The sequence below is a fragment of the Pantoea sp. AS-PWVM4 genome (genome assembly GCF_000468095.1).
Classification (GTDB): Bacteria; Pseudomonadota; Gammaproteobacteria; order Enterobacterales; family Enterobacteriaceae; genus Pantoea; species Pantoea phytobeneficialis.
Window position 1 is genome coordinate 57672 of sequence record NZ_ASZC01000011.1, and the last position, 57671, is coordinate 115342.

General features: G+C 55.6%; 52 protein-coding genes (1 of these 52 only partly in view). 20 read left to right on the forward strand and 32 right to left on the reverse strand.

Going from position 1 to position 57671, the window contains the following annotated elements; genetic code table 11:
* The 6 genes from ppk1 to L579_RS11080 all read left to right on the forward strand — a co-directional run.
* On the forward strand, positions 1–235 hold the 3' end of the coding sequence (gene ppk1, locus L579_RS11055; RefSeq protein WP_021184329.1) for a polyphosphate kinase 1. It extends 1826 nt beyond the left edge of the window; the window shows 235 of its 2061 coding nt (coding positions 1827–2061); its start codon lies beyond the left edge, outside the window; it ends in the stop codon at positions 233–235.
* Between the two features lie 5 nt (positions 236–240).
* Positions 241–1764: an exopolyphosphatase gene (ppx, locus tag L579_RS11060; protein WP_021184330.1), complete on the forward strand. Its 1524-nt coding sequence runs from the start codon at positions 241–243 to the stop codon at positions 1762–1764.
* Positions 1765–1776: 12 nt separating this feature from the next.
* Positions 1777–2376: a tellurite resistance methyltransferase TehB gene (gene tehB / locus L579_RS11065; RefSeq protein WP_021184331.1), complete on the forward strand. Its 600-nt coding sequence runs from the start codon at positions 1777–1779 to the stop codon at positions 2374–2376.
* 193 nt (positions 2377–2569) lie between these two features.
* A complete protein-coding gene (locus tag L579_RS11070; RefSeq protein WP_036626450.1) occupies positions 2570–2755 on the forward strand; it encodes a YfgG family protein in 186 nt (61 codons plus the stop codon).
* A gap of 119 nt (positions 2756–2874) precedes the next feature.
* Positions 2875–4308, forward strand: a complete 1434-nt coding sequence (mgtE, locus tag L579_RS11075; protein ID WP_021184334.1) for a magnesium transporter — start codon at positions 2875–2877, stop codon at positions 4306–4308.
* Positions 4309–4384: 76 nt separating this feature from the next.
* A complete protein-coding gene (locus tag L579_RS11080; RefSeq protein WP_021184335.1) occupies positions 4385–4564 on the forward strand; it encodes a hypothetical protein in 180 nt (59 codons plus the stop codon).
* Between the two features lie 16 nt (positions 4565–4580).
* On the opposite strand, the gene L579_RS11085 is transcribed toward L579_RS11080, so the two are convergent.
* On the reverse strand, positions 4581–5363 hold the full coding sequence (locus tag L579_RS11085) for a DUF3750 domain-containing protein (RefSeq protein WP_021184336.1): 783 nt from the start codon (positions 5361–5363) through the stop codon (positions 4581–4583).
* Positions 5364–5591: 228 nt separating this feature from the next.
* Here L579_RS11085 and L579_RS11090 point away from each other — a divergent pair, with 228 nt between their 5' ends.
* Positions 5592–6485 carry an oxidoreductase gene (locus L579_RS11090; RefSeq protein ID WP_021184337.1) on the forward strand — a complete coding sequence of 298 codons (894 nt, stop codon included), beginning with the start codon at positions 5592–5594 and terminating at the stop codon, positions 6483–6485.
* A 59-nt stretch (positions 6486–6544) separates the two neighbouring features.
* On the opposite strand, the gene guaA is transcribed toward L579_RS11090, so the two are convergent.
* Both guaA and guaB read right to left on the reverse strand, forming a co-directional pair.
* On the reverse strand, positions 6545–8125 hold the full coding sequence (gene guaA / locus L579_RS11095) for a glutamine-hydrolyzing GMP synthase (protein WP_021184338.1): 1581 nt from the start codon (positions 8123–8125) through the stop codon (positions 6545–6547).
* A gap of 72 nt (positions 8126–8197) precedes the next feature.
* A complete protein-coding gene (gene guaB / locus L579_RS11100) occupies positions 8198–9664 on the reverse strand; it encodes an IMP dehydrogenase (protein WP_013510071.1) in 1467 nt (488 codons plus the stop codon).
* A 170-nt stretch (positions 9665–9834) separates the two neighbouring features.
* On the opposite strand from guaB, the gene xseA reads away from it, so the two are divergent.
* From xseA to L579_RS11115, 3 genes are all read left to right on the forward strand, one after another.
* Positions 9835–11193 carry an exodeoxyribonuclease VII large subunit gene (gene xseA, locus L579_RS11105; protein ID WP_021184339.1) on the forward strand — a complete coding sequence of 453 codons (1359 nt, stop codon included), beginning with the start codon at positions 9835–9837 and terminating at the stop codon, positions 11191–11193.
* Positions 11194–11275: 82 nt separating this feature from the next.
* On the forward strand, positions 11276–12289 hold the full coding sequence (locus L579_RS11110) for a M4 family metallopeptidase (RefSeq protein ID WP_021184340.1): 1014 nt from the start codon (positions 11276–11278) through the stop codon (positions 12287–12289).
* Entirely contained in the window at positions 12265–12621 is a 357-nt protein-coding gene (locus L579_RS11115; RefSeq protein WP_051337970.1) for a protealysin inhibitor emfourin, read from the forward strand. The genes L579_RS11110 and L579_RS11115 overlap by 25 nt, the downstream gene beginning before the upstream one ends.
* A gap of 70 nt (positions 12622–12691) precedes the next feature.
* On the opposite strand, the gene L579_RS11120 is transcribed toward L579_RS11115, so the two are convergent.
* From L579_RS11120 to ndk, 11 genes are all read right to left on the reverse strand, one after another.
* A complete protein-coding gene (locus tag L579_RS11120) occupies positions 12692–15121 on the reverse strand; it encodes a glucose/quinate/shikimate family membrane-bound PQQ-dependent dehydrogenase (protein ID WP_021184342.1) in 2430 nt (809 codons plus the stop codon).
* Between the two features lie 395 nt (positions 15122–15516).
* The gene (locus L579_RS11125; RefSeq protein ID WP_021184343.1) at positions 15517–15744 is read right to left on the reverse strand and encodes a zinc ribbon domain-containing protein; all 228 of its coding nucleotides are present in this window, start codon (positions 15742–15744) and stop codon (positions 15517–15519) included.
* A 51-nt stretch (positions 15745–15795) separates the two neighbouring features.
* Positions 15796–17286 carry a ribosome biogenesis GTPase Der gene (gene der, locus L579_RS11130; RefSeq protein ID WP_021184344.1) on the reverse strand — a complete coding sequence of 497 codons (1491 nt, stop codon included), beginning with the start codon at positions 17284–17286 and terminating at the stop codon, positions 15796–15798.
* 156 nt (positions 17287–17442) lie between these two features.
* The gene (bamB, locus tag L579_RS11135) at positions 17443–18624 is read right to left on the reverse strand and encodes an outer membrane protein assembly factor BamB (RefSeq protein WP_021184345.1); all 1182 of its coding nucleotides are present in this window, start codon (positions 18622–18624) and stop codon (positions 17443–17445) included.
* Positions 18625–18643: 19 nt separating this feature from the next.
* Entirely contained in the window at positions 18644–19261 is a 618-nt protein-coding gene (locus tag L579_RS11140) for a YfgM family protein (protein WP_021184346.1), read from the reverse strand.
* A gap of 38 nt (positions 19262–19299) precedes the next feature.
* Complete coding sequence (gene hisS / locus L579_RS11145) at positions 19300–20574, reverse strand: histidine--tRNA ligase (protein ID WP_021184347.1); 1275 nt, start codon at positions 20572–20574, stop codon at positions 19300–19302.
* Between the two features lie 103 nt (positions 20575–20677).
* The gene (gene ispG, locus L579_RS11150) at positions 20678–21799 is read right to left on the reverse strand and encodes a flavodoxin-dependent (E)-4-hydroxy-3-methylbut-2-enyl-diphosphate synthase (RefSeq protein ID WP_013510081.1); all 1122 of its coding nucleotides are present in this window, start codon (positions 21797–21799) and stop codon (positions 20678–20680) included.
* A gap of 38 nt (positions 21800–21837) precedes the next feature.
* The gene (gene rodZ / locus L579_RS11155) at positions 21838–22863 is read right to left on the reverse strand and encodes a cytoskeleton protein RodZ (RefSeq protein ID WP_036626454.1); all 1026 of its coding nucleotides are present in this window, start codon (positions 22861–22863) and stop codon (positions 21838–21840) included.
* Positions 22853–23587 carry a type IV pilus biogenesis/stability protein PilW gene (gene pilW, locus L579_RS11160; RefSeq protein ID WP_021184349.1) on the reverse strand — a complete coding sequence of 245 codons (735 nt, stop codon included), beginning with the start codon at positions 23585–23587 and terminating at the stop codon, positions 22853–22855. The genes rodZ and pilW overlap by 11 nt, the downstream gene beginning before the upstream one ends.
* A gap of 78 nt (positions 23588–23665) precedes the next feature.
* Positions 23666–24835 carry a bifunctional tRNA (adenosine(37)-C2)-methyltransferase TrmG/ribosomal RNA large subunit methyltransferase RlmN gene (locus tag L579_RS11165; RefSeq protein ID WP_013510084.1) on the reverse strand — a complete coding sequence of 390 codons (1170 nt, stop codon included), beginning with the start codon at positions 24833–24835 and terminating at the stop codon, positions 23666–23668.
* Between the two features lie 169 nt (positions 24836–25004).
* The gene (gene ndk, locus L579_RS11170) at positions 25005–25436 is read right to left on the reverse strand and encodes a nucleoside-diphosphate kinase (RefSeq protein WP_007884899.1); all 432 of its coding nucleotides are present in this window, start codon (positions 25434–25436) and stop codon (positions 25005–25007) included.
* Positions 25437–25694: 258 nt separating this feature from the next.
* On the opposite strand from ndk, the gene sseA reads away from it, so the two are divergent.
* The gene (gene sseA, locus L579_RS11175; protein WP_021184350.1) at positions 25695–26537 is read left to right on the forward strand and encodes a 3-mercaptopyruvate sulfurtransferase; all 843 of its coding nucleotides are present in this window, start codon (positions 25695–25697) and stop codon (positions 26535–26537) included.
* A 90-nt stretch (positions 26538–26627) separates the two neighbouring features.
* Here the strand turns inward: sseA and sseB are convergent, their stop codons facing one another.
* The 5 genes from sseB to trmJ all read right to left on the reverse strand — a co-directional run bounded on the left by sseB (position 26628) and on the right by trmJ (position 31493).
* Positions 26628–27395, reverse strand: a complete 768-nt coding sequence (sseB, locus tag L579_RS11180) for an enhanced serine sensitivity protein SseB (RefSeq protein WP_021184351.1) — start codon at positions 27393–27395, stop codon at positions 26628–26630.
* A 106-nt stretch (positions 27396–27501) separates the two neighbouring features.
* The gene (pepB, locus tag L579_RS11185; protein WP_021184352.1) at positions 27502–28788 is read right to left on the reverse strand and encodes an aminopeptidase PepB; all 1287 of its coding nucleotides are present in this window, start codon (positions 28786–28788) and stop codon (positions 27502–27504) included.
* Between the two features lie 68 nt (positions 28789–28856).
* The gene (locus L579_RS11190; protein ID WP_021184353.1) at positions 28857–30029 is read right to left on the reverse strand and encodes an IscS subfamily cysteine desulfurase; all 1173 of its coding nucleotides are present in this window, start codon (positions 30027–30029) and stop codon (positions 28857–28859) included.
* 89 nt (positions 30030–30118) lie between these two features.
* Entirely contained in the window at positions 30119–30616 is a 498-nt protein-coding gene (iscR, locus tag L579_RS11195; RefSeq protein WP_021184354.1) for a Fe-S cluster assembly transcriptional regulator IscR, read from the reverse strand.
* Between the two features lie 133 nt (positions 30617–30749).
* Entirely contained in the window at positions 30750–31493 is a 744-nt protein-coding gene (gene trmJ, locus L579_RS11200; RefSeq protein WP_013510091.1) for a tRNA (cytosine(32)/uridine(32)-2'-O)-methyltransferase TrmJ, read from the reverse strand.
* Between the two features lie 118 nt (positions 31494–31611).
* On the opposite strand from trmJ, the gene suhB reads away from it, so the two are divergent.
* Positions 31612–32415 (forward strand): inositol-1-monophosphatase, encoded by an 804-nt coding sequence (suhB, locus tag L579_RS11205; RefSeq protein WP_021184355.1) that lies wholly within the window; start codon positions 31612–31614, stop codon positions 32413–32415.
* Positions 32416–32468: 53 nt separating this feature from the next.
* On the opposite strand, the gene L579_RS11210 is transcribed toward suhB, so the two are convergent.
* Together L579_RS11210 and L579_RS11215 are read right to left on the reverse strand one after the other, a co-directional pair.
* Complete coding sequence (locus tag L579_RS11210) at positions 32469–33449, reverse strand: nickel/cobalt transporter (protein WP_021184356.1); 981 nt, start codon at positions 33447–33449, stop codon at positions 32469–32471.
* Positions 33440–34066, reverse strand: a complete 627-nt coding sequence (locus L579_RS11215) for a DUF1007 family protein (protein ID WP_021184357.1) — start codon at positions 34064–34066, stop codon at positions 33440–33442. The genes L579_RS11210 and L579_RS11215 overlap by 10 nt, the downstream gene beginning before the upstream one ends.
* A 157-nt stretch (positions 34067–34223) precedes the next feature.
* Here L579_RS11215 and csiE point away from each other — a divergent pair, with 157 nt between their 5' ends.
* Positions 34224–35492: a stationary phase inducible protein CsiE gene (csiE, locus tag L579_RS11220; RefSeq protein WP_021184358.1), complete on the forward strand. Its 1269-nt coding sequence runs from the start codon at positions 34224–34226 to the stop codon at positions 35490–35492.
* Here csiE and L579_RS11225 read toward each other — a convergent pair.
* The 5 genes from L579_RS11225 to L579_RS11245 form a co-directional block, all read right to left on the reverse strand.
* A complete protein-coding gene (locus tag L579_RS11225) occupies positions 35489–36625 on the reverse strand; it encodes a 3-phenylpropionate MFS transporter (protein WP_021184359.1) in 1137 nt (378 codons plus the stop codon). The two genes, csiE and L579_RS11225, sit on opposite strands and share 4 nt — an antisense overlap.
* A 101-nt stretch (positions 36626–36726) precedes the next feature.
* On the reverse strand, positions 36727–37491 hold the full coding sequence (locus tag L579_RS11230; RefSeq protein WP_021184360.1) for an SDR family NAD(P)-dependent oxidoreductase: 765 nt from the start codon (positions 37489–37491) through the stop codon (positions 36727–36729).
* Positions 37491–38570 (reverse strand): ketopantoate reductase family protein, encoded by a 1080-nt coding sequence (locus tag L579_RS11235; RefSeq protein WP_021184361.1) that lies wholly within the window; start codon positions 38568–38570, stop codon positions 37491–37493. The genes L579_RS11230 and L579_RS11235 overlap by 1 nt, the downstream gene beginning before the upstream one ends.
* A 31-nt stretch (positions 38571–38601) precedes the next feature.
* On the reverse strand, positions 38602–39297 hold the full coding sequence (locus L579_RS11240; protein ID WP_021184362.1) for a creatininase family protein: 696 nt from the start codon (positions 39295–39297) through the stop codon (positions 38602–38604).
* Positions 39284–40279, reverse strand: a complete 996-nt coding sequence (locus tag L579_RS11245; protein ID WP_021184363.1) for a GntR family transcriptional regulator — start codon at positions 40277–40279, stop codon at positions 39284–39286. Before L579_RS11245 ends, L579_RS11240 begins: the two co-directional genes overlap by 14 nt.
* A gap of 298 nt (positions 40280–40577) precedes the next feature.
* Here L579_RS11245 and L579_RS11250 point away from each other — a divergent pair, with 298 nt between their 5' ends.
* The 5 genes from L579_RS11250 to L579_RS11270 all read left to right on the forward strand — a co-directional run bounded on the left by L579_RS11250 (position 40578) and on the right by L579_RS11270 (position 46077).
* Positions 40578–42170, forward strand: a complete 1593-nt coding sequence (locus L579_RS11250; protein ID WP_036626457.1) for an ABC transporter substrate-binding protein — start codon at positions 40578–40580, stop codon at positions 42168–42170.
* A 90-nt stretch (positions 42171–42260) separates the two neighbouring features.
* The gene (locus tag L579_RS11255) at positions 42261–43199 is read left to right on the forward strand and encodes an ABC transporter permease (protein WP_021184365.1); all 939 of its coding nucleotides are present in this window, start codon (positions 42261–42263) and stop codon (positions 43197–43199) included.
* Positions 43196–44047, forward strand: coding sequence for an ABC transporter permease (locus tag L579_RS11260; protein ID WP_021184366.1), 852 nt, complete (start codon positions 43196–43198; stop codon positions 44045–44047). The genes L579_RS11255 and L579_RS11260 overlap by 4 nt, the downstream gene beginning before the upstream one ends.
* A 16-nt stretch (positions 44048–44063) precedes the next feature.
* Positions 44064–45068 carry an ABC transporter ATP-binding protein gene (locus L579_RS11265; protein WP_021184367.1) on the forward strand — a complete coding sequence of 335 codons (1005 nt, stop codon included), beginning with the start codon at positions 44064–44066 and terminating at the stop codon, positions 45066–45068.
* A complete protein-coding gene (locus L579_RS11270; protein ID WP_036626459.1) occupies positions 45061–46077 on the forward strand; it encodes an ABC transporter ATP-binding protein in 1017 nt (338 codons plus the stop codon). The genes L579_RS11265 and L579_RS11270 overlap by 8 nt, the downstream gene beginning before the upstream one ends.
* Positions 46078–46261: 184 nt before the next feature.
* Here the strand turns inward: L579_RS11270 and glyA are convergent, their stop codons facing one another.
* Positions 46262–47515 carry a serine hydroxymethyltransferase gene (gene glyA / locus L579_RS11275; protein WP_013510106.1) on the reverse strand — a complete coding sequence of 418 codons (1254 nt, stop codon included), beginning with the start codon at positions 47513–47515 and terminating at the stop codon, positions 46262–46264.
* Positions 47516–47853: 338 nt separating this feature from the next.
* Between glyA and hmpA the strand changes: the two genes are divergently transcribed.
* Positions 47854–49038 (forward strand): NO-inducible flavohemoprotein, encoded by a 1185-nt coding sequence (hmpA, locus tag L579_RS11280; RefSeq protein ID WP_021184369.1) that lies wholly within the window; start codon positions 47854–47856, stop codon positions 49036–49038.
* A 61-nt stretch (positions 49039–49099) separates the two neighbouring features.
* Here hmpA and glnB read toward each other — a convergent pair whose 3' ends face one another.
* The 4 genes from glnB to L579_RS11300 form a co-directional block, all read right to left on the reverse strand.
* The gene (gene glnB / locus L579_RS11285; protein WP_007886217.1) at positions 49100–49438 is read right to left on the reverse strand and encodes a nitrogen regulatory protein P-II; all 339 of its coding nucleotides are present in this window, start codon (positions 49436–49438) and stop codon (positions 49100–49102) included.
* 78 nt (positions 49439–49516) lie between these two features.
* Positions 49517–50848 carry a two-component system response regulator GlrR gene (glrR, locus tag L579_RS11290; protein WP_021184370.1) on the reverse strand — a complete coding sequence of 444 codons (1332 nt, stop codon included), beginning with the start codon at positions 50846–50848 and terminating at the stop codon, positions 49517–49519.
* Entirely contained in the window at positions 50848–51516 is a 669-nt protein-coding gene (qseG, locus tag L579_RS11295; RefSeq protein ID WP_021184371.1) for a two-component system QseEF-associated lipoprotein QseG, read from the reverse strand. The genes glrR and qseG overlap by 1 nt, the downstream gene beginning before the upstream one ends.
* A 3-nt stretch (positions 51517–51519) precedes the next feature.
* Entirely contained in the window at positions 51520–52947 is a 1428-nt protein-coding gene (locus L579_RS11300) for a sensor histidine kinase (protein WP_021184372.1), read from the reverse strand.
* Positions 52948–53080: 133 nt separating this feature from the next.
* On the opposite strand from L579_RS11300, the gene L579_RS11305 reads away from it, so the two are divergent.
* A complete protein-coding gene (locus tag L579_RS11305; RefSeq protein ID WP_152521885.1) occupies positions 53081–53299 on the forward strand; it encodes a hypothetical protein in 219 nt (72 codons plus the stop codon).
* 226 nt (positions 53300–53525) lie between these two features.
* Here the strand turns inward: L579_RS11305 and purL are convergent, their stop codons facing one another.
* Positions 53526–57416, reverse strand: coding sequence for a phosphoribosylformylglycinamidine synthase (gene purL, locus L579_RS11310; protein WP_021184373.1), 3891 nt, complete (start codon positions 57414–57416; stop codon positions 53526–53528).
* Positions 57417–57671: the final 255 nt, after the last annotated feature.

A 57671-nucleotide genomic window follows, 5' to 3' on the forward strand; every position in this document is an offset into this window, starting at 1 on the left:
GGATTGGATGACACGTAACATCGATTACCGTATTGAAGTGGCCGTGTCGATCCTCGACCCGCGTCTGAAACAGCGCGTGCTGGATATCATCGCCATCCTGTTTAGCGATACAGTTAAAGCCCGTATCGTGGACAAAGAACTGAGTAACCGTTATGTGCCGCGCGGCAACCGCAGAAAAGTGCGCTCGCAACTGGCGATTTACGATTACATCAAGCAACTGGAACAACCTGAATAATTCCTATGCCAATATCCCATAAGAGTACGCCAAAGCCTCAGGAGTTTGCGGCCATCGACCTTGGCTCCAACAGTTTCCATATGGTGATTGCCCGTGTGGTGGATGGCGCCATGCAGGTGTTGGGACGCCTCAAGCAACGCGTGCATCTGGCCGATGGGCTGGATGCACAAAATCGGCTGAGCGAAGAAGCCATTCAACGCGGGCTGAATTGCCTGGCGTTATTTGCCGAGCGTTTACAGGGATTCAGTCCAGCCAACGTAACCATCGTCGGGACGCATACGCTGCGTCAGGCCATCAATGCGGAAGAGTTTTTGCAACGCGCGGCCGACGTCATTCCATACCCGATTGAGGTGATCTCCGGGAATGAGGAAGCACGTCTGATCTTTATGGGTGTGGAGCACACCCAGCCGGAGAAAGGCCGCAAGCTGGTCATTGATATCGGCGGTGGTTCGACTGAGCTGGTGATTGGCGAAGATTTTGAGCCACAACTGGTGGAAAGCCGCCGAATGGGTTGCGTCAGCTTTGCCCAGCTCTACTTCCCGAAAGGGGAAATCTCGCCGGAAAACTTTCGTCGCGCCCGTCTGGCAGCAGCACAGAAGCTGGAAACCCTGTCGTGGCAATATCGCCTGCATGGCTGGCAGTATGCGCTGGGCGCATCAGGAACCATCAAAGCGGCCTGCGAAGTGCTGCTGGCGATGGGCGAGAAAGAGAAACTGATTACCCCGGAACGACTGGACCAGTTGTACAGCGAGGTGATCAAGCACAAATCCTTTGCTGCACTCAGCCTGCCGGGTTTGTCCGAGGAGCGTAAAGTGGTGTTTGTTCCGGGCCTGGCGATCTTGTGTGGCGTGTTTGATGCGCTGGCCATCCGCGAGCTGCGTCTGTCGGATGGTGCGCTGCGCGAAGGCGTGCTGTATGAAATGGAAGGTCGCTTCCGTCATCAGGACATTCGTAGCCGCACCGCCCAGAGTCTGGCAAACCACTACGCTATCGACAGCGATCAGGCTCGCCGCGTGTTGGAAACCACCGAACAACTTTATCTGCAATGGCTCGATCAGAATCCCAAACTGGCTAACCCGCAGCTTTCTGCCCTGCTGAAATGGGCGGCGCTGCTGCATGAAGTCGGGCTGACCATTAACCATAGCGGTATGCAGCGCCATTCGGCCTATATCCTGCAAAACACCAACATGCCGGGCTTTAACCAGGATCAACAGATGCTGCTGGCGATGCTGGTACGCTTCCATCGTAAAGCGGTGAAGATGGATGAGATGCCGCGCTTCACCCTGTTTAAAAAGAAGCAATTCTTACCGTTGGTTTTCCTGCTGCGTCTCGGCACCCTGCTGAACAATCAGCGCCAGGCGACCACGCGTCCGGATTCGCTGAAATTGTCCACCGATGACGGCCACTGGACGCTCACCTTCCCGTCTGGCTACTTTAGCCAGAATACATTGGTGCAGTTGGATCTGGAGCGCGAGCAAAGCTACTGGAATGAAGTGACCGGCTGGAACCTGATTCTGCAAGAGGAGTAAACGCGGGTTACTATGAGCATTCGTCCTGACAACTATTTCGCGGAAAAATATGGCCTGACGCCACCGCATTCGGAAGTGCTGGAAGCGCTGCCCAAATTAACTCCGGGTAAAGCGCTGGATTTGGGGTGCGGCCAGGGCCGCAACAGCTTGTTTCTCAACCAGCAGGGCTTTGATGTGACAGGCTGGGACAGCAATCCGCAGAGTCTGGCGCGGTTGCAGCAGATTATCCATGAGGAGCAGCTGCAAAATATCCGTGCTGAATCCTGTGACCTGAATCAGGTGCGCTTCAACGGCGAGTATCAGCTGGTGCTGTCCACCGTAGTGATGATGTTCCTGCAACCGCAGAGCATCCCGCAGTTGATTGCTGATATGCAGGCCAGCACGGTGAAATATGGCTATAACCTGATCGTCGCGGCGATGAGTACCGATGACTATCCCAACCCGCTGGATTTCCCGTTCACCTTTAAATCCGGCGAACTGAGCCACTACTATCGCAACTGGCATATCGTGAAATACAACGAACATGTGGGTGAGTTGCATCGCCGTGATGAAAACGGCCAGCGCATCCGCTGTCGTTTCGCCACGTTGCTGGCTCAAAAGGCAAGTTACTGACCGTAGCGGCGCGATTTATCGCGCGGGTTTTTCCTGCAACGCGCACGAAATTGCGCGATAAATTGCGCCGCTACGTGTTTGGTGGGTATTTTTAACCTTTTCTGCTCATTTTTCACCCAGCGATTGATTTAGCGATCTAAGTATGACTAAATGTTGCAATCGCCCAGAAGGGTATCTACAGGAAACACCCCGCGTGAATAACGCTTTCCCCGCACGAAGACGTCCCAAAACCGGTTCGATGACACGTATTGTTTTGCTGATCAGTTTTTTTATTTTGGTTGGCCGTCTGATTTTTACCATCCCTGGTGCCATTGAGCATCATCAGCAAAAGAAAGCCACATCTGATCCGGTGACACAAAGCAGTAACGACACGCGTTAAGGAATTTGCGAGTCACTGCGCCGCCACATTGTCCATTGCGACGATGATGTTTGTTACGTCCTGTTTACCCGTAACGCACTACACTTCGAACTGACATTTACAGACACAAAGGACGCGTTATGTCTGCCACGCCCGCGCAACAACTGACTGAAACCCGCCATCGCATTCTTAACCTGCTGCTCACGCAACACGACCTGGTTGATGTCCTGCTGGATAAGTCGGTTGACCTGCCTGCCAGCAAACTGAAAGAAGTCAGCGAGTGGCGTCATCAGTTGGAAGGCGATTTGCAGATGCTGCACGCCGCGGATTTGGCCGATATTCTTGAGGCGCTGCCGCAGGAGGAACGCCAGGCGTTGTGGCGCTTAGTACCCTGTGAACAGCGTGGTCGGGTATTGGTGGAAGCGTCCGAAACCGTCTGGGCCAGTCTGACGGAAAGTATGACCGATCGCGAAATTCTGCGCGCGATCCAGCCGCTGGATATTGACGATCAGGCTTATCTGGCACGCTATCTGCCGCGTGATCTTACCGGCCGTCTGTTGACTACCCTCGATCCCAGCCAACGCGCCCATGTTCTCAGCGTGGTGGAGTTCGATCGCGATCGGGTTGGTCGTATTATGGATTTCAACATTCTGACGGTGCGCGCCGATGTCACCCTCGGCACCGTACAACGCTTTCTGCGCCGACGTCAGACCATGCCGGATGGCACCGATAAGCTGTTTATCACGGATAAAACCAATCAACTGCTGGGTGAACTGCCACTCACCACCATCCTGCTCAATCCGCCAGAAACGCGGGTGGACGCGGTGATGAATGCCACGCCGACCACCTTCCAGCTCAACGATAAAGCCGAAGATGCCGCAGGCGCATTTGAGCGTTATAACCTGATTTCTGCCGCCGTTACCGACGCCAAAGGCAAGCTGATCGGCCGCGTTATCGTCGAAGACGTGATTGACCTCGTCAATGAAGAGAATGAGAGCAATATCCGTAAAATGGGCGGTATCAGTCAGGAGGAGGATGTCTTCGCGCCGGTACGCAAAGCAGTGAGCAAGCGTTGGGCATGGCTGGCGATTAACCTCTGCACCGCTTTCGTTGCATCCCGCGTTATCGGTCTGTTTGAAGAAACCATTTCACAACTGGTGGCACTGGCTACCCTGATGCCGATTGTCGCCGGCATTGGCGGCAACACCGGCAATCAGACCATCACCATGATTGTGCGCGCCCTGGCGCTGCATCAGGTGGAGCCGGGCAACTTTTCGTTTCTGATTATACGTGAGCTGGGTGTTGCGCTGCTTAACGGCGTGTTCTGGGGCGGCATCATGGGGGCCGTCACCTGGATGATGTACGATAATCTGGCGTTGGGTGGCGTTATGATGCTGGCGATGGTGCTGAACCTGCTGCTGGCCGCGCTGATGGGGGTGCTGATCCCGCTCATTATGACCAAGCTGAAACGTGATCCGGCGGTCGGCTCCAGCGTGCTGATTACCGCCATCACCGATACCGGCGGGTTCTTTATTTTCCTCGGCCTCGCCACCCTGTTTTTGTTGCACGCGTAATTTCGCACAACCTAATGCGCAGGAGCGCTATCTGCCAGCTAGAATCAGCCATACCTTAACCTCGCAGGAGAATACGATGTTTAACGTGGATGATTTTGTGCAGTCGAAAACCGGTGGTCCAAAAATGTTGGTGCTACGCGTTGACGGCGATACCCTGTGGTGCGCCCGGATTGATGATGCCACCAAAAAGGAAATTGCGATCAAAGCCGATACCGTCAATCTCTATCACGAAGACGGTGACTTCGGCGTGTGTTGATGGGCTTCGCCGGGGATTAGCCCGGCGGATTATCCTGCTGCACGTTGTCGCTGCCAATGCCGCCAATAAAAGGCAGTCGCAGACGCAATGGGGTAAAATCCAGCCCCATATTCAACCCCAGAATATTGAGTTCAAACCCTTCTTCCGCGCCGAGAGTCACCCCCGCCACCCCCAGCACTGATACCTGAATCCCACGCCCCGATGGCGGCAACCCGATTGGCCGCCATAAAGGGCGATAATCTTTGCCGACCGCGTTGGCAGGCAAATCCAGCGCCAGTGCCGGTACTTCACGACCAATATGAGCAAGGAAGGTGTTGCTGTTCGGGCCTGGCCAGGCATGGTAGGTCTGCGGCCAGGGATAGGATTTGATCGCGGCTTCAATCTGCGGAATCATCGCCTGCGCTGCCGCCCCGCGATGATCGACCAGCAATCTTGGCCGCGCGCCATACCAGTAGCCATCGGGGAGATTGGCGTTGTGACGCACTTTGTCATCGCTCCCCCAACTGATCACTTCATAGCGGTTGTACTGCGTTTCTCCGGCGCGTTTAAAAATAATCCACGGATGGACCGCCACCGCCCCTTTCCAGCCATAGGTGGGGGCGGCATAGACCTGAACAATGGCTTGAGAAGCATAGATGCGTGGATCGGGGGCGATGCCAGCAGAATCTCGCCGTGCCGACCACCAGCCCCCGCGTTCGCTGGAGAGCTCACCGCTGCGGTTAGCCTGCGCCAGACTGGCTCCCAGCGAGAGCAACACAACACATAAAAACGTGAAGACAACGGCTTTCAATGGCAGCATTAAGGAAATCCTGTTGGTGAAAAAAACGTCTGATTATCTTGCAACGAAATGGTGAGTTTGTATTCACTAACTATGTGGTGGGATATTCTAGCGGTGATGGTTGGCGTGGATGATTGTGACGCTACGTAAGGAGGCGCTGACGGTGGAGAATTAAAAGTCTGCTACATTATTCTGTCATCATTACCATGCAGTATGGATGACCATCAAATTCATAAAAGGGTAATCATAATGAACAACGAAAATCCCACTGTTGCGCTGATTGGCCCCGGCGCTATTGGCACCACCATTGCGGCTGCACTGCATGAGGTGGGACGCACGCCAACCATTTTTGGGCGCACGGCCCATCCGCAACTGGAGCTGCGTACCGATGAAGGCAACATCATTGTGCCTGGTCCGGTACTGACAAATCCGGCGGCAGTAGCTGCGCCCTTCGATCTGGTTTTCGTCGCTGTCAAAACGACGCAGATTGCAGCCACCGCACCCTGGCTGACTGCGTTATGCCACGAACAGACGGTCGTCTGCGCGCTGCAAAACGGTGTTGAACAGCCAGCACAGTTGGCCCCCTTTGTCGCAGGTGCCACGGTTCTGCCCTCAGTGGTGTGGTTCCCTGCGCAACGTGAACCTGACGCCTCGGTGTGGCTGCGCGCCAAACCCCGCCTGACTCTGCCGGCGACCCCGCAGACCCACCTGGTGGTAGCTGCGTTACGCGATACCCGCTGTCAGGTCGATATCTCAGACGATTTTAAATCGATTGCCTGGCGTAAGTTATTGCAGAACGCGGTCGCCGGGTTGATGGTGATGGCAAATCGTCGTGCCGGAATGTTTTCGCGTCCTGATATCACTGAACTGGCGCTGGCGTATCTGCGCGAATGTCTGTCAGTAGCACGCGCAGAAGGCGCGAATCTGAGTGATGCGGTGCCACAGGAGATTGTCGATGGCTTCCATCGTGCACCGGTGGATTTAGGCACCTCGATTCTGGCGGATCGCCAGGCCGATCGTCCGCTGGAATGGGACATCCGCAACGGCGTCGTACAGCGCTATGGCCGTGTCCACGGTATCGCTACCCCGATTAGCGATGTGGTGGTGCCGCTGCTGGCGGCGGGCAGTGACGGGCCGGGTTGATGAAACAAAAAAGCCCGCAATAATGCGGGCTCAGGATGATTATGCAACTGAAGTGGGGATTATTCCCACTCAATGGTTGCCGGTGGTTTACCTGAAATATCGTAAACCACACGCGAAATGCCGTTCACTTCGTTGATGATGCGGTTGGAGACACGACCAAGGAAGTCATACGGCAGGTGCGCCCAATGTGCGGTCATAAAGTCGATGGTTTCGACTGCGCGCAGTGACACCACCCAATCGTATTTACGACCATCGCCCATCACCCCCACAGAACGGACCGGCAGGAACACGGTGAACGCCTGGCTGACTTTGTTATACAGGTCAGCTTTATGCAGTTCTTCAATGAAGATGGCATCGGCACGACGCAGCAGGTCGCAATACTCTTTCTTCACTTCGCCCAGCACGCGCACGCCAAGGCCCGGACCCGGGAACGGGTGACGGTACAGCATGGCATATGGCAGGCCCAGCTCCAGACCGATTTTGCGCACTTCGTCTTTGAACAACTCTTTCAGCGGCTCGACCAGACCCAGCTTCATCTCTTTCGGCAGGCCACCGACGTTGTGGTGCGATTTGATGACATGCGCTTTGCCAGTGGCAGAAGCCGCAGACTCAATCACATCCGGATAGATGGTGCCCTGTGCCAGCCATTTTACGTCAGTCAGTTTGCCCGCTTCTTCATCGAAGACTTCAACGAATACGCGACCGATGATTTTGCGTTTGGCTTCCGGATCGTTTTCACCCGCCAGCGCTTCAAGGAAACGCGTTTCCGCCGCTACGTGGACAATGTTCAGCCCGAAGTGGTCGCCAAACATCTCCAGCACCTGGTCAGCTTCGTTCAGACGCAGCAGGCCGTTGTCGACGAATACACAGGTCAGACGGTCACCAATCGCGCGGTGCAGCAGCATCGCAGTGACGGAAGAATCCACGCCGCCAGACAGGCCCAGGATGACTTTGTCTTCGCCGACCTGCTCGCGAATACGCTCAACCGCATCTTCGATGATTTTTGCCGGGGTCCACAGCGCTTCACAGCCGCAGATATCGCGCACAAAGCGCTCCAGCATACGCAGCCCCTGACGGGTGTGAGTCACTTCCGGGTGGAACTGCACGCCGTAAAAACGCTTCTCTTCGTTGGCCATGATGGCAAACGGACAGGTTTCGGTGCTGGCGACGGTAACGAAGTCAGCCGGGATGGCAGTCACTTTGTCACCGTGGCTCATCCATACGTCCAGCAGCGGTTTGCCTGCGTCGCTGATGGCATCTTCGATGTCACGAATCAGCGCGCTCGGGGTTGTCACTTCAACCTGCGCATAACCAAACTCACGTTCGGTGGAGCCTTCAACTTTACCACCCAGCTGCATCGCCATGGTCTGCATGCCATAGCACACGCCCAGCACCGGCACGCCAGCGTTGAAAACGTATTCCGGTGCACGCGGGCTGTTCAGTTCGGTAGTACTTTCCGGGCCGCCAGAAAGAATGATGCCGTTCGGGTTGAACTGACGAATTTGCTCTTCGGTGACATCCCACGCCCAGAGTTCGCAGTAGACGCCCAGCTCACGCACGCGGCGCGCGACCAGTTGCGTATACTGAGAACCAAAATCGAGGATCAAAATGCGATGTTTATGAATATTTTCAGTCGTCATTGCGGCGTTTCCATTGGGATGGACTTAATAATAAAAGCGCCCGGCTAAAGCCGGGCGGTAAATCTTACGGGATTATGAACCCAAGCGGTAGTTCGGCGACTCTTTGGTGATGGTCACGTCATGGACGTGGCTCTCCTGAATGCCTGCGCCGCTGATGCGCACAAATTCTGCTTTGGTGCGCAGGTCATCGATAGTCGGACAACCGGTCAGACCCATACAGGAGCGCAAACCGCCCATCTGCTGGTGCACGATCTCTTTCAGACGGCCTTTATAGGCTACGCGACCTTCGATACCTTCCGGCACCAGTTTGTCGGCGGCATTATCGGTCTGGAAGTAACGGTCTGAAGAACCTTTAGACATCGCGCCCAGTGAACCCATGCCACGGTAGGATTTGAATGAACGGCCCTGATACAGCTCGATTTCACCCGGAGATTCTTCCGTACCCGCCAGCATAGAGCCGACCATGACTGCCGCCGCACCGGCTGCGATTGCTTTTGCGATGTCGCCAGAGAAACGGATACCGCCATCAGCAATCACCGGAATACCGGTACCTTCCAGCGCTTCTACCGCGTCAGAAACGGCGGTGATCTGCGGAACACCTACGCCGGTTACGATACGGGTAGTACAGATGGAGCCAGGGCCAATACCCACTTTCACCGCGCTCACACCCGCCTGCGCCAGCGCCAGCGCACCAGCACCGGTGGCAACGTTGCCGCCGATAATCTCGAGGTCCGGGTATTTCGCACGGGTTTCACGGATACGCTGCAACACACCTTCAGAGTGACCGTGTGAGGAGTCGATCAGCAGAACGTCCACGCCTGCCGCAACCAGCGCATCAACACGCTCTTCGTTGCCCGCACCGGCACCTACCGCCGCACCCACACGCAGACGGCCCTGCGCATCTTTACAGGCGTTCGGTTTACGTTCGGCTTTCTGGAAATCTTTAACGGTGATCATGCCCAGCAGGTGGAAGCTGTCATCCACCACCAGCGCTTTCTCAACGCGTTTTTCGTGCATTTTCTGCAACACGATGTCACGGGCTTCGCCCTCTTTCACCGTGACCAGGCGCTCTTTCGGTGTCATCACCGCAGAAACTGGCTGGCTCAGATCGGTCACGAAACGCACGTCACGACCGGTGATGATACCTACCAATTCGTTGTCGGCATTAACCACCGGGTAACCGGCAAAGCCGTTACGCTCGGTCAGTTCTTTCACTTCCGCCAGGGTGGTGGTCGGCAGCACGGTTTGTGGCTCGGTGACCACGCCGCTTTCGTGTTTCTTCACCTTGCGAACTTCATCCGCCTGGCGCTCAATTGACATGTTTTTGTGGATAAAGCCCAGACCACCTTCCTGTGCCAGCGCGATCGCCAGACCGGCTTCGGTCACGGTGTCCATCGCTGCGGAGAGCATAGGGATGTTCAGACGAATGTTTTTCGTCAGTTGGGTGCTGAGATCGGCCGTGTTAGGCAGAACGGTAGAATGAGCAGGAACGAGCAGAACGTCGTCAAATGTGAGTGCTTCTTTAGCGATTCGTAGCATGGCAATATCTCAACCTGGGGGTGAATGAGAACAGATAAAATATTGCCGCGGCATTATACAGGCCGAAATCGGTTGCCTCCAGTGTTTTTTCAGAAAAACTCTTGATCCCCTGTACCAGCCATGTAGTATCGGTTAATTAACCCTCTGATTTGATATTTGATCTCCATCACATGTCGCTACCGCCAACCGCCAATATTTTTACTGTCAGCCGCCTGAATACCACGGTGCGTCAACTGCTGGAAAATGAAATGGGCCTGGTGTGGCTCAGTGCTGAGATATCCAACTTTACCCAACCGGCATCCGGCCACTGGTACTTCACCCTGAAGGATGATGGTGCCCAGGTACGCTGTGCCATGTTCCGTAACAGCAACCGTCGGGTGGCCTTTCGCCCCCAGCACGGTCAGCAGGTGCTGGTGCGTGCCAGTATCACGCTGTACGAACCGCGTGGCGACTATCAACTGATTATCGAAAGCATGCATCCGGCCGGTGAAGGCTTGTTGCAGCAGCAGTTCGAACAGTTGAAAACCCGGCTGGCGGCAGAGGGTTTATTTGATCAGCAATTTAAACAACCGCTGCCGGACCCGGCACGCCAGGTTGGGGTGATCACATCGGCAACCGGCGCAGCGCTGCACGATGTGCTGCGCGTGCTGCACCGTCGTGACCCTTCCCTGCCGGTGGTGATTTATCCCACCGCGGTGCAGGGAGTGGATGCCCCCGCTGCGATTGTGCGCGCTATTGAACTGGCAAACCTACGCGATGAATGTGATGTGCTGATTGTCGGACGCGGTGGCGGTTCGCTGGAAGATTTGTGGAGCTTCAACGACGAACGCGTGGCGCGCGCCATTTTTGCCAGCCGCTTGCCGATTGTCAGCGCAGTCGGCCACGAAACTGATGTCACCATCGCCGATTTCGTTGCCGACCTGCGTGCGCCAACCCCCTCAGCCGCCGCTGAGCTGGTGAGCCGTAATCAGCTGGAATTGTTGCGCCGTCTGCAATCTCAGCAGCAACGCCTGGAAATGGCGATGGATTACTATCTGGCGCAGCAGCAGCGCCGCTACACGCGTATTCTGCATCGCTTGCAGCAGCAACACCCGCAACTGCGGCTGGCACGACAAAACACCGCCCTGCTGCAATTGCAGCAGAAACTCCATGACGCAATGGATCAGCGTCTGCGTAGCGCCAGTCGTCAACAGGATCGTCTGCTACAACGCCTGAACGCACAGCAGCCACAGCCACGTATTTTGCGTGCTCAGCAACAGCTACAGCAGTGGCAATATCGGCTGCAACAGGGAATGCAGAACCAGTTAAATCAGCATCGTCAGCGCTTCGGCACGCTGGCGGCACAACTTGAAGGGGTCAGCCCGTTGGCGACCCTGGCGCGTGGCTTTAGCGTCACCACGGATACCCAGGGCCATGTGGTGAAGAAAATGCAGCAGCTGAGCAAAGGCGATCTGCTACGCACCCGGCTGGATGATGGTTGGGTGGAAAGTGAAGTGACCGCCCTTACCCCTCGTAAGTCTGCGCAATAAATCGCAAAACCTTGCGCGATAAATCGCGCCGCTACGGGCCTTGCTATACTTTCTGACACATTCATCTGTCAGGGAGTCTGATATGCCTTACAGCGTGATTCCGCCTTACATGTTGCGCAATATTATTGCGCATGGCTCCGCTCCACAGCAGGATTATGCACGCCGCACGCTGACCCATGTTCAACATCTGATGGCCGAACACAAACGCACCACCTCCCCCAATAGCGCGGCCACACCCGGCCAGGTGGTGCGTGCGATTTACGATGCCGAACATACGCAAAATCTGCCCGGCACGCTGTTACGCCAGGAAGGCCAGCCTGGCAACGGTGACGTGGCAGCAGAAGAAGCCTGGGACTATCTCGGGATCACTTACGATTTCTACTGGCAAATCTATCAACGTAACTCGCTGGATAACCGGGGATTAAAACTGGACGGTACCGTGCATTACGGCAAGGAGTATCAGAACGCGTTCTGGAACGGCCAGCAAATGGTGTTCGGTGACGGCGATGGTGAGATCTTTAATCGTTTTACCATCGCCATCGACGTAGTGGCGCATGAACTAACCCACGGCGTGACCGAAAGCGAAGCCGGGTTGGTTTATTTCTCACAGTCGGGTGCGCTGAATGAGTCGATGTCGGATGTGTTCGGTTCGCTGGTAAAACAATTTCACCAGCAGCAAACCGCCGATCAGGCCGACTGGATCATCGGGGAAGGGTTGCTGGCAAAAGGGATCAACGGACGCGGCCTGCGCTCCATGTCAGCGCCTGGCACGGCGTATGACGATCCGATGTTAGGAAAAGATCCGCAACCTGCCGATATGGCCCATTACATCGAAACCCGTGATGATAATGGTGGCGTACACCTCAACTCCGGGATTCCTAACCGGGCATTTTATCTCGCTGCCAAAGCGCTGGGCGGTTTTGCCTGGGAACTGGCGGGTCAGGCATGGTATGACACGTTATGTGACCGTAGCCTGCCGCAGGATGCGAATTTCAGCACCTTTGCTGGCTTTACCATCCAGCATGCCAGCAAACGCTTTAATCGCTCAGTGGCGGATGCAATTCAATCTGCATGGCAGGAGGTAGGTGTGATGTGAACATTCCCCCACTCACCGATGATGCGATTATTGAACTGGCTCGCGAAGGCGGGCTGGCTTTTATCCCACATTTACGTGGCGAACGCCGTTTTGCCCTGGCGCAATTGCCTGAACCACAAAAACACCGGGTATGCAGCGTGCTTGAGCAGGCGATGTCACTGGGTGAACCAGAAGATCAGGCTGCCAGCATGGGGCGTGGCGATCAACGCTATTTTCGCCTGCAAATCAGTTATGCCACCCATCAGCAGTCAGGAACGATTGTGATACTGATTCCTGAGCAGGTTGCGCCACCCGAGCTGGAAGCGCTGTGGCGAGATGGCGAACAGGCATAAAAAAAGGACCGGCGATGTCGGTCCTTTTTTCGTTTACCCGGCCAGCAGGCACTGGCCGAGGCAGTGACGGTTACGGCAGAGCGTAGGCGATCACGTAATCACCACGGTCCGGAGACTGACGAGCACCACCTGCGGAGATCAGGATGTACTGTTTGCCGGTTTTCGGAGACACGTAGCTGATCGGGCCACCCTGGCTACCTACTGGCAGACGGGCTTTCCACACTTCTTTACCGGTTGAGCTGTCAAACGCACGCAGGTAGTAATCCTGAGTACCGGCGAAGAATACCAGGCCACCCTGCGTTGCCAGAGAGCCACCCAGCGTCGGCATACCAATAGGCATCTGAGCGTGCATCTTGATACCGAACGGACCGGTATCCTGCACCGTACCTACCGGCACCTGCCAGACAATCTGACGGGTCTTCATATCAATCGCAGACATGGTACCGAACGGCGGAGCCTGGCACGGAATACCCAGCGGAGACATAAAGCGGTTTTTGTTGACTGCATACGGTGTGCCTTTCAGCGGCACCGCACCCATACCGGTGTTCACCGCTTCGCCACCATTGCTGGTAGCTGCTTTGCTGGTGTCCTGCGGCACCATCTGCACCCACAGGCCCAGACGCATATCGTTGACGAACATGTACTGGTTGTTCGGATCAAACGAGATGCTGCCCCAGTTCATACCACCCAGTGAACCCGGGAAGCTGAGGGACACATCGGTGTCCGGCACGGTAAACAGGCCGTTGTAACGCATGGATTTGAAGCTGATACGACACATCAGTTGGTCGAACGGCGTAGCACCCCACATATCAGACTCTTTCAGGGTCTGGTTACCGATGTTCGGCATTTCTACCGAGTGCGGTTGGGTTTTGGTGTATTGCTCGTTCGGGATGTGGCCCTGCGGCATCGGCAGTTCTTCAACTTTGGTCAAAGGCTTGCCGGTCAGGCGGTCCAGTACCCAGATCATACCGGTTTTCGCACCGATCACGACCGCAGGCTTAGTGGTACCATCCTTCATCGGGAAGTCAACCAGGCTCGGCTGCATCGGCAGGTCGAAGTCCCACAGATCGTTATGGACGGTCTGGTAAACCCACTTCTCTTTACCGGTAGTCGCATCAAGCGCCAGAATAGATGCGCCGTATTTGTGATCCAGTTTGGTACGATCTGCACCATACAGGTCAACAGACGAGCTACCCATCGGCAGGAACACGGTGTTCATCGCCGGATCGTAGGACATTGGTGCCCAGGAGTTCGGGGTGCTGCGGGTATAGTCTTTGCCCGGCATCAGTACGGCATTCGGGTCCACGTTGCCTGGGTCAAACGCCCAACGCATCTGGCCAGTGATGACGTCGAAGCCACGCAGTACGCCGCCCGGCATGTCGGTTTGCACGTTATCAGCAACACGACCGCCCACCACTACAGTGGTACCTGCCATCGCAGGCGCGGAAGTCAGCTGATACTGCGGGTCTGGTGCGTTGCCGAGGCCCGCTTTCAGATCCACCACGCCGTGGTTACCGAAATCTTCACAGAACTCACCGTTGTCAGCGTTGATAGCAATCAGACGCGCATCGATGGTGTTCATCAGGATGCGACGCTGACAGGTATCACCCGCCGCCAGAGTCACCGGGGTCACCGGCGTTGAGCCAGGTTGAGTCGGTTGCGTCAGCGGTTTGGTCGCGTCAAAGTACGCCAAGCCACGGCAGCGGTTCCACACCTGAGACTGGGCGTTGATTTCACGTTTCCAGATCTGCTTACCGGTATCAGCCGCAACCGCAATCACGTTGTTGTGTGGCGTACACAGGTACAGGGTGTTGCCAACCTGCAACGGGGTTTCCTGATCTTCCGCGCCGTTACCGGTCGGGCTGATCGGGGTATCACCAGTGTGGAACGTCCAGGCGACTTGCAGATCCTTGACGTTATCACGCGTGATCTGGTCCAACGCCACAAAGCGATTACCACCCGGGGTGTTACCGTAATTGTCCCAGTCTTTCTGCTGTTTCGCTTTATCCACCGGAATCAGCGGCAGCTCTTTGCCTTCAAAAGCCACGGTCGGATGAGGCTGGAACATCTGAACAAAGGTCACCACCATACCCACGGCAATCACCGCAGACAGCGCGTAAGAGACTTTAGCCAGCGAGGTTTTGCCCTCAGCTTTGCGCAATGCAGGCCAGGTCAGGAACGCCAGCAGCATCAGGCCAGCAGGGACCATCAGGCGTGAAACCAGCGGCCAGAATACCCAACCCGCATCCACCAGCGCCCAAATCAGGGTGCCAGCGAAGACCAGAATAAACAGGGTAACGGCTGAAGATTTACGACGGAAGAATTGAACCGCCGACAGCAGCATAACAATACCGCTGATCAGGAAGTACCAGCTGCCGCCAAGAGAAACCAGCTTACCACCGCCGATGGCGAAGAACAGGCCAACGGCCAACAGGACCAGTCCGAACAATACAGACCAGATGCTCAACCCTTTACAGGGGCGAGCGGGATTTTCTGCCATAACACAAACTCTCCTGAAAAAATAAAGCGCAGGTGCCAGATATGGGTGCTTTCCGGTCACAGATCCCGTGCCCTGCCTGTGGCAGGAATCGTTTCGTTTACGTCTTTATTTTAGAACTATTGGTACGGGTGCGACGCCCGAGATGCAGTCTTGTGAGGAAGGACACAGCGAAGCGCTATTGATGTTCGCCACAAGGCGGCAGGATTGTACCACCTGGTACATTAAAAAGTGAACATCCATAACGCAGGAGTTACTGGGTAATAGCATTTTTGCTACAAATCCAGTCGTAACTTATTAAAATTTAAGAAGCTGAAATAGCATATTTCCGTAGCGGCGCGATTTATTGCGCGGGGGTTTGTTACATCGAGCGCGGAATTGCGCGATAAATCGCGCCGCTACGATTCGGCGACGTCGGGGATAAACGTCACCCGCTTTTTCGAAATCAGGCCGTCGCCGTGCTGGCAAAAATAATCCACTGCGCCACAGGCTTTCAGCACCTGCAACGGTTGATGGCAATCCGGGCAGATGGCGATCTCACCAAAATGGCTGCCGCAGTGGCGACAATCGAATCCCGCATCGCTGTGGGTGAGTAATTGCTGACAGTTGGGGCAATGGGCGCTCATATCGTTCTCCAGACAGATAAAAAAATGAGGGCCAATCTGGCCCTCATCATCTTATTTCTTGTTCTTTTTCAGGTGCGCCATCAGACGCTTACGTTTACGCTGCTGCGTTGGCGTCAGCAGGTTACGTTTGCCTGCATAGGGGTTATCCCCTTCTTTGAACTGAATACGAATCGGCGTACCCATAACGTTCAGTGAACGGCGGAAGTAGTTCATCAGATAACGTTTGTAGGAATCAGGCAGATCCTTCACCTGGTTACCATGAATCACCACAATCGGCGGGTTATAACCACCGGCATGCGCGTATTTAAGCTTCACGCGACGACCACGCACCAGCGGCGGCTGATGGTCTTCGGCAGCCATATTCATGATGCGCGTCAGCATCGAGGTATTCACACGCTTGGTGGAACAATCGTAAGCTTCGGTCACTGACTCAAACAGGTTACCCACACCACTGCCGTGCAGGGCCGAGATAAAGTGCACACGCGCGAAGTCGATAAAGCCCAGACGGAAATCCAGCGTCTCTTTCACTTCATCTTTCACTTCCTGCGACAGGCCATCCCATTTGTTGACCACGATGACCAGTGAGCGCCCACTGTTCAGGATAAAGCCCAACAGCGACAGATCCTGATCGGAAATGCCCGCACGCGCATCAATCACCAGCATCACTACGTTAGCGTCTTCAATCGCCTGTAGGGTCTTAATTACCGAGAATTTCTCCACGGTGTCGGTGATTTTTCCGCGTTTACGTACACCGGCGGTGTCGATCAGAATATATTCACGATCGTCACGTTCCATCGGGATGTAGATGCTGTCACGCGTGGTACCCGGCATGTCATACACCACCACACGGTCTTCACCGAGGATACGGTTAGTAAGCGTTGACTTACCCACGTTAGGACGGCCCACAATCGCCAGTTTGATCGGCAGCGTGGTCGGGTCGAAGTCATCTTCTTCCTCATCGATCAGCGTCTCACCGTTCTCTTCTGCCGCTAACGCCGCCCAGTAGGCTTCGTTTTCGTCCTCTTCGCTGACTTCCAGCGGTGCCACTTCGTCCATCCACGGCAGCAGTGCCGTTTCCAGCAACGATGTCACGCCACGACCATGAGAGGCCGCGATTGCATGAATCTCACCGAGGCCGAGCGCGTAGAAATCCAGCACCGCCGCTTCCGGATCAAGACCGTCCGTTTTGTTCGCCACCAGGAACGTGGCCTTCTCACGCGCCCGCAGGTGATTGGCGATCTGCTGATCGGCTGGCATCACACCCGCACGGGCATCCACCAGGAACAACACCACATCCGCTTCTTCAATCGCCAGCAGCGATTGTTCCGCCATGCGGTTTTCGACGCCTTCTTCAGTGCCATCGATACCACCGGTATCAATAACAATAAATTCGCGCCCTTCAACTTCGGCGCGACCATATTTGCGATCGCGAGTCAGTCCAGGAAAATCCGCCACCAGCGCATCACGGGTGCGCGTTAAGCGGTTAAACAGCGTAGATTTTCCCACATTGGGACGCCCAACCAGCGCGACCACAGGTACCATAACACTTGCCTCAGTTTTTAAAATTTAATCGCCCGAATGGCGTGATTATAACGGCATTTGCCGTAAGGTTCAGGCTGAAGGCGCTAAGAATACCATAAAAACGAAACGGCCCCTGAACAATCAGGAGCCGTCGTAACCTACAGCCAGACCAGGCCCTTAACGGGAGATGGCGTAAACCTCACCGTCTTTTGACTGAATCAGCAGCTTGTCACCCGCTACCACCGGTTCGGTCTGGAAGCCGGAGCTGTCGAGTTTCTGCTGTGCCACAAAGCGGCCATCCAGCGTATTGATCCAGTGCACGTAGCCTTCGCTGTCACCCACCACCAGGTAGCCGTCAAACAGCACCGGGGAAGTCAGGTTACGGTGCAGCAACTCACTCTGACGCCAGATAGCCACACCGCCATCGGCGTTCAGCGCATCGACGCGGTCATTCTGGTCAACCAGGTAAATACGGCCACCATCAACAATCAGATCTTTCACGCCACCGATTTCGCGTTTCCAGATAATCTGGCCTGAACGCAGGTCCAGCGCCGTCAGGTTGCCGTTGTAGGCCAGCGCGTAAACCACGCCATTGACGATCACCGGCGTGGTATCGACATCGTTCAGACGATCGATCTCAGTGGCACCACTTGGCTGCGAAATACGCTGCTGCCAAATCAACTGCCCCTGATTCATGATCACTGCACTGACGCGACCATTGTCACCGCCAACAATCGCACCGCCGAAAGCAACGGCTGGCGCGGATTCACCACGCAGTGACAACGCTGGCATATCCAGGTTGACGCTCCACTTGATGGTACCGGTGGCCTGATCCAGTCCCTGCAACTGACCGTTGCTGGTGTGGATCAGTACCAGGCCATCGCTGACCACCGGACGCGACAACGCTTCACCCGCGACCTTCGTCTGCCAGGCAATGCTGCCATCGCTGGTGTTCAGTGCAAAGACCTGACCGCGTTCACTACCGATAAAGATGTGATCGCCGTTCGCGGTGACACCACCTGACAGCAGAGCGGAGATGTTTTTCGAGAAGAAGCCGGTCTTCTCAGAGAGATTCACTTTCCATTTTTCTTTGCCGTTGCTGGCATCGAGCGCTTTCACCACGCCAAAGCGGTCAGCCGCATAGACGGTACCGTCCTGCCAGGCCGGATGCAGATTGGAGTAGAAATCACCCACACCATCGCCAACCGAGGTACTCCACGCGGTTTGCGGCGTAAACTGGTTTTCAACCTTCGGCAGCGGGGCCATTTTCACTACATCTTCTTCGCCGCTGAACAGCGAGCAACCGCTGAGCAGGGTGACTGAAATCAGCCCTGGCAGCAGGTATTTACGTAATTCCATGTGCGCTCTCTTGACTGGCTTAACTTAAGTTATTCATCTTCATCTGCAACATTTGCTTCAGTGCCGGAGAAGCTTGCGACTCCGCACCTTTGCTCCAGGCATCACGCGCGCCCTGCTTGTCGCCTTTGCTCAGCAGCGCTTCGCCACGAATGTCCGCTACGATAGCTGTCCAGCCATCACCCTTAACATTGTTGAGGGTAGAAAGTGCGGCATCGGCCTGATTTTGTTGCAGTTGAATGCGTGCCAGACGCAGGTTAATGACCGCCTGCAGGTTGGCATCTTTGGTATCTTTCAGCCCGCTCTGCAACAGAGCGATAGCTTTGTCCAGCTGGTTGGTTTCAACGTACTGCTTCGCCAGGTCCAGAGACGCCAACGCACCGTAGGTGTTGTTGTTTGCACTGGCAAAACTGGCAACCGCTTCCAGCGTTTGCGGCTTATCAGCCTGCATGGCACTGGTCAGCTGCTGATACTGTGCTGAGGCTGCTTTATCGGCGCCTGCTTGATGGCTGGCCCAAAAACGCCAGCCGCCCAATGCTGCGATACCGATGACAACGCCTACCGCCAGCGCCTTGCCATTGTTGGCAAAAAAGCGACGCAGCGCATCAACCTGTTCGTTTTCGTTGCTGTAAACTTCCACGCAATCTTTCTCCTAAAAATGGCTGTTGCGATGCACGCTTACTGCAACAGCGTGCGCAACGTCGCGGCGGCTTCACTCTGGGCCAGCGTCTGCTGATCGCCGGTACGCAGGTCTTTAATCACTACCTGCCCGGTTGCCACTTCATCTTCACCCAGCACCAGCGCAATGCGCGCGCCCCACTTGTCTGCACGGGCAAACTGCTTTTTGAAGTTACCACCACCGAAGTTGGTCATCAGCTTCAATTGGGGGTCAGCATCACGCAGTTTTTCCGCCAGTTGCATCGCGGCAGACTGTACGCCCTGCCCCGAAGCGATAACATAGACATCAACAATGCGCGTCGGTTCAAATTCCGGGTTAACGGCCTGAACCAGCAACACCAAACGCTCCAGCCCCATGGCAAAACCAACGGCTGGCGTCGCGCGGCCACCCAGTTGTTCCACCAGGCCATCATAGCGACCACCACCACACACTGTGCCTTGTGAACCCAGCGCACTGGTTACCCACTCAAACACGGTACGGTTGTAATAGTCGAGACCACGCACCAGGCGTTGGTTGATGCTGTACTTGATACCGGCATCATCCAGCAGAGCACACAGGCCACTGAAGTGCGCGCGGGAGTCTTCATCAAGGAAGTCACCCAGCGTCGGCGCATCATTCAACAGCTGCTGGATGTCCGGATTCTTGCTATCAAGCACACGCAGTGGATTGGTGTACATGCGGCGTTTGCAATCTTCGTCCAGCACCTCTTTGTGCTTTTCGAGGAAGGCCACCAGCGCGTCACGATAGTTGGCACGCGCTTCCAGGGAACCGATAGAGTTCAGCTCCAATTGGACATGGTCGGCGATACCCAGCGCTTTCCACCAGCGCGCGGTCATCATAATCAGTTCCGCGTCAATATCGGGTCCTTGCAGACCAAACACTTCCGCACCCATCTGGTGGAACTGACGGTAACGACCTTTCTGGGGACGCTCATAACGGAACATCGGGCCCATGTACCACAGACGCTGCTCCTGGTTATACAGCAAACCGTGTTCGATACCGGCGCGCACGCAGCCCGCCGTGCCTTCAGGACGCAGCGTCAGGCTTTCGCCATTGCGGTCCTCAAAGGTGTACATCTCTTTTTCAACCACGTCGGTGACTTCACCAATCGCGCGGCTGAACAACGGAGTCTGCTCAACGATCGGCAGGCGAATTTCACTGAAACCATAGCTGGCCAGCACCTGCTTGAGCGTACCTTCAATACGCTGCCAGATTGCCGTATCTGCTGGCAGGTAATCGTTCATCCCGCGAATCGCTTGAATATTCTTCGCCACGTTAGAATCTCTTAAGACAAAAAAACCTGTCCGGCATCATACCTTATGAGGATGAAACCGCACAGGTTCAATCACAAACGGGTACGCGGATGCGTACCTTCCCTTATTTTTCCAGCTGCTGCACGTTGATGCGACGGCTTTCGTCCAGCATCGATGCCTTGGCACGAATACGCGCCTCCAGCTGGTCGATCATGTCCTGATTGTCGAGGCGGTCGCGCTGACGCACGCCATCTTCGTAGAAACCACTTTTCTTATTACCGCCGGTTACACCTAGCGTGGAGACGGTCGCTTCGCCAGGTCCGTTGACCACGCATCCAATAATCGAGACATCCATCGGCGTGATGATGTCTTCAAGGCGTTCCTCGAGCGCATTCACTGTACCGATCACATCAAACTCCTGACGCGAACAGGTCGGACAGGCAATAAAGTTGATGCCGCGTGAGCGAATACGCAGTGATTTGAGGATGTCATAACCGACTTTGACTTCTTCCACCGGATCGGCCGCCAACGAAATACGCAGCGTATCGCCGATTCCTTCAGACAGCAGCAGCCCTAAACCGATAGCGGATTTCACCGCACCGGCACGCGCGCCACCCGCTTCAGTGATCCCGAGGTGCAGCGGTTGATCGATGGCTTTCGCCAGCAGGCGATAAGATTCCACCGCGAGGAAGACATCCGAGGCTTTGACGCTGACTTTGAACTGATCAAAGTTGAGTCGATCGAGGTGATCCACATGGCGCATCGCCGATTCCAGCAGCGCCTGCGGCGTGGGTTCGCCGTACTTTTCCTGCAAATCTTTTTCCAGTGAACCGGCGTTAACGCCGATACGGATCGGAATGTTGTAGTGACGTGCGCAATCCACTACCTGACGAATACGCTCGTTGTTGCCGATATTGCCTGGGTTAATACGCAGACAATCGACACCGTATTCCGCGACTTTCAGTGCAATGCGGTAGTCAAAGTGAATATCCGCCACCAGCGGCACATTGACCTGTTGCTTAATCAGTTTGAAGGCTTCCGCCGCATCCATCGTCGGCACTGAGACACGGACGATATCAACGCCCACGCGCTCCAGCGCTTTGATCTGATTGACCGTCGCTTCAACATCCGTGGTGCGGGTGTTGGTCATCGACTGAACGGCAATAGGCGCACCATCGCCGACTGGCACCTTGCCGACGTAAATCCGCGTTGATTTGCGACGGATAATGGGTGCTTCGTTATGCATATTCTCTCTCCACAATTGCCCGGCAGGTGAGGTGCGCGTTATTGCGCACCCACGGTCAGACGAGCAACCTGGTTATTACGGATAAAACGACTCAAATCAACGGGCTGATTCTGATATTGCACCTGCACAGCCGCTGGCGCACCAATTTTCAGACGATACGGAGGCTGACCGGCAAGGCTGAGTTTACCGCCGCTGCGTTGCAGGCCGCTGAACAGCTTTTTACCGCTCGCGTCGGTCACTTCCAGCCAGCAGTCAGCACTGAAGTTCATCACCAGCGCGTTTGGATCGCTCGGTGCCTGGCTTACGCCAGCGCCACCGGTAGGCAACTGACCTTCCACGCTATTGACCGGCGCAGGAGAGGTCGCAGGTGGCGGTGTGGTATCGACCGGAGCCTGGCTCGGGGATACCACCGCGTTGTCATTGCTTTGTGCGGCTGGCGCAGCAGGCGTTGTTGCTGGCGCAGTGCTGCCCTGAGCGGAGGTGTCCGGGGTAGCTACCGCACCCGCACCGTTATCCACTGGCGTGCCGGCACCGTTAGTATCGGCATCGGCAGTGGTGTCGTTGCTGCTGTTATCGCCCAACGGAATCGACTGGCTGTTATCGCTGTTGCTGCCGTTCTGATCAGCCATCGATACCAGCTCCTCCTGAGAGGCTTTATGGTTCTGCCACCACCAGGCACCGGTTAAACCGATGACGACAAAGATCACCAACCAGGTGAAGATCATCAGCCAGCCATCACGTTTCTTACGGCGTTTACCCAAGGAGAAGCTCTGCATCGGCTCGATTTTGGCGGCACGTACCGGTGCCTGTTTCGCCATCATCGGCAACAAGTCGTCCTCCGGTACATGCACCAGACGCGCATAGGAGCGAATGTAGCCGCGCAGGAAAGTGGAGGCTAAATCGGCTGGCGACTTGTCCTCTTCAATATCACGTACGGTGGAAAGTTTCAGGCACAGGCGTTCGGCGACGTTTTGCTGGGTCAGCCCCATCTGCTCACGGGCCAGTCGCAGGCGTTCACCTGTGGAATGTACTGCAGATTTCTCTTGAGTGGCTTCAGTATTCATTAGCTAAATAACGCTGGTACTGTATCGATTGTGGAAAACTTCGCGCCAACCGGTCGCCATAACGTGTAACGTCAGCAGCGTTTCCCTGTTGCGCGGCGAAACGTATCTGTAACCATAAACTGTCTGCACTGGCAGGCAGCCTGTGGTCATAAACCTCTAAGAGCAGTGAAACCTTGTTCCACGCTTGCCGATCAAACTGCCTTTCCGCCTCCGTCAGCAGTTGCCTGCCCTGCTCCGGTGCTTCATCCAACGCGCGAGTTAATTGCCCCCGCGCAGCGGCATTATCTTCAGCTTGCAGGTAACAATAGCCCGAAAATAATAATGCATCGTGACGGGCGTCGGGTTCCTGCGCATCAGCCGCTAACTTAAACTGTTGATGCGATTCGTCATACTGCCTCAAACCGCAGAGAAACGCACCGTAATTGTTAGCGACGTAACCGTTGGCAGGAGCCAGTTGCTGCGCGCGCTGGTAGTACCAACGCGTTTGCGCGATATTCTGCTGCGCCTGAGCCACGCGTGCAAGCGCCAAAGGAACACGATAGTCCTGTGGCGCAGCTTGTTGTGCTCGCAGCAAATTACGCTGCGCAGACGGAAAATCCTGCACCGCCAGATAGTGCAATCCAAGCTGCAAACGAATATCTGCCGCGCCCTGATGCGCGGGCTCACTGACACAACCGGTTACAACAAAGCCTGCCAATAACACTGCCGGTAATCCCTTACTCATTGTCCGTTCTCCCTGAGTGATTCAGGCGGAAGAGACTGACATGAGTTGCGCCCGGTGAATATCACCAGGCGCGGAGTTTCAGAGCGCCTTCACAGAGATGGCTTCACCGGCCATCTTTTTACGCATGGTACGTTTAGTACGGTCGATAACATCGCCCGCTAACTGACCACAGGCGGCATCAATATCGTCACCACGGGTTTTACGCACGATGGTGGTAAAACCATACTCCATCAAGACTTTAGAGAAACGATCAACGCGACTGTTGGAGCTGCGGCCATACGGCGCACCCGGGAAGGGGTTCCACGGAATCAGGTTGATTTTACTCGGCGTGTCTTTCAGCAATTCGGCCAACTGATGGGCATCGTCAGTGCTGTCATTAACGTGATCCAGCAGCACGTACTCGATAGTGACGCGTCCCTGGTTCGCATTCGACTTCGCCAGGTAACGTTTCACCGCCGCGAGGAAGGTTTCGATGTTGTATTTCTTGTTAATCGGCACGATGTCATCGCGCAGCTTGTCGTTTGGTGCGTGCAGTGAGATCGCCAATGCGACGTCAATCATATCGCCCAGCTTATCCAGCGCCGGAACCACACCCGAGGTCGACAGGGTTACACGACGTTTGGACAGACCAAAACCGAAGTCATCCAGCATGATTTCCATCGCCGGTACAACGTTGTTGAGGTTCAGCAACGGTTCGCCCATGCCCATCATCACCACGTTGGTGATCGGACGCTGGCCGGTCACTTTGGCGGCACCGATAATTTTCGCCGCACGCCACACCTGACCGATAATTTCTGATACACGCAGGTTACGGTTAAAACCTTGCTGCGCCGTCGAACAGAATTTGCACTCCAGTGCACAACCTACCTGGGAAGAGACGCACAGCGTAGCGCGGTCATCTTCCGGGATGTACACGGTTTCCACCAGTTGGTCGCCCACGCGGATCGCCCATTTGATGGTGCCATCGCTGGATCGCTTCTCTTCAGCCACTTCCGGGGCGCGAATCTCAGTGAGCTGCATCAGTTTGCCACGCAGCACTTTGTTGATGTCAGTCATCTGCTCGAAATCATCGCAGCAGTAGTGATACATCCACTTCATTACCTGATCGGCACGAAATGGTTTTTCACCCAGCGAAACAAAGAATTCGCGCATTTGCTGACGGTTGAGATCCAGCAGGTTAATTTTTTCGTTTTTTGGGGAGACAACCACGGGGGAAGCGGACGACGGCGTCACAATCTGTTCGGACATAATGTTCTCTGGCCTCGTTGTTACACGTTATGGCTCTGGTTAAGAATAGGAAAAAAACAGCGCCCTTGCTGAGCAGGCTCAACAAGGGCGCATAATTGTACTACATCTGCGGCATGATGCCAGGGGAACAGATTTACACCGGGTTAAAAGGTGTAAACCTTGCGCCACCTTAGCGAGTGCGCGGGCAGACTTCGTTTTCAGCGAAGAAGTACGCGATTTCACGCGCAGCGGATTCTGCTGAATCTGAACCGTGAGTGGCGTTCTCGGTGAAGCTGTCTGCGTAGTCAGCACGCAGAGTGCCTGCCAGCGCGTTGTCCGGGTTGGTTGCACCCATCAGATCACGGTGACGCTGAACAGCGTTTTCACCTTCCAGTACAGAAACCACAACCGGACCAGAGGTCATGAATTCAACCAAACCGTCGAAGAACGGACGGCCTTTGTGCTCCGCGTAGAAGCCTTCAGCCTGCTCTTTGGTCAGGTGCAGCATTTTAGCGCCAACGATTTTGAAGCCCGCGCTTTCAAAACGGTTGTAGATTGCACCAATCACGTTCTTGGCGACAGCGTTTGGTTTAACGATTGAGAAAGTACGTTCGATTGCCATGTTGACCTCTATATTTAGCATCCTGAAGAAACCGGGAACCCGCCCGGTAAGAAAACGGGGCGATTATAGGGACATCATCGGGCGTTGCCTATCGTCGATCAGAGGAATTATTGAAAATAATTGATTTTTGTCGGGGCAAGCCGACCAAAAATGTGCCATACCCGGATGACCATCCCCAACTTTCTCCTTACTAACCCTTGAGATAGCGTCCACATTCCCGGACACTGAGTCTTTCCCGATTGATGAGAAGAGGTTGCTATGACAGCTCCCCTGTTTGTGTCTGCTGACTGGTTAAAAGAACATTACACCGAGGAAACCCTACAGGTGCTGGATGCGCGCATGTTGCCACCCGGCCAGGAAGCGGTACGTGATATCCAGGCAGAGTATCTGGCCGGGCATCTGCCCAACGCCCCTTTCTTTAATATCGAAGCCCTGTCCGATCATACCAGCCCTTACCCACACATGATGCCGCGTGCCGAAGCCTTTGCCGTGGCGATGCGCGAACTGGGCGTCAGCCAGGATAAACATCTGGTGGTTTACGACGAAGGCAACCTGTTCTCCGCACCACGCGCCTGGTGGATGTTACGCGCCTTTGGCTGCGTTAATGTGTCGATCCTCGCGGGCGGCCTGGCTGGCTGGAAAGCGGCAGGTTACGCGCTGGCGACCGGCCCGGTAAGCTTATCTGAAGGGGAGTTTGAGGCGAAGTATGACAGCGCCCAGGTGAAACGGTTGACCGATGTGTTGTTGATCAGCCATGAGGGTGGCGCACAGATTGTCGATGCTCGCGCCGCGAATCGCTTCAATGCTGAAGTCGACGAGCCGCGTCCCGGCCTGCTGCGTGGCCATATCCCCAACAGCCGTAACGTGCCGTGGAACAATCTGGTGGCGAATGGCGCATTGAAACCCGCCGCAGAACTGCGTACGGAATTTGAGAAGGCAGGCGTGAAGCTGGATCAACCGATCATCGCCAGCTGTGGCTCAGGCGTGACGGCGGTGGTGGTGATTCTGGCGCTGACATCGCTTGGCGTGCGGGATGTTACCCTGTACGACGGCTCCTGGGGTGAATGGGGAAGTCGCGACGACCTCCCAATCGAGAAATAATCAGCGTAGCGGCGCGATTTATCGCGCAATTCCGTGCGCGCTGCCAGAAAAAGCCGCGCGATAAATCGCGCCGCTACGGAGAATTCAGTTTTAGATAATGCGCTGACTGCCTTTAAAATCGCGCAGGAAGCTGCCCCAGCGGCGCTCGTAAAAAGGCGTAATGTGGGCGGTGAAGAAATGGCTGACGCCATGCTCGCCACTAACCACTTCACAGAGATCGATCGGCACATCGTCGGTGAGCGTATCTGTCGCCACGCTGCCCGCCGCCTGGATAATCGCGTCAATATCGCTATCCGCCTCGATGCCAATCAACAGATTTGGCGTCTCATCGGCCTGCTCACGAATGCTGGCAATATACGCGCGTCGTACCTGTTTATATTTGGCAAACAGCTGGGTAAGTGAGTCAACCATCTGCGCCGGTGGCTCAGCCACTTCGGAGAGCAGCAAGGCATGGCCGCCTTCCAGTACCGTTTGCTGGCTGAGCGCGCTGCCCTCTTCACCCAGTAGATGCGCAATTTCGCCCGGTGAAAACTCTTTCCCTGCCGGGAGTTTCGGGTTGAGGAACAAGGTTTCACCCAGCGTCATTTCAAACAAGGTGCGTACCGGCAGACGCAGATAAGGTTGCTCATCTTTGATGGCTTCGCTCATCGCCTGTTCAGACGTGAAAAAGGGGATGACGCTACCGCCGTCTTCCTTTTCCCAGTGCTGAAGATCGACCGGTGTGGTGGCGTCGAACTGCTGCGCACTGCTTTCACCCGGCACCCAGACATCGGCTTCAAGCAGCAACTGAAAGAACTCCGGGCGGTGCGCAGGCTCGGTGGCAGCCAGTTTCAGCACCTCTTCAAGACGGTTACTCATGGTTTGGTTTTTCCAAAAATACGTGTCTGCACTGCTCCGTAGCGGCGCGATTTATCGCGCGTCATTTTCAAACCCGCGCCGCTACGTAATGTGCCTTAACGGGACATTATTTCAGTAACAAGTTCGCGATGGTGCGAACCCCGAGGCCAGTTGCGCCTGCTGACCATTGATCAACCGCGCTTTTGCGGTAGGTCGCTGAGCAGTCGATATGCAGCCAGCCCTGTTGATATTGACTGACGAAGTGCGACAGAAACGCGGCCGCGCTGCTGGCACCGGCGGAGTGTGCCGGGCTGGCGATGTTATTGAGATCAGCAAAATTTGACGGCAGATGGCTGCGGTGGAACTCCGCCAGCGGCAGACGCCAGAAGGCTTCGTTTTCACTGGCCGCGCTACCCAGCAGCGATTGCGCCAACACGTCATCAAAAGTGAACAGCGCGTGGTAATCGTTACCGAGCGCAGTTTTGGCCGCACCAGTCAGGGTTGCTGCGTCAATCAACAGTTCCGGTTTCTGCTCGCTGGCGTCAATCAGGCCATCGGCCAGCACCAGACGCCCTTCCGCGTCGGTGTTCATCACTTCAACGGTTTTGCCGTTGCGGTAACGAATGATATCGCCAAGACGGAACGCATTACCGCTGACCATGTTGTCAGCACAACACAGGTACAGCTTCACGCGTTTATTCAGACCGCGCGAGATCGCCAGCGCCAGTGCGCCAGTAACCGTTGCTGCCCCGCCCATATCGGACTTCATCGAGTCCATAAAGCCGCTCTGCTTCAGGCTGTAACCACCGGTATCAAAGGTGATGCCTTTACCCACCAGGCAAGCATAAACCGGGGTATTTTCGTCACCGCCCGGATTGAAATCCAGCGCCAGCAGAACCGGTGCGCGGGTTGAGCCACGACCAACGGTATGAATGCCGAGATAACCTTGCTCGCGCAAATCCTCACCCTTGGTGATGCGATAGCTCACTGCGTCGCCGCCGACAGCAGAAATCAGATCAATCGCGCTGTGCGCCAGTTGCTCCGGGCTGAGATCTTCAGCAGGCAGGTTGATGGTGTTACGTACCCAATCCACGATCTTCAGGCGACGATCAAATTCGTTCTGATCCTGCTCGCTCAGGGTCGGCCATTCCACCTGACGTGATCCTTTCGGGCCACGGTAGCCCTGCCAGAACGCCCAGCATTTCTCCAGATCCCAGCCTTCGCCGCTTAAGGCGACATGGCGAATACCCTGACCATCGAGTTTGCGCGCCGCGCGTTGAATGCTCATCAGCGCATCTGCGCCGGTGAGATGAATCGTCATGCCACTGTCATTGCTGCTCAGCAACGCTTTGTCACCCCAGCGCGCGTCGGCGGCTTGGGAGCTGAGCGTAATCGTCATCGGTTGTGTTGTCATCGCGAGGCTCCGTATGCGTGAGTTATCACCTTCCGCCAGACCGGCGGAAGGATGCTGTTAAACGATAATTAGCGAGAATTTGCCGCAGGCATCAGCGCCCGCAGACGGGTTACCGCTTTGTTGACCAGCTCAATGGCGTAATCAATTTCCTCTTCGGTGGTAAAGCGTCCGAGCGAAAAACGCAGCGAGCTGTGTGCCAGCTCCTGGTCAACGCCCATCGCGCGTAGCACATAAGAGGGTTCGAGGCTGGCCGAGGTACAGGCGGAACCGGAAGAGAGCGCCAGATCTTTCAGCGCCATAATCAACGATTCACCTTCAACGTGGGCAAAACTGATATTGAGGATATTTGGTGCGCCCTGCTCCAGCGATCCATTCAGCGTGACATCGCTCAGCGCGCTGATGCCCTGCCACAAGCGCTGACGCAGTGCTGCTAGTCGCGCAACTTCGCTGCTCATCTCTTCACGCGCAATGCGATAGGCTTCGCCCATGCCGACAATCTGGTGCACCGGCAATGTACCCGAACGCATGCCGCGCTCATGACCGCCACCATGCATTTGCGCATCAATCTGCAAACGCGGTTTGCGACGAACCCAGAGCGCGCCGATACCTTTCGGGCCATAAATTTTGTGTGCCGAGAAGGACATCAAATCCACCGGCAGGACACTGACGTCAATGGGCAACTTACCCACACTTTGCGTGGCGTCGACATGGAACAGGATGTCACGTTGGCGACACAAAGCGCCAAGCGCGGCGATATCCTGAATTACGCCGGTTTCATTATTCACATGCATCAACGAAACCAGCACCGTGTCGTCACGCAGCGCCGCAGCCAACATGTCGGGAGTCACGATGCCATCACGGCCGGGTTGCAAATAAGTGACCTCAAAGCCTTCGCGCTCCAGTTGCTGACAACTGTCGAGCACCGCTTTGTGTTCGGTCTGACTGGTAATAACGTGTTTGCCGCGCGCCTGATGGCACTGTGCCGCGCCCTTGATGGCGAGGTTATCAGCTTCAGTCGCGCCGGAAGTAAAAACGATTTCACGCGGATCGGCATTGACCAGCTCCGCAACCTGGTTGCGTGCCACATCAACGGCTTCTTCAGCCTGCCAGCCAAATCGGTGAGAACGGGAAGCGGGGTTACCGAACGTGCCATCCAGGGTGAGAAACTGCATCATTCTGGTGGCGACACGCGGATCCGCAGGCGTCGTTGCCGCGTAATCCAGGTAGATCGGTAATTTCATTGCGCTAAAGCTCCGTATAAAAAATCATACGACGTTATAGCATGATTCAGCCTTCCCTGCCTTAGCAGGAAAGGCCGAAAGAGAGCGGATTACGCACGCAGGTTAACGTTGATGGTTTCCTGCACGCGGTGAGTCTGGAAGCGACGATTGTCGATGGCGTTTTGACGGTCAGCAACATCCAGAATTTCCTGGTTGTTGACCAGTTCTGCCAGAGTGATGTTGTTGAGGAATTCGCTGATGCGTTCGCTCAGGTCACGCCACAGAACGTGAGTCAGGCAACGTTCACCGCCCTGGCAACCTTCTTTGCCCTGGCATTTGGTGGCATCAACGGATTCGTCAACGGCGGTGATCACCGCACCTACGGCAATCGCGCCAGCATCTTTACCTAACAGATAACCGCCGCCCGGACCACGGACACTGGCAACCAAACCGTGCTTACGCAGACGCGAGAATAACTGCTCCAGATAGGAGAGCGAAATGCCCTGACGCTCAGAAATGTCAGCCAGCGGCACCGGCCCCTCGTGCGAGTGCAGGGCAACGTCCAGCATAGCGGTAACGGCATAACGTCCTTTGGATGTCAGTCTCATAGCATACAACCTCGTAAGCGTCCGTCGGTTATCGGCGGGTATCTGATGAATGGCCGCTAGTCTGACATTCCTGAGTAAATTGGTCAACTATTTAACCAAGTAATTTGCTCAACTATTTAACCAAGCAATTTACTCAACTATTACCCTCACTACCTTTACGTTTTTCAAACGACGCCAGCATGCCACGCAGAATATTCAGCTCATCACGTTCCGGGCGCGCGCGGGTGTACAAGCGACGCAGTTTGCTCATCACCTGACCGGGATTGCCTTCACGGATAAAGCCGCTGTTCAGCATCATCTGTTCCATATGCTGATAAAAACGCTCCAGATCATCGACCAGCGGATAAGGCGACTCTGCAAACTGTGGCTGCGGCGTCGCTTTTTCCTGCGCATCCAGCCAGGCCATACGCACCTCGTAAGCGATGATCTGTACCGCCATCGCGAGGTTCAGCGAACTGTATTCCGGGTTCGCCTGAATCGCGACGTGATAGTGGCACTTCTGCAACTCTTCATTGGTCAGGCCAACACGCTCACGGCCAAACACCAGCGCGACCGGTGCCTGCTGCCCCTCTTCGACACTTTTGATACCGCATTCACGCGAATCCAGCATCGGCCACGGCAAAGAACGCGAACGTGCGCTGGTGCCAACCACCAGGCTACAACCCGCAATCGCCTCATCGAGGGTGTCCACGATCTGCGCATTGCCGATCACATCGCTGGCACCTGCGGCGAGAGAGATGGCCTGAGAATCAGGTTTGACCAACGGGTTGACCAGATACAGATTGCTCAAACCCATGGTTTTCATGGCACGGGCTACCGAGCCCATGTTGCCGGTGTGGGAGGTTTCCACCAGTACAATTCGGATATTTTGCAGCATAATAGAAGCAGGTAAGAAAATGATGGCGCGATGCTAACATAAAACAGGACATTTACCGAATGCGCTGCTATACTCCGCGCCGTTTTCCCTGTTCTTTAACATCCAGCGAGAGATACCGATGCATCCGATGCTCAACATCGCCGTGCGCGCTGCGCGCAAGGCCGGAAATTTAATTGCAAAGAATTATGAAACCCCGGACGCTGTCGAAGCCAGCCAGAAAGGCAGCAACGACTTCGTTACCAATGTTGACCGTGACGCAGAACGTCTGATTGTCGAAGTGATTCGCAAGTCATACCCGCAACACACCATCATCACCGAAGAAAGCGGTGAACTGGCGGGTGACGATCAGGACATTCAATGGGTAATCGATCCGCTGGATGGCACCACCAACTTTATCAAACGCCTCCCTCACTTCTCCGTTTCTATCGCTGTGCGCATTAAAGGTCGCACCGAAGTTGCGGTGGTTTACGATCCAATGCGTAATGAGCTGTTCACCGCTGTACGCGGTCAGGGCACTCAGTTGAACGGCTACCGTCTGCGCGGCAGCACCGCTCGCGATCTGGATGGCACCATTCTGGCGACCGGCTTCCCGTTCAAACTGAAGCAGCATTCTCAGTCTTATATCAATGTGGTGGGCAAACTGTTTACCCAGTGTGCTGACTTCCGTCGTACCGGTTCTGCGGCACTGGACCTGGCTTACGTGGCTGCGGGTCGTGTAGATGGCTATTTCGAAATCGGTCTGAAACCGTGGGATTTCGCTGCCGGTGAACTGCTGGTACGCGAAGCGGGCGGCCTGGTAACTGACTTTACTGGCGGTCATGGCTACCTGATGTCAGGTAACATCGTTGCCGGTAACCCGCGTGTGGTGAAAGCGCTGCTGTCCACCATGCGTGACGAACTGAGCGAAGCGCTGAAGCGTTAATTGCTTTTCCCGTAACGGCGTGATTTATTGCGCCGTTACGTTATGGTCGATGGTTAAAATGGCCGCAGGCCGCTGCTCATCATCGGCTGGGCGCTTTGCCACAGTAACGCCCCCGCGACCAGTAAGACCACGCTGCCGACTAACGCCAGCAATGGCATCAACACTTTCACCCCTTGCGCTGTCGCACTGGCACTGCCCAGTTTCTCCGCCAGTTTACGCGAACGCTGCACCAACAATCCCATCGCCGATACGGTCACCGCCGTGCCCATCGCCATCGCCATCGCCGAGGCCACTCCCCAGAGATACACATCAATCACTTTGGCAAACAGCAACATCATAATGGCCCCCGAGCAAGGACGTAGCCCCATCGAGAACACCACCAGCGCCTGCGTTTTGCCGCTAACGGCTTGTTCTATCTGTGCAGCACTCGGCAAGTGAGCATGGCCACAGCCGCAGTTGTCATCATGCTGATGGTGAGGGCGGATAGCATGGATCTGCATTTTCGGCACCGGTTTTAACGCCGCCCGCAAGGCGCGGATCGCGCGCCATCCAACCCAAATTCCCAATGCCATCACCAGCAGGTAACTGCCCTTCTCCAGCCAGTAGCTACCCAGATGCAGGGTGCGCGATGAGGTTTGTAGCACCACCAGCATCACCGTCACCAGACCGATCGCCACGCCCCCCTGCAACAATGCCGCCAGCAACGTCAGCTTCATACTGGTTTTCAGGCGCGCCGGATGGGTCGCGAGGAAGGTGCTGATCACCACTTTACCGTGACCGGGGCCCAGGGCATGCAGCACACCATAAGCCAGACTAAACAGCATCAGGGTCACCCCCGCCTGGTGGGGTTGCTCCGCCACCTGTTGTAGCAGTTGCGTCATCTCGCGATTTAAGACTTTTTGCCACAGCACGCTTTGTAGCAGGATTTGCGGCCAGAATTGCCACACCATGCCAGCCGCCAGCAGCAACACCAACGCCAGCAACCACAGCGGCCATAAACGGCGGGATCCGGAAGGCAGGGAAATTAATGACATGTCAGCGTTACCGTCTGCGCGAACTGCTGCCCCAGATCCATATCTTCTGGCGGCGCATCGGCTTTATCCAGCGACAACGCATATTGTTTCAGCGAGTCATCCGGTTTTGGTGTGTGTAAATCCAGCTGGCAGCGCGATTTCAGCGCGTTCGGCAGAGTGAGCGCCTGAGCGTTGTCGTAATACATATCGACAAAGTAGCTCGGATCAAAGGTGAGAATGCGGTACTGCGTGTTACTCAGAGATTGCGGTTCGCCCAGAGGCAAAATGAACTCCAGCACCGCTTTGTTACCGTTGCGCGATAGCTGGTACTCCTTTGGCAGATTGAGGAATTTCACCCGATTTTTCCCCTGCCACACTTCGGTGAAATAGTGCTGACCCAACACATTGGCCATCACCTGCGCCGCCAGTTTTTTCCACACCACGCTGCCCGGCTCGGCTTTACCGGCATCGTACAGCAGATCGGCAGAGGTGATCTCGTCCATAGTCCAGACCATTTTGAAGCCGGTAAGATGGTCATTGTCGGTCAGAAGCTCGGTTTTCATATCAATAAAACTGTGTGGATGTGACCAGGCCATGTGACTGACCAACAGCATCAGGGTAAAAAGCGCAATTTTCATAACGTTATAAAGTAACAATTAAAAGGTTCAGATTCCAGTGGTCCAGAAAAACTGTGACCCGCTTTAAAGCTCTGAATAAAAGTCACGACAAAGTGCAGGGTTACCGCGCGGAGTTGGCTATTCTTAGCTCAAAAATGACCTGCTGGAATGACTATTGATGAGTTCTGCAACCTCCTCTGCACCACTCTTCAGCCGTTCCCAACGTCGCTGCCATCTGCTACTGCTGCTGTTTCTGCCCGCTCCCGCGCTGACGCTTGAAAAGCTCTGCCAGTTAAATGGCGTGGACCCTGTTGTCGCCCGACAGGATATCGCGGATGTCAGTGACGAGATACAGCGTTATCATCAACTGGAACTACACCAGATGGTCGATGGTAGCTTTCGCGTACATGGAACGGAGTTGGACAGGCGTTTATGCCTGCTCCATTGGTTGCGACGCGCTCTGCGCCTGTCGCAGGATTTTGTTTGTGAACACTTCGCCCCGGTGCTGCGTCAACGCCTTAAGGTGCTCAAAATCGAAAAAGCGCTGTGGGATGAAACCAACTTACAGGCGCTGATCCAGCATTGTAGCCTGCGACTCAACCGGAACTTTAGTCAGCGCGATCGGTTATTTCTGCAAATCTACATGAAGTATGCCCTGTGCCAGCGGCAGATGGCGCTGTTCAACGATGCGCAGCGCGCCTGGCTGGCCGAAAAGGCAGAGCGCGAGGCCGCCGATGATGTAATTCATCACTGGCAAAAACGTTGCCACCTCGCGCCCGATGCCAGCGAGGCCGACTTCTGGACGCTACTGTTTAGCCTGATTCACGCGCCGGATGGCACGCAGTTGCAGCATCCGCAGGCGCAAATCCTGATGCAGGCCGTGGAAGCGTTAATCATCCGCTTTGAAAAACTGGCGCTGACGCAAATCAGTAATCAGGAAGAGTTGAAGCAGCAACTGTTTACCCATCTGGCGCAAGCGCTGGACCGTAGCCATTTTGCCATCGGCATTGATAACAGCGTGGCGCTGGATGTCGCCCGGCTCTATCCACGCTTGCTGCGCACCACCCGCGCCGCGCTCGATGACTTTGCGGCGCAATTTGCCACGCGTTTCAGTGCGGAAGAAGTGAGCCTGGTGGCGGTGTTGTTCGGTGCCTGGCTGATGCAGGAGAGCGCCTTGCAGGAGAAACAGGTGCTGCTGCTGACTGGCGAGGATGCCAGCCTGGAGCAATTACTGGAACAGCAAATCCGTGAGCTGACGTTGCTGCCAATTAACATCACCTATCAGGATATGCTGCAATTCAGGCAGGAGGGTGCGCCGCGTGATATTGCGCTGGTGATTACCCCTTATGCGACCTCGCTGCCGCTGTTTTCACCGCCATTGATTCACGCCGAGCTGCCGCTGAGCGAACATCAGCAGCAGCGTATCCGCCAGTTACTCGAGTCTTAAGCAGAACGGGGGCGCAGGAACAAGGCAGGTAACGCTACCAGCGCCATCACCCAAAACAGATGCCCCTGCAAAGGGGTAAACAGCACGCCACAAATCATGGTCATCACCGCTATGCCGCCGCCCATCGCCAGCGCCGAATACAGCGACTGTAAACGGATCACCTCTGCGCCCTTACGCGCCGCAATAAAGCGCATCGCCGCCAGATGGCAAACGGTGAAGCTGCCGCAGTGCAGAATCTGCGCCACAATCAGCAGTGGCAATGCGGTGCTGGCCCCAAGTAACGTCCAGCGTACCAGCGCACACACGCAGGAAAGCAGCAGCAGGTCGCGCGCCGTCCAGCGGCGAAATAGCCGGTTGCTGAGGGCAAAGACCACAATTTCCGCCACCACTCCGAGTGACCAGAGATACCCCACGGTGCTGGCTGAATAGCCAGACTCCTGCCACCAGATAGCACTGAAGCTGTAATAAGCGGCGTGTGCGCCCTGCATCAGGGTGACACACAACATAAAGCGCCAGACGGCATTTTCCCGCAGCAGGTTACGCCAGGCAGACCAGCCACCACTCGCTCCCTGGCGTGCATCGCCCTGTGGTTGCGTTTTGGGTGGCAACATCATGCCGGATAGCATCGCCAGCACCCCGACCGAGAGCAGCACCAGAATCGCCTGCGAGGAGTACTCACTGACCAGCATTCCGGTCAACGCCGAGCTAATCACAAACGCCAGCGATCCCCATAAACGCACCGGCCCATAGGCGAGGCCAATTTGCTGTGTCCAGGTGGCGGCCAGCGCATCACTCAGTGGCACCAGCGGAGAAAAAAACAGGTTAAAGCCAATCATCACCAACAGCAGCCATAGCCACTGGCCACCAAGCCAAAATCCCAGCGCGAACAGGCAGGTCATCAGCGCCAGCAGGCGTAGCGCGCGAATCAAATGGGAAGGGGTTTTCACCTGAGAAGCAATTAACAAGCTGCCGACAAAACGTGCCACCATGCCGCAACCAATCATCAGACCGATTTTTTCCGCATCCAATCCTAAACCTTTGAGCCATACGCTCCAGAAAGGTAAGTAGATGCCGTAACAGAAAAAGTAGGTGAAGTAGCTCAGTCCAAGCCACTTAGCCGATCCGATGGTCATACAAACTCCGCAGGGTAATTATTAACGTTATTATTTTGCGCGGTACTTTGTCAGAGCCGTGGGAAAAAGGAAATAATGAGTTTTAGTTTTTATGTAATGAACTATCGGCCACCATCGACGCTGAGAACTTGCCCGGTGACCCAGTTAGCCCAGTCGGAGGCGAAATACAGCACCGCATGGGCAATATCCTCGGCCACGCCGAGTCGTCGCAGGGCAATATTGTCCACCAGCCGCTGCTGGCCCGCGCTGCCCATTGCCTCCCACTGCTTCTCGGTGGAGGGATTGCTGCGAATAAATCCGGGTGCCACGTTATTGACGGTGATGTTCCACGGCCCCAACTCGTGCGCCAACTGACGTGTCAGGCCAATCTGTCCCGCCTTGGCACTGGCATAGGCCTGGATACCGGTAAGGCTGACGTCCAGCCCGGCCCGGCTGGAGATATTGATGATGCGACCAAATTGCCGCGCCTTCATCCCCGCCACTGCCGCTTGGGACATTAAAAACGCCCCATTCAGATTCACATCAACTATCGCCTGCCACTGTGCGAAGGTGACGGTTTCGAGCGGTTGACCTGATTGCCCCACCACGCCGCCCGCATTGTTGACCAGCGTATCGACCTGAAGCTGGTGCGACGCCAGCGTGCTAAACAGCGCGTTAACTGCCTCGGGTGAGCTGATGTCAACGGTAAACGCCAGCGTCCCCTCGCCGCATAACGCTGCCGTCTCCTCAACCTGCGCCTGCTGGATGTCACAGGCGATGACCTGTGCCCCGCGTGCGGCGAAGGCCAGACAAATCGCGCGGCCAAATCCCTGCGCGGCGCCGGTCACCAGCACCGTGCGCCGGGAATAATCAAAAGGGTCTTGCATCAGGATGCTCCCGTTTCGTTACTTTCCAGCAAGACCAGGGTTGCCTGAGTTTGCGGCAGCATCCCCTGCTCCACTTCGTGAATCAGTTGCACCAGACGCGAGGTTAATGGCATCGGTACATTAACGCTCAGACCAATCGCGATAGCCGGAGCGATCTGCGCGTCAATCTCGGTCTGGCGTTTGCGCACCGCCAAATCACGCCAGATACCTGAGTGAGATTTCGCTGAACGGCGGTTATGCGCCACCATATCGTCAAAGGATTGTCGGGTGTGGTCAGGGCTGGCATCAGGCAGAAACGCCGCAGGATCAAAGCCATCAAACCCTTGCAAAACGATATGCTGCGCATGGGCCACGCTGCCGATTTCCTGTGCCAGCGCTGTCAGCACGGGTCGGAAACGTGGCATCGCAAGGACATCGGCAATGCTGTCATTGGTTAATGCCGTGGCGAACAACAGCGCACCGTAGATCATCTTCGCCCACAGAAATCCCCAAATGTTTGGTGTGAGGATCGCCGCAGCGTCCACGTTCAGCAGCAGCCTGTGGAGCATTTCAGTTCGTGGGCGGGCGATGCCGTCTAACTCACCAATCACCACCGCGCCGCGACCACCGTGGTGGATCACGCCGGGTTCCAGGAAGTCTGCGCCAAAATTCAGGAAAGCGCCGACGGTACGATCAACGCCGATGCTATCGGCGATAACCCGCTCGTTGAGGCCGTTTTGTAGCGATACCACAAAACCTTCGGGCGCGAGGTGCGGTGCAATTTGTTGGATAGCGCCAGCGGTATGGTGAGATTTTACCGCCAGCAGCACGCAGCGATAGTGACCGGTAAGTTGCTCAGGCAAAAATGCCTGCGCCCGCACCACTTTTTCACCGAGGGGACCGGTAATGCGCAGCCCCTGAAGATTAATCGCGGCAACATGCTCCGCCACATTATCGACAAAAATCACCGGCTGACCGGCAGCGATAAACGCAGCACCGATCACGCCACCAATCGCCCCCGCCCCCCAAATAACCAGAGGATCCTGGGATTGCGGTACTGCGGGGGAAAGTGCGGTTTCTGGCTGAGTGACAACTGACATCCGTACCTCCGGGCAAGTCGCGCATCACCGGCTAGAGCGCGTCAATAATCTCTCGAATTTCCGCCAGTGCGGTTTGCCAGATAGCGAGCATCTCCTCATCGGCGCGCTGATAATAGCCGCCGTAGTTGCCGTCACCGAGATACGCTTTGGCACGCGTTGGGTCCAGTTTCCGCAGCGCTACCAAATCCACCATCGGTTTTTGCTGCTGCGGCTGGGTCACGCCCGGCAAACGCGTCCAGGGGAAGTTTTCCATCCAGGAGGCGTGTGACGCGACCGGATCGATAGACATCACTTTTTCCCAGGTTTTCGGCGCATTCCACCAGTTATGCAACTGAACCGTTACCCCCGGATTGGTCACCATCCATTCACTAATGATGTTCTGCGCCGGTGCGTTACCACCGTGCCCGTTGATAAACAAAATGCGGCGAAACCCCTGCCGTTTCAGGTTATTAAGTATGTCATTCAACAGGCACACATAGGTTTGCATGCTCAGACTGATGGTGCCGGGATAGTCGCTAAACGCCGGCGTCATACCGAACGGCATCACCGGGAAGACAGGAATACCGTAAGGCTCTGCGGCCTCTGCGGCGACTCTCTCAGCCAGAATTGAATCCACTGACAGGCTGAGTAGCGCGTGCTGCTCAGTACTGCCGAGCGGCACAATCACCCGGTCGTCGGTGGTGAGATAGTGGGCTAACTGCTGCCAGTTCATTTCACTGATTTTCATTACGGTCCCCGGTGTTGGACGCGTGTAAAATATCCTGTTGCAGCAACGGTACAACCACCCGTTGAATCTCTCCTGCATCAGGAACATGGCGGTACTCAAAAGAACGTTGGTGCTCTCCCAACCGGGCGGTGAGTTCCTGAACGCCGGTGGCATACACCAGGGCATCGGTCTCTTTTAATAATTCACCCAGACGAGGATCATCGCTTTGCACCACGGTGACCTGGGTTACATGAGGCGCAAAGCGCGCCACGCCAGACGTCATCAACGCGGTAAATTCCGGGAAAATCGACACCACCAGCGTGCGCGTCAGTGGATCGAGCGAAGCCAACGCACGGCGAGTAGCTTCGGACGGAATAAAACTGATATTCAGCAACGGCAGCCCCGGAATCAGTTGGCTGACCTCACGCCGACGATGGGCAAAGGTCAGCAACAGATCGGCACTGGCAACACGTTGACGGAGTAACAGGTCGTTTTTTATATCGGTGAGCGTGGTCGCTTCTACCTGCGCGATTTCACCCAGCGTTTCGCCGATGCAGTGTGCATAATCCCGCGCCGCATCGATAAAGTTGCCAATAAAAAATACCGTCTTCTTCCTGAGCTGGCGTTGTCGTTCTGCAAACCGACTGCTGACCAACGCCCCCAGTTCTGCCGCGTTTAAACCGAGCAACATTCCGCTGTTGATAAATGCATCAAGATGCTGATGCAACTCGTCAAGGGCAAGTTCTGACGATCCCACCGCAAGCGCCGCATCGGCGATAAAGGTACCGGCGCCTGGCTTGCTGTACACCAGCTCGGCCGCTTTGAGTTCGCGATATACCTGCGCCACGGTCATCGGCGCAACGCCTACCTGTTCGGCCATGTCGCGCACCGAGGGTAGCTGTTCGCCAGGTTTCAACGCGCCAAACGTAATGGCGTATTCAATTATCCCGCGCAACTGCGCTCCCAACGGGATTGAAGAGTCACGATCGAGGTGGAATTCCATAACCTGCCTGGTCAGTGTACTAGCCTGTTAATACAATTATGCTGTTTTTTACATCAATTCAAGACATCAGGCAAAAAAAATCATGACGAAATAACTTACTGTTATAACCAATTCTTATTTTTTGCATTTTTTTTGCGCTGATTATTGACAGTTTGTGAGCAATACATCAATTATCGTACCAGTTAACTAGAACACAATCATTACCGCCATTTTTGCCGGCTCCGCTCTCCGCAGTTTTCGGGGGGCATTTGAGGGCCTGACAAACATTTTTCTGACTTACAAACAGAGGGGCAAGGTCATGAAAGTTATGCCTAAATTAACGTTAATCGCCTTACTGGCAGCGGGTGCGTTCAGTACCCTGGCGGCTCAGGGGGCGGAGGTAGTACAGCGCGGCGGTACCCTGATCTATGGTCGCTACGCTGACAGTAATTTCCTCGAACCTATCCTGAACGAAAGCAATAACGATATCTGGATTCTCTCTAACCTCTACGACACCCTGCTGCTGCCGACTAACGATGGCAAAGGCATTCGACCGGGCCTGGCTACCGCGTGGAAGCTGTCGGAGGACGGTAAAAGTCTGACCCTGACCCTGCGTCCTGACACCAAATTTTCTGATGGTTCACCGATCACCGCTGAAGACGTGAAATGGTCGCTGGAGCGTGCAGCCAAACCGGGTAATGGCGTGTGGCAATTTCTGGTGAGCGCCATCGCTAACGTCACCATCAGCGATCCGCACACTGTGGTGATCCATCTGTCGCATACCGATCCCGCCATTCTCACCGCGCTGACAGTGTTCAACACCGCAATCATGCCGGAGAAATTGTTCGAAGCGGAACCCGGCGCGACTGACCACGACAAAGCCGCAGCGTTTGCCGAGCATCCGGTGGGTTCTGGTCCGTTTATCCTCAAGTCATGGCAACATAACTCCACCATGACGCTGGTACGCAACCCGTACTATTGGGAGAAAGGCGCTGACGGCAAAGCGCTGCCCTACCTCGACAGCATCAAGTTCGAAATCATCCCCGACGATGCGACACGCATCCTGAAGCTGCAATCCGGTGAACTGGACGGTGCCGAGTTTATCCCTTACTCACGCGTTAAAGAGTTGCAGGGGAATCCGGCAATAAATATGGCGTTGTTCCCCTCCACCCGCGTGGAAGTCGCCAGCGTGAACGCCCGCCCGGAGATTGATGGCAAGCCGAACCCACTGGCGAATCCCAAAGTGCGTGAAGCGCTGAACTACGCCACCGACAAAGAAGGCATCATCCAACTGGTGACCTTTGGACTCGGCAAACCGATGACCTCGTTTATGTCGACCTCCACGCCACTCAACTCGGGCACCAAGCCGTTGTGGCCCGTAGACGTTGAGAAAGCGCAGGCGCTGATGAAAGAAGCCGGTTACCCGGATGGCTTTAGCACCAGCATGAATATTCTGGCGGGTAATGAAGACAGCCTGAGCATCGCGACCGGCCTGCAACAGATGTGGGCGCAGATTGGCGTCAAGCTGACCATTAACCAGATGGATAACGCCACGCTGAACGCCAACTATCGTAAGGGGAATTTCAGCACCCGTATTGGTCCGTGGACCGATGACATCGCTGACCCCAACGAGATCACCTCCTACTACGCGTATTCGAAGAATATTCAGGCGCTGCATTCCGGCTGGAAGAGTGATGAATTAGACACGCTGTTTGAAGCTTCACAGCAGGAAACTAATCCAGCGAAACGTGCCGAAGAATACAAACGCATCCAGGATATCTACAACAGCACCGGCCCCACCATCCCGCTGTATGAAAGCTCCTATCCGGTGGCGCTGAAGAAAAATGTCGAAGGATTTGTCCAGATCCCGTTGGGGAATAACATCTTCACTGAAACCTGGCTGAAGAAATAATTCGCCTTTATTACATCGAGTGAAATCCAGGCATCTGGCGCTGTACCCGCGTGGGCTACAGCGCCTGTACGCTGGATTTGGGAGCACGCGTTGACCGAACTGAATTATATTTTCAAACGCATTCTGCTGATTATTCCGACGCTGCTGGTGATTTTGGTGGTCACCTTCACCATCGTGCGTCTGCTGCCTGGCGATCCTGCCAGCGCGATGATTGGCGACCGCGCAACGGACGCTGACGTCACGCGTATCAATAAAGAGCTGGGATTGAGTCAACCGCTGCCGGTACAGTTCGTCTTCTTTGTACGCCAGGTCGCCAGCGGTAACCTTGGCAACTCCTATGCCATGCACGCCCCGGTGACCACGGTCATTGCCGAGCGTTTGCCCGTGACCTTGCTGTTGACCGGCATGGCCGCGCTGTTTGCGCTGCTGATGGCCATTCCGCTGGCCTTTATCTCTGCCCTCAAACGCAACAGCGCCACCGATATCACCATTCGCGGCGCGTCACAGGTGACGTTGTCGATGCCCTCGTTTTATATCGGGTTGGTGCTGCTGACGGTTTTCGCCGCCCAGTTGCACTGGTTCCCGGTCGGTGGCTACGGCGATAGCTGGGGACAACGCCTCTGGCATCTGTTTCTTCCGGCAATGACGCTGGCGGTCAGCATCACTTCGGTACTGATTGGTAGCCTGCGCAACTCGATCATCGCGGTACTGGACGCGGAATATGTCACCTTTGCGCGTGCCAAAGGTCTTAGCAATCGCGTGGTGTTGCTGCGGCATGTGTTACGCAATTCGCTGATCCCGATGCTCAGCCTGTTTGCGCTGAATATCGGCACCACCATTGGCAGCGCGGTGATCACCGAAACTGTCTTCGCCGTGCCCGGCATTGCGCGCCTGATGGTTGATAGCATTTTCAGCCGCGACTACCCGATGATTCAGGGGCTGGTCATCGTGCTGTCGGTGCTGGTGTCGTTGATTTTCCTGCTGACCGATATCGTGCAGGTCATGATTGATCCGAGGAGAGCGCGATGAGTGAATTGATTGCCCGACGCTCCCTCACGCGTCATTGGCGAAAGCATCTGCCGTGGCCGTCGCTGCTGGGTTGCGCCATTCTCGCCCTCAGCCTGCTGATGGCGTTCTTTCCGCATCTGGTTGCCACCGCCGATCCGCTGAAATTTGATTACCGCGCGATCCTGAAGGGGCCGAGCCTGCAACATATTTTTGGTACCGATAACTTTGGTCGCGATATCTTTTCACGCGTGGTCTTCGCGTACCGTATCGACCTGCAAATCGCGTTTTTCACCACGCTGTTTCCGATGGTGTTCGGCACCCTGGTCGGACTGTTGGTGGGTTATTTCGGCGGCGTTGCCGAAATGCTGTTTCAGCGCATCGTGGATGCGGTGGTCACCTTCCCGCTGCTGGTTTTGGTGATCGCCATTGTCGCGATTCTGGGTCCGGGCCTGAACAGCATGTATATCGCCGTTGGCATTATTTATTGGGTGTTTTACGCCAAACTTATCGCCGGTGAAGTCAGTATCCAGAAACGCCTTGAATACGTCGCCGCAGGCAAAGTGATGGGCTACAGCACGCCAAGGATTATCTTCCGCCATGTGCTACCAAACGTGATCACCACCACGCTGGTGTACTGGATGACGGATATGGCGCTGGCTATTCTGCTCGGCTCCAGCCTCGGTTATCTTGGCCTCGGTGCGCAGCCACCGACAGCCGAATGGGGGGTATTGATCGCCTCCGGTAAGAATTTCATGGACACCGCCTGGTGGATAACCATCTTCCCCGGTATCGCCATCGTGCTGACCGGGCTGGGATTTAGCCTGTTTGGTGATCTGCTATCGGACTGGCTGCGCCCCGGCAGCCGTTAAAAAATGAGAGCGAATTATGCCCGGTAAAACATCCCCTTTGCTGGAGGTGAATCAACTCAATACCCTGATTCATACTTCTCGCGGTAGTCTGCGGGCCATTCAGGAGGTGAGCTTTAACCTTCTGCCGGGGGAAATTCTTGGGTTAGTGGGTGAATCCGGTTCCGGCAAAAGCGTTACGCTGCGCTCGCTGCTGCGTCTGATGCCGAGCAGCGCGGAGGTTTCCGGCTCCGTCAAATGGCAGGGACGTGAAATCTCAACCATGAAAGCTGCCGAGCTGCGCAACATTCGTGGGGGGGAAATTGCCATGATTTTCCAGGAACCGATGATTGCGTTGAACCCGGTGCTCACCGTCTGGCGGCAGATTGAGGAAAGCCTGCGCGCGCACACCGATTTAAAGCGCAGGCAGCGGCGTCAGCGGGCCATTGAGCTTTTAACGCAGGTTGGGATCCCTGCCCCGGAACTCCGGCTTGACGATTATCCACACCAGTTTTCCGGTGGGATGCGCCAGCGCGTGATGATCGCCATCGCGCTGGCAGGGAATCCACGTCTGCTGCTGGCCGATGAACCGACCACCGCGCTGGATGTCACCATTCAGGAGCAGATCCTCAAACTGTTATTTAACCTGCGCGATCAGCTCGATATGGGGATTATTTTTGTCACCCACGACCTTGGCGTAGTCGCCCAGTTATGCGATCGCGTGGCGGTGATGTATGCGGGACGGATCGTCGAAACCGCTCCGGTAGAGGAGATCTTCCGTCAGCCCCGCCATCCATATACTCAGGGGTTGATCGCCTCCGTGCCGCAAAATGGTGGTGAACGCCAACCGCTGCTGTCGATTGAGGGCACGCCCCCTTCCCTGCTTGATCTGCCAGCGGGATGCAGCTTCAGCCCACGTTGTCGTTATAAAACTGACGTTTGTCTCAGGCAACTGCCTGCGTCTGAGGTGATAAATCCACATCATCAGGTTGCCTGTCATCATCACGCGAACCTGAGGTTGCCGGAAGGGGTTGGAAATGAGTGAAATGATCGCGCAGCGAGCGCTACCGATTGTCTGCGTCGAGGAAGCGATTGTGCACTTTCCGGTGGCACAGTCGATCTTCGAAAAAATTCAGGGCAAGCCACGTAAGTTTGTCCAGGCACTAAACGGTGTCCGGCTGGATCTGCTGCCGGGAGAAACGCTCGGCGTGGTGGGTGAGTCGGGCTGCGGCAAGTCAACGCTGGCAAGAACAATGGTCGGACTGCTGCAAACCAATGAAGGTAAAATCTACTTCAATGGTAAAGACATCGCCACGCTGCGCGGCAAAGCGCGGCGTAGTTTTAACCGTCAGGTGCAGATGATTTTTCAGGATCCCTACAGTTCGCTGAACCCGCGCATGACTGTCGGACAGGTACTGACCGAGGCGCTGTCGGTACACAACATGTGTCCCAAAGAGCAGATTCCCGCCCGCATTCGTGAATTGATGACGCTGGTTCGTCTTCCGCTCGACGCTATCGACAAACTGCCACATGAATTTTCCGGTGGGCAACGTCAACGCATTGGTATCAGCCGCGCGCTGGCTGTGGAGCCGCAGGTGTTGATCGCCGATGAGCTGGTGTCGGCGCTGGATGTTTCGGTGCAGGCGCAGGTGGTTAACCTGCTGCTGGATTTGCAGCAAAAACTCAATCTGACGGTGTTATTCGTCGCCCATGATCTGCGGCTGGTCAGGCATATTTCTCACCGGGTGGCGGTGATGTATCTCGGTGAGGTGGTGGAAGTCGCCGATACGGAAACGCTTTTCAATACGCCGTTGCATCCTTACACCCAAGCCCTGCTGCGTGCCGCACCGAGCATGGACCCCCGCGATCGCGGTAAAAACGTTAGCCTGATGGGTGAACTACCCAGCCCACTTTCCCCACCATCTGGCTGTCGCTTTCATACCCGCTGTCCTTATGTTACCGAACGCTGTCGCATAGAACGCCCCGTGCTGGCGACCAAAGCGGAGGGGCAGCGGGTGGCCTGCCATTTGGCACCGGTTGAATCCGGGGCATAAGAAAGTTCACAGTCGATGGAAGCCAGCGTAGTTGTATTCATTTGTAGCGGCGAGATTTATCGCGCTGTCTTCTGTGATGTAAACCTGCGCGATACATCGCGCCGCGACCACTGATGTCATTCACAAGGCATAAAAAAAGGATGGCTTAACGCCATCCTTTCTATCGCTTCGAACTCAGGCCTTATCAGGCATAAACCGGCAGACGTGCGCAGATATCCAGCACTTTCTGTTTGGTACGTTCGATGGTGGCTTCGTCGTTGATGTTGTCCAGCACGTCAGCAATCCAGCCAGCCAGTTCACGCACTTCCGCTTCTTTAAAGCCACGACGGGTTACCGCCGGGGTACCGATACGGATACCAGAGGTCACAAACGGGCTTTTCGGATCGTTCGGCACGCTGTTTTTGTTGACGGTGATGTTGGCACGGCCAAGCGCGGCATCCGCTTCTTTACCGGTCAGGTTTTTGCTCACCAGGTCAATCAGGAACAGGTGGTTGTAGGTGCCACCAGAAACGATGTTGTAACCGCGCTCCAGCAGCACTTCCACCATCGCTTTGGCGTTTTTGGCTACTTGCTGCTGGTAAGTTTTGAACTCAGGCTCCATCGCTTCTTTGAACGCAACCGCTTTACCGGCGATAACGTGCATCAGCGGGCCACCCTGACCACCCGGGAACACCGCGGAGTTCAGTTTTTTGTACAGCTCTTCGTCACCGTTTTTCGCCAGGATCAGGCCGCCACGCGGACCCGCCAGGGTTTTATGGGTGGTTGAGGTTACGATGTGTGCATGCGGAACCGGGTTCGGATAGACGTCAGCAGCGATCAGACCAGCAACGTGTGCCATGTCCACGAACAGCCAGGCGTCCACGCTGTCAGCGATTTCACGCATTTTTGCCCAGTCAACCACGCCAGAGTATGCCGAGAAACCGCCAACGATCATTTTCGGCTTATGGGTTTTCGCCAGTTCAGCCAGTTCGTTGTAGTCGATTTTACCGGTTTCATCGATGCCATATGGCACCACGTTATACAGTTTACCGGACAGGTTAACCGGAGAACCGTGAGTCAGGTGACCACCGTGCGCCAGGTTCATACCCAGAATGGTATCGCCCGGTTGCAGCAACGCGGTGTACACCGCAAAGTTAGCCTGAGAACCGGAGTGCGGCTGTACGTTAGCGTAATCTGCGCCAAACAGCGCTTTGGCGCGATCGATCGCCAGCTGTTCAACGATATCTACGTATTCACATCCGCCGTAGTAGCGTTTGCCCGGATACCCTTCCGCGTATTTATTGGTGAGCTGTGAACCTTGCGCCTGCATAACGCGTGGGCTGGTGTAGTTTTCAGAAGCAATCAGTTCAATGTGCTCTTCCTGACGCACTTTCTCTTGCTCCATCGCCTGCCACAACTCGGCATCATAATCGGCAATGTTCATATCACGCTTTAACATCCGCATCTCCTGACTCAGCTAACTTTTTTAACGGCAGTTTAAGCCCCGCTAAGGGGCGAAGGCCAACAGTGTAAACCGTTTTGGCAGGTGACGGTAGCCGCAATCCTTTCTTTTTACGCAAACGATTGGCAAGGCGCTGGAACGGGTTTTTTACGCATTTTTGCAACCCTGTGAATCACGATATTTCCTCAGCATGAAGCGGAAAAAATTTCAGGTTTGCGAGGCGGATTCCAGAGCAGGCGAAAGATCCCGCAACGATCAGGGGGATTTACAACCCCTGCGCTCGGATTATAAGATGCATTTAAAATACATCTTTTAAATTGCCATGAGGATTCACCATGCTCGACGCGCAAACCATCGCTACCGTTAAATCGACCCTGCCCGCCATTGCCCAATTAGGCCCCCAGCTCACCGGCCATTTCTATCAGCGAATGCTGACGCAGCACCCGGAACTCAAAGACGTGTTCAACATGAACAACCAGCGCAGCGGTAATCAGCGTGAAGCGCTGTTCAATGCCATCTGCGCTTACGGCGCCAATCTGGAGAACCTTGCGGTGTTATTGCCCGCGGTCGAAAAAATCGCCCAGAAGCACGTCAGCCTGAATATTCAGCCGGAGCAGTACGCTATCGTGGGTGAGAATCTGCTGGCGACCATTCAGGAACTGCTGAACCCCGGCGAGGAAGTCTTACAGGCCTGGGGTAAAGCCTATGGGGTATTGGCTGAGGTGTTTATCCAGCGTGAAGAAACCCTTTATCGCACGTCAGAGGCGAAAATCGGCGGCTGGCGTGGCGCGCGTGATTTCCGCATCCGCGCCATTCAGCAGCAAAGCAGCGTGATTAAAAGTTTCGAGCTGGCACCCGTCGATGGCGAGGCAGTGGCAGATTTCTTGCCTGGTCAGTATCTGGCGATCAGTCTGCGCCCGGACAGCACAGGAAATCTGCAACACCGCCAGTACTCCTTGACACATCAACCCAATGGTCAGTGCTACCGCATTGCGGTGAAACGTGAAGATCTGGGCACGGTGTCCGGCTGGCTGCACGATCGGGCAAAAGTCGGTGATGTGGTGCAATGCACGGCACCGGCGGGAGATTTCTTCCTGCAAGTGACACCGACCACACCCGTCACGCTGATCTCAGCAGGTGTCGGTCAAACGCCAATGCTGGCAATGCTCGCCACGCTGGCTGCACAGACGCATCCGGCGGCAGTTAACTGGCTGCATGCGGCGGAAGATGGCAAACAACATGCGTTTGATGAAGAAGTCAAAGCGTTGGGCAGCCGCCTGCCGCATTTTGCCAGCCATATCTGGTATCGCCAGCCCGCTGCCGAAGAGACGGGGCGTTACGATGCGGCGGGATTGATGGATTTAGGCTCCGCTTCTGCCGCACTGGGCGAGGCAGACCGTCAGTTCTGGCTATGTGGCCCGCTGGCGTTTATGCAATTTGTCGCTCGCCAGTTGCTGGATGCCGGCATCGATGCGGAACGTATTCATTACGAGGTATTTGGTCCGCATAAGGTGTTGTAAATCCTGTAATAAAAAAGCCCGCAACGCGAAACGTTGCGGGCTTTTCAGCAATTCGAGGGGCTTAGATCGCCTCTTCGTCTTCTTCGCCGGTACGGATACGCACCACACGCGCAACATCGAAGACAAAGATTTTACCGTCGCCGATCTTGCCGGTCTGCGCGGTTTTCATGATGGTTTCAACGCAGGTATCAACGATATCGTCGCCCACCACCATTTCGATTTTTACTTTCGGCAGAAAGTCGACCATATACTCAGCACCGCGATACAGCTCGGTGTGACCTTTCTGACGACCAAAACCTTTCACTTCGCTGACCGTCATCCCGGTGATGCCAACTTCGGCTAACGCCTCACGTACATCATCGAGTTTGAATGGTTTGATAATTGCATCGATCTTTTTCATGACAGATCCTTTTTTCACTCCCTCCGTGGCCGGACGGGTAACAGATAGTATAAGTGTTTCTGCCGCAGCCGCAGCAAGCTACTCTTTAAAATCGCTGGCGTCCAGTTCATGGCGCGACAGCAGCTTATAGAATTCAGTGCGGTTGCGTCCAGCCAGACGCGCCGCATTAGTCACATTTCCTTTGGTCATTTGTAGCAGCTTGCGCAGATAATTCAGCTCAAACTGGTTACGCGCTTCGACAAAGGTCGGCAGTGCCGTATTTTCACCCGCCAGCGCCTGCTCCACCAGCGCATCGCCAATCACCGGCGAGGTACTCAACGCCACGCATTGCTCGATCACGTTCACCAACTGACGCACATTGCCCGGCCAGCTGGCACCCACCAGGCGTTTCATGGCATCCACCGAGAAACTGCGCACAAAAGGTTTATGGCGATCGGCAGCCTGGCGCAGCAGATGATTCGCCAGCAGCGGAATATCCTCGGCGCGTTCGTGCAACGCCGGGATCTTCAGATTCACCACGTTGAGGCGATAGTAAAGATCTTCGCGGAAACTCTTCTTCTCCATCGCTTTGGGCAGATCACGATGGGTGGCGGAAATGATCCGCACATTGATACTGACATCATTGTTGCTACCGAGCGGGCGCACTTTACGTTCCTGCAACACGCGCAGCAGCTTAACCTGCAATGCCTGCGGCATATCACCAATTTCATCAAGGAACAGCGTACCGCCTTCCGCCGCCTGAAATAACCCTTCACGCGCGCTCACCGCCCCGGTAAATGCGCCTTTGGCGTGGCCGAATAGCTCCGATTCCAGCAATTGTTCCGGCAATGCCCCACAGTTGATGGCGATAAAGGGTTTGCTGGCACGCGGGCTGGCGGCATGAATCGCCTGCGCCAGCACCTCTTTACCCGTACCGCTCTGGCCGTTGATCAAAATGCTGACGTCAGATTGCGCCACCATATGTGCCTGTTCCAGCAGTCGCAACATCAACGGGTTACGTGTCACGATCGCTTCCCGCCAACTGTCATCGCTGGCCGGGGCGCGTTGTGCCAGCGCCTCATCAATGGCTTTATACAGCGCGTCACGATCCACCGGTTTGGTGAGGAAACTGAATACCCCCTGCTGGGTGGCTGAGACGGCTTCCGGGATCGATCCATGCGCGGTCAGGATGATGACGGGCAATCCCGCATGACGCTTCTGAATTTCGCCAAACAGCGCCAGGCCATCCATCTCATCCATCCGCAGATCGCTAATTACCAGATCGACCTTCTCTTTTTGCAGATGGCGTAACGCCTCCGGGCCGGAGGCCGCAGTCGCTACCTGATAGCCTTCACTACTCAAACGCATTCCCAACAGCTTGAGTAAACCAGGATCGTCATCCACCAGCAATAATCGTGCGGCCTGTTTCATCAGGGCTGCTCCTCATTGGTGCTGCTGCTGTGTGCACTGTCGCTGCTGTCGGGTGCCTTACGCGAGGACAACTGGCGCTCGATATCAGTCAGACGCTCCAGCTTGTGTTGCGTGTCATCCAGCGATTTACGCAGCGTGCGTTGCTGCTGACGCAGGCTATCCAGTTCAGCGTCGCTGCTCTGTTGCAGGCGCGTATAGCGGCCTCGCGCCTCGCTCAGTTCAAGCTGCGCGGCCTGATTGCTGCGCCACAATTGAATCAGTGGACGAACGGCAGCAGGAAATGCGGTGCTATAGCTATCCAGCGTCTCCACATAATCACGGCGCTCCTGTGGCGTCACGTTGCCATTCGCCAGCAATACGCCCTGCTTAAAGGCGCGTGACCAACTTTGCACCGGCCAGCGGCGCGCCTCCGCTCGGGCTTCCGCCGGGGAGAGCCGCTCAGCACAATCAATCGCCCGTTGCCAATACAAAGGGTTATTCATCGCGGCGGGATAATCGATTTGCCAGATGTTGCCACAATCGGTTGCCAGATAGTCCGGCAGCCGCACCTGCGGCTCCGGCAGCGTTGCATCTTCACGCAGGGCGCTGTTGTTGGCCGGTGCATGGCAGCCCGCCAGGCCAAAGACCATCAGGCCAGCTGCGAGTAAGTTACTGAGGGATAATTTCATTGATCAGGCATTCCCGGCGGTGGTAGTCAAAATAATACGAAAACAGACATCCGCATCCTTGCGCGTCACCAATTGCAAATCACCCTGCATCCTGCGCAGGCAATCTTTAGCAATGCTTAAGCCCAGCCCGCTGCCTTTAACCGGCCCTTTGCGCTGCTGGCTGCCCTGATAAAAAGGCTCAAAAATCATCGCCTGCTCCTCAGCCGGAATGGGTGTGCCGGTGTTTGCCACCTCAATCCACACCTCATCGCCCTTCTGTTGGCTGTGCAGCCAGATGTTACCGGATTCGCTACCGTAGTTCACGGCGTTCGAATACAGGTTATCGATCACCCGTTGCAACAGGGTGGTTTCCGCCAGGCAATGGTTCACCTGCAAATCAACGTGGGTATTCATCTGCCGGGCATGGGCGGGCAATGAATGTGCCTTCACCACGGTATCGATGATGCTATCCAGCGCCACCGTTTCCAGCGCCATTGGGCCATCTGCCAGTTTGCGGTTGTAGTCCAGCAATTGCTCAATCAGGCGTTGCAGATGACGACTGCTGGTATCGAGGATCGCCACCACTTCCTGCTGCTCACTGTTCAATGGACCGGCCACCTGATCGGCCAGCAGCTCCGTACCCTCACGCAGGCTGGCAAGCGGTGTTTTCAGCTCATGTGACAGGTGGCGTAGAAACTCATGCCGCTGCGTCTCCAGCCAGCTAAGGCGTTCGCTTAACCATACGATCCGTTGGCCGAGGGAGCGGATTTCTCGCGGACCACCAAAGCTGACACTGTCGCCCAGCGCTTTCCCTTCGCCCAGTCGGTTGATCATACGTTCGACGCGCTTGACCGGACCAATAATCATCCCGGTAAACAGCAGCACCAATGCCAGACTGATCAGGAACAATATCAGTGCCTGCCAGCCAAAAAACTGACCGCGATCGGCAATTTCACGCTGCAATTGCAGACCACGGGAAAAGACCACTTCGCGTGTGGCCTGGACCATCTGCGCATTGGTATCGGAGAAACGTTCCAGCGCCGCCGCAGCGGGGGCTGCCGGATTGCCATTGGTGCATTGCAGCGTTTCGAGCTGTGGCAGCGTTGCGGATAAGACTTTGAACGCGGGTAACTCCGGCAGGCTGGCCGCGTGGCTACTGAGCATCTGGTCGTAGCGCACCCGTTGCGACTGGTACAAATGGGCCAGGGTCTCGTCACCCAGCACACAATATTGCCGATAGCTGCGTTCGAGTTCGATGGCCGTACGTGCCATCGCTTCGCTTCGGCGCACATCGGTAAAGGTGTTGCGATTGGTATCCGCCGCCTGATTACTCAGCGCCGAAAGGCTTTCCCATGCCTGCCAGGCCAGCACCAACAAGGGCAGCAGCACCAGCAGGAACGCCATCAACACCAGTTGACGCAACGATCGGGGAAACAGACGCCATCTCTTCACAACAGATTTCCTTAAAATTTGACTGAGGAATGCTAGCGGAGTCTGACAGCGGAAGAAAGTACAGATAAGAAAACGGCAGGCGCGATGCCTGCCGTTAAGCGCGATGCCGAATGCCTCGCGCAGGAATAAGGTGGTGCCTAACTCAACGTTACGTCCGATGCTTGATAACGTTGCAAAGCAAGCGATTATCGGTTGGGTGGACGGCAGGCACCGTTTGGTGCGTCATTCAGTTTTTATGAGCTCAACCGCAATGCGGGGCAATCATAAGCAGGAGAATGAGCAACGCAAAGATTATAGCAAGTATCGTGCCAAAAATAAAATAGTGTTTATTATCAGACAAATGCCCGAGTGAATGTCCGACTGGCGGGAAATTTTTACCGTCCGGTCCGGTAAAGTGTCGCTAATTAGCAACGGGTTTCAGGGGTAAAAATTACCACTAATAATATCAATGAGTTAGATGTCACCTTTTGGCGACATGATAACCGTAGCGGTGTCGCCATTTTCCGACATTCAATAAAAAGGGCGCCCTGATGGACGCCCCTGATACACGATAAATCGCGCTGCTACAAGCGGTGCGGTTAACCCAACTGCTTACGTGCGTTGCGGAAAATACGCATCCACGGGCTGTCCTCGCCCCACTCTGCCGGGTGCCAGGAGTTGCTGACGGTACGGAATACGCGCTCCGGGTGCGGCATCATAATGGTGACGCGACCGCTTTCGTTGGTCACGGCGGTGATACCGTTCGGCGAGCCATTCGGGTTGGCCGGATAGGTTTCCGTCACCTTACCGAAGTTGTCGACGAAGCGCAGCGCCACCAGACCTTTGCTTTCCAGCGCTGCCAGATGGGCACCATCACGCACTTCAACAAAACCTTCACCGTGCGACACGGCGATCGGCATACGCGAACCGGCCATACCGTCCAGCAGCAGCGACGGGCTGGCAGCAACTTCCACCAGGCTGAAGCGCGCTTCAAAACGTTCTGACTGGTTACGTACAAAGCGTGGCCACAGTTCGCTGCCCGGCACCAGCTCGCGCAGGTTGGACATCATCTGGCAACCGTTACACACCCCCAGCGCCAGCGTCTGTGGACGATGGAAGAAGTTTTCAAACTCATCGCGCACGCGGCTGTTGAACAGAATCGATTTCGCCCAGCCTTCACCGGCACCCAGCACGTCACCGTAGGAGAAGCCGCCACAAGCCACCAGCGCGTGAAACTCTTCCAGACCGCGACGGCCCGCCAGCAGATCGCTCATATGGACGTCAACGGCGGTGAAACCAGCACGATGGAACGCGGCTGCCATTTCAACGTGCGAGTTCACACCCTGCTCACGCAGCACGGCGACGCGTGGGCGTGCACCGGTGGCGATCATCGGTGCTGCCACATCTTCTTCTGGTTTGAAGGTCAGATGGACGTTCAGGCCCGGATCGTTGTCGTTTTTCTTCGCGTCGTGTTCCTGATCGGCACAGGCCGGGTTATCACGCAGGCGTTGCATCTGCCAGGTGGTTTCTGCCCACCAGGTACGCAGCGTGGTACGGCTTTCGCTGTACACCGCCTGCTCACCAGAACGGATAACAAAGCGATCGCCCGGCAGCGCCTGACCAATCACATGTACGTTGGTCGCCAGACCGTGGTCAGCGAAGGTCTTCAGCACTGCATCGCGATCGGCTGCGTTGATCTGAACCACCGCACCCAACTCTTCGGTAAACAGCGCGGCCAGCGCATCGCTGCCCAGTGCGGCGATATCTGCCTCAACACCGCAGTGGCCGGTAAACGCCATCTCAGCCAGCGTCACCAGCAGACCGCCGTCGGAACGGTCATGGTAGGCCAGCAGTTTCTGCTGTGCCACCAGCGCCTGAATGGCGTTGAAGAAGCCAGCCAGTTGCTGTGCATCGCGCACGTCGGCCGGTTTGTCGCCCAGTTGACGATAAACCTGTGACAGCGCAGTCGCGCCCAGGGTGTTGGCACCGTTGCCGAGGTCCACCAGCAGCAGCAGGTTGTCTTTGTCCGCCTGTAGCTGCGGGGTGACGGTACGACGCACGTCTTCAACGCGGGCAAACGCGGTGATCACCAGCGACAGCGGTGAAGTCATTTCGCGTTGTTCATTGCCTTGCTGCCAGCGGGTTTTCATCGACATGGAGTCTTTACCCACCGGGATGGTGATACCCAGCGCCGGGCAAAGTTCTTCACCCACCGCTTTCACCGCTTCATACAGACCAGCATCTTCACCCGGATGACCAGCAGCCGACATCCAGTTCGCAGAGAGCTTAACGCGCTTCAGCGAACCGATTGCCGTGGCCGCCAGGTTAGTCAGCGCTTCACCCACCGCCAGACGGCCCGAAGCTGCGAAGTCGAGCAACGCCACTGGCGCGCGTTCGCCCAGGGCGAAAGCTTCACCGTAGTAACTGTCGAGGCTGGCCGTCGTCACTGCACAGTTAGCAACCGGGATCTGCCACGGACCAACCATCTGGTCACGCGCCACCATACCGGTCACGGTACGGTCGCCAATGGTGACAAGGAAGGTTTTCTCGGCCACGGTCGGCAGGTGCAGCACGCGGTTTACCGCATCGGCAATGGTAATGCCGTCACGCTGCAACGCTTCGCCTTGCGCCTGCTGACGGACTACGTCACGCGTCATCTTCGGCGTTTTACCCAGCAGCACGTCGAGCGGCATGTCGATCGGTTTGTTATCGAAATGGCTGTCGGCGAGGCTCAGATGCTGTTCTTCAGTGGCTTCACCGATCACCGCGTAAGGGGCGCGCTCGCGTTTGCACAGTTCATCAAACAGCGGCAATTTGTCCGGTGCAACCGCCAGCACATAACGCTCCTGCGATTCGTTACACCACACTTCCAGCGGGCTCATACCTGGCTCATCGCTCAGCACATCACGCAGATTGAAGCGTCCACCACGGCCACCATCGCTCACCAGCTCCGGCATGGCGTTAGACAGACCGCCCGCGCCAACGTCGTGGATAAACAGAATCGGGTTAGCTTCACCCAACTGCCAGCAGCGGTCGATCACTTCCTGGCAGCGACGTTCCATTTCCGGGTTGTCACGCTGAACGGAAGCGAAGTCGAGGTCGGCATCAGACTGGCCAGAAGCCATCGACGATGCCGCACCACCACCCAGACCGATGTTCATCGCCGGGCCACCCAGTACAATCAGTTTGGCACCAACAACGATCTCGCCTTTCTGGACATGGTCGGCACGGATATTACCAATGCCGCCTGCCAGCATGATGGGCTTGTGGTAACCACGCAACTCTTCGCCGTTGTGGCTGTTAACGCGTTCTTCATACGTACGGAAGTAGCCGTTCAGAGCCGGACGACCGAATTCGTTGTTAAATGCTGCGCCACCCAACGGGCCTTCGGTCATGATATCCAGCGCGGTGACAATACGGTCTGGTTTACCGAAATCTTCTTCCCACGGCTGTTCAAAGCCCGGAATACGCAGGTTGGAAACGGAGAAGCCCACCAGGCCCGCTTTTGGCTTCGCGCCACGACCGGTTGCACCTTCGTCACGGATTTCGCCACCGGAACCGGTCGCGGCACCCGGCCACGGCGAAATCGCCGTCGGGTGGTTATGGGTTTCTACTTTCATCAGGATATGGGCTTCTTCCTGATGGAAGTTGTATTCACCTTTTTCAGCATCGGCGTAGTAGCGGCCGACTTCAGAACCTTCCATCACCGCTGCGTTGTCTTTATAAGCAGACAGCACATGATCCGGGGTTTGTTCGAAGGTGTTTTTGATCATTTTAAACAGCGACTTCGGCTGTTTTTCACCGTCGATAATCCAGTCGGCGTTGAAAATTTTGTGACGGCAATGCTCTGAGTTCGCCTGCGCGAACATATAGAGTTCAATGTCGTTCGGGTTGCGGCCCAGTTTAGTGAAGGCATCCAGCAGATAGTCGATTTCGTCATCGGCCAGTGCCAGCCCCAGCGTCGTGTTGGCCTGCTCCAGCGCCTGACGACCACCACCCAGCACATCCACGCTTTTCAGCGGTTGCGGTTCATGGTGCACAAACAGCTGCTGCGCATCGTTGAGATCGCCATACACCGTCTCCATCATGCGGTCATGCAGCAGGCTGGCGAGAGTTTGCCACTGCGCTTCGGTCAGTTCAGGTGCCTGTACGTAGAACGCCATACCGCGCTCCAGACGGAGCACCTGCGGCAGATCGCAGTTGTGAGCGATATCGGTCGCTTTGGAAGACCAGGGTGAAATGGTGCCTGGACGCGGCGTCACCAGCAACAGACGCCCTTGTGGCGCATGCTCGGCGAGAGACGGACCGTATTTCAGCAGACGTTGCAGGCGGGCTTTTTCATCCGCACTCAGCGGCGCGCTGACATCGGCAAAATGGACGTACTCGGCGTAAATATCACTCACCGGCAGATGAGCGTCCTGAAAGCGGGTCAGCAGTTTGTTTACACGAAATGCCGACAGGGCGGGCGAACCACGCAGAATTTCCATCATTAAAGATCTCTCGTCTTCGAAGCGCCGGGCGACGCTTCATTGGGCGCAACAGGGAAAACGGGGCGTATTATAGAGAAACGGCACCGGTTACGAAACCGTTTGCGCAGAATTTATGAGTCTTAGTATTTGCCTGAAAATTGCGCAAATCTTGCTATATAAGTTGCTCCGACTCACTTTGTTGCGCAAAATGCCCTTCGCTCTGGGAGTTCAAAGAAGATCAATACTGCCTATTAAAGACAGAGGCCTTAGAGCCAG

Bases quoted from the DNA above. Each gene is read 5' to 3' on its own strand.
- ppx (WP_021184330.1), top strand. From the start codon at position 241: ATGCCAATATCCCATAAGAGTACGCCAAAGCCTCAGGAGTTTGCGGCC.
- tehB (WP_021184331.1), top strand. From the start codon at position 1,777: ATGAGCATTCGTCCTGACAACTATTTCGCGGAAAAATATGGCCTGACG.
- mgtE (WP_021184334.1), top strand. From the start codon at position 2,875: ATGTCTGCCACGCCCGCGCAACAACTGACTGAAACCCGCCATCGCATT.
- L579_RS11080 (WP_021184335.1), top strand. From the start codon at position 4,385: ATGTTTAACGTGGATGATTTTGTGCAGTCGAAAACCGGTGGTCCAAAA.
- L579_RS11085 (WP_021184336.1), bottom strand. From the start codon at position 5,363: ATGCTGCCATTGAAAGCCGTTGTCTTCACGTTTTTATGTGTTGTGTTG.
- L579_RS11090 (WP_021184337.1), top strand. From the start codon at position 5,592: ATGAACAACGAAAATCCCACTGTTGCGCTGATTGGCCCCGGCGCTATT.
- guaA (WP_021184338.1), bottom strand. From the start codon at position 8,125: ATGACGACTGAAAATATTCATAAACATCGCATTTTGATCCTCGATTTT.
- guaB (WP_013510071.1), bottom strand. From the start codon at position 9,664: ATGCTACGAATCGCTAAAGAAGCACTCACATTTGACGACGTTCTGCTC.
- xseA (WP_021184339.1), top strand. From the start codon at position 9,835: ATGTCGCTACCGCCAACCGCCAATATTTTTACTGTCAGCCGCCTGAAT.
- L579_RS11110 (WP_021184340.1), top strand. From the start codon at position 11,276: ATGCCTTACAGCGTGATTCCGCCTTACATGTTGCGCAATATTATTGCG.
- L579_RS11115 (WP_051337970.1), top strand. From the start codon at position 12,265: ATGGCAGGAGGTAGGTGTGATGTGAACATTCCCCCACTCACCGATGAT.
- L579_RS11120 (WP_021184342.1), bottom strand. From the start codon at position 15,121: ATGGCAGAAAATCCCGCTCGCCCCTGTAAAGGGTTGAGCATCTGGTCT.
- L579_RS11125 (WP_021184343.1), bottom strand. From the start codon at position 15,744: ATGAGCGCCCATTGCCCCAACTGTCAGCAATTACTCACCCACAGCGAT.
- der (WP_021184344.1), bottom strand. From the start codon at position 17,286: ATGGTACCTGTGGTCGCGCTGGTTGGGCGTCCCAATGTGGGAAAATCT.
- bamB (WP_021184345.1), bottom strand. From the start codon at position 18,624: ATGGAATTACGTAAATACCTGCTGCCAGGGCTGATTTCAGTCACCCTG.
- ispG (WP_013510081.1), bottom strand. From the start codon at position 21,799: ATGCATAACGAAGCACCCATTATCCGTCGCAAATCAACGCGGATTTAC.
- rodZ (WP_036626454.1), bottom strand. From the start codon at position 22,863: ATGAATACTGAAGCCACTCAAGAGAAATCTGCAGTACATTCCACAGGT.
- pilW (WP_021184349.1), bottom strand. From the start codon at position 23,587: ATGAGTAAGGGATTACCGGCAGTGTTATTGGCAGGCTTTGTTGTAACC.
- L579_RS11165 (WP_013510084.1), bottom strand. From the start codon at position 24,835: ATGTCCGAACAGATTGTGACGCCGTCGTCCGCTTCCCCCGTGGTTGTC.
- ndk (WP_007884899.1), bottom strand. From the start codon at position 25,436: ATGGCAATCGAACGTACTTTCTCAATCGTTAAACCAAACGCTGTCGCC.
- sseA (WP_021184350.1), top strand. From the start codon at position 25,695: ATGACAGCTCCCCTGTTTGTGTCTGCTGACTGGTTAAAAGAACATTAC.
- sseB (WP_021184351.1), bottom strand. From the start codon at position 27,395: ATGAGTAACCGTCTTGAAGAGGTGCTGAAACTGGCTGCCACCGAGCCT.
- pepB (WP_021184352.1), bottom strand. From the start codon at position 28,788: ATGACAACACAACCGATGACGATTACGCTCAGCTCCCAAGCCGCCGAC.
- L579_RS11190 (WP_021184353.1), bottom strand. From the start codon at position 30,029: ATGAAATTACCGATCTACCTGGATTACGCGGCAACGACGCCTGCGGAT.
- iscR (WP_021184354.1), bottom strand. From the start codon at position 30,616: ATGAGACTGACATCCAAAGGACGTTATGCCGTTACCGCTATGCTGGAC.
- trmJ (WP_013510091.1), bottom strand. From the start codon at position 31,493: ATGCTGCAAAATATCCGAATTGTACTGGTGGAAACCTCCCACACCGGC.
- suhB (WP_021184355.1), top strand. From the start codon at position 31,612: ATGCATCCGATGCTCAACATCGCCGTGCGCGCTGCGCGCAAGGCCGGA.
- L579_RS11210 (WP_021184356.1), bottom strand. From the start codon at position 33,449: ATGTCATTAATTTCCCTGCCTTCCGGATCCCGCCGTTTATGGCCGCTG.
- L579_RS11215 (WP_021184357.1), bottom strand. From the start codon at position 34,066: ATGAAAATTGCGCTTTTTACCCTGATGCTGTTGGTCAGTCACATGGCC.
- csiE (WP_021184358.1), top strand. From the start codon at position 34,224: ATGAGTTCTGCAACCTCCTCTGCACCACTCTTCAGCCGTTCCCAACGT.
- L579_RS11225 (WP_021184359.1), bottom strand. From the start codon at position 36,625: ATGACCATCGGATCGGCTAAGTGGCTTGGACTGAGCTACTTCACCTAC.
- L579_RS11230 (WP_021184360.1), bottom strand. From the start codon at position 37,491: ATGCAAGACCCTTTTGATTATTCCCGGCGCACGGTGCTGGTGACCGGC.
- L579_RS11235 (WP_021184361.1), bottom strand. From the start codon at position 38,570: ATGTCAGTTGTCACTCAGCCAGAAACCGCACTTTCCCCCGCAGTACCG.
- L579_RS11240 (WP_021184362.1), bottom strand. From the start codon at position 39,297: ATGAAAATCAGTGAAATGAACTGGCAGCAGTTAGCCCACTATCTCACC.
- L579_RS11245 (WP_021184363.1), bottom strand. From the start codon at position 40,279: ATGGAATTCCACCTCGATCGTGACTCTTCAATCCCGTTGGGAGCGCAG.
- L579_RS11250 (WP_036626457.1), top strand. From the start codon at position 40,578: ATGAAAGTTATGCCTAAATTAACGTTAATCGCCTTACTGGCAGCGGGT.
- L579_RS11260 (WP_021184366.1), top strand. From the start codon at position 43,196: ATGAGTGAATTGATTGCCCGACGCTCCCTCACGCGTCATTGGCGAAAG.
- L579_RS11265 (WP_021184367.1), top strand. From the start codon at position 44,064: ATGCCCGGTAAAACATCCCCTTTGCTGGAGGTGAATCAACTCAATACC.
- L579_RS11270 (WP_036626459.1), top strand. From the start codon at position 45,061: ATGAGTGAAATGATCGCGCAGCGAGCGCTACCGATTGTCTGCGTCGAG.
- glyA (WP_013510106.1), bottom strand. From the start codon at position 47,515: ATGTTAAAGCGTGATATGAACATTGCCGATTATGATGCCGAGTTGTGG.
- hmpA (WP_021184369.1), top strand. From the start codon at position 47,854: ATGCTCGACGCGCAAACCATCGCTACCGTTAAATCGACCCTGCCCGCC.
- glnB (WP_007886217.1), bottom strand. From the start codon at position 49,438: ATGAAAAAGATCGATGCAATTATCAAACCATTCAAACTCGATGATGTA.
- glrR (WP_021184370.1), bottom strand. From the start codon at position 50,848: ATGAAACAGGCCGCACGATTATTGCTGGTGGATGACGATCCTGGTTTA.
- qseG (WP_021184371.1), bottom strand. From the start codon at position 51,516: ATGAAATTATCCCTCAGTAACTTACTCGCAGCTGGCCTGATGGTCTTT.
- purL (WP_021184373.1), bottom strand. From the start codon at position 57,416: ATGATGGAAATTCTGCGTGGTTCGCCCGCCCTGTCGGCATTTCGTGTA.